Here is a 45,892-nt window from a genome sequence, read left to right on the forward strand (position 1 = left end):
CGCGGAGCGCCCCGGCCCGAGGACGGCGACAGCCGAATCCGACGGACGGCAGTCCGTCCGACAGCCGTCGAAGCGCCGATGACCCGGGTCGGCGGAGATTTTATCACCAAAGACACCTGTCTTCGATAGAATGAGTACGGTCGAGTCATCGCGGGATGGGGTGTGGGTCCGGAAGGCGTTCGACGCCGACCGGTTTTCGTCGCCAGTCGTCGTCTTCCGCGTCGAGTCGCTCCGCAACGACCCCGTTACGGTCACCGTGAGCGAGCCGATTCCGTCCGCCGTCCCGACGGACGCGGTCAAGTTTCACCCGGAGTTCGAACCGGAGAACTGGCGGGCGACGGGGGACCGGACGGTCGAGTACGAGCGACACCTCGACGCCGGCGAGAAAGTCACGACGCTGTACGCGGCGACCGTCGACCCGGAGACGGCCCGACGCGTGCTCATGGACCCCCCGACGATCGCCGCGGTGACGCCCGACGCGGCGACGACGCAGGGCGGAGGGATGGCGGCCGACCGGACCGAGGACACACAGCGGGACCGTGGCCAGGCGGCCGCGGAAGCGAACGCCGACGACGTATCAACCGGCGCGACCGGACGCCGCGACGGCTCGCCACACGAGGAGCCGGCCCGCGACGAGTCACCCCGGGGTGGGACTCGCCGTGACGAAACGCCGCGGAACGATTCCGCCGCGGACCGCCGCGGTGGGGCAGACGAGAGCCGACAACGAAGCCAGCGGGAGCAGAACCGCAACGAGACGGGGCGGCGCGGGCGCGGCGGCGGGGGCGCTGACGCCGACGGCGGCCGCCGCGGCCACGGAACCGACCGCCGACGCGAGTCCGGCACGGCAGGGACGACGCGCCGGGCTGACCGGGAGGCAGCCCGCAGACGGACCGCTTCGGGGGGGTGGGCGACCCGGTACGGGTTGCCGCAGTCGCTCCCGCTCGCCGGAGTCGTGGCCGGTGCGGCGGCGTTCCTGCTTGGCTTCCTCGGGACGTACCTGCTCTCGGGCGACGCGCTCGACGGGGCGATGTCGTCGAGCGACCTTCTGTTCGTGCAGAACCCGTCAGCGTCAGGCGGGATCGATCCGGAGTATCTCACGGAACTGGGCATCGAATCGCCCGGAACGGCCCAGCTCGTCGCGTGGCTCTACCACGACCTCCACGCGATCAGCCTCGGCGGGACCTTCTCCGTCGAGGGGGGCGGTCAGTCCGTCTCCTACGACGTGGCCATGGAGTACGCCCCGGAAACGTTCATGTTCATCGTGCCGCCGCTTGCGGTGGCCGTCGGCGGCTTCCTCGCGGCCCGGTATCTCGGCTACCGGGTCGAGAAGCGCGCGACGAAAGCGGGGCTAAGCGTCGCGCTCGGCTACGCGGGGCTGGCCGCGGCGAGCGCGGTCGTGCTGGCGTGGGAGTCGTCGGCCACCGTCCAGTCGGGTGGGCAGGCGGCCACCTACGCCGTCCAGTTCGGACCCGACCCCGTCTCGACGGTGCTGGTCGCCGGCCTGCTCTACCCGGCGCTGTTCGGGTCGGCCGGCGGGTACGTCGCCGCGCGGACGGCCTAGGCGAGCGCGTCGAGCAGCGAGCATTTCCGGCAGCGGTCCCGCGTCGTCGTCGCGCCGCACTCCTCGCATTCCTTGGTTTCGCGCTCGCCGCTGTCGCCGTACCGCTCGGCGGCCATCGCGGCGAGCTCCTCGTACCCGGCCATGATCGAGTGGCGCGCGCCGGGGTGGTTCTCCTCCAGTCCGAGCAGCAGGTCGCCGATCTCGCCGCGGTACGCCTCGCTGGCGTGGGGACACTCCGTGATGTGGGCGGGCAGGTCGGCGAGGTGAGCGTACAGCGCTACCTCCTTCTCGGGCACGTCCCGGAGGGGCTTGGCCCGCGGGACGAAGTCGTCCCCCTCGGTGCGGGCGTCCGGACCGTCGCCGAAGGGGCCGAGGCTGGCGTCGTAGTGTTTGGCCATCTGGGCCACGTCGCCCTCGAAAAAGTTCATCAGCGCGGTCTGGGCCTCGTCGTCCAAGTTGTGGCCGGTCAGGAGCTTGTCCGCGCCGAACTCCTCGGCGTACCGCGAGAGCAGGTCGCGGCGGAACACGCCGCAGTAGGCGCAGGCGGCCATGTTCTCGGGGTCGTCCTCGACCACGTCGTCCATCCGGACGCCGAACTCCTCGGCGTAGGACACTATCTCGTGACGGAGGTCGAGATCCGCGGCCAGTTCCTCGCAGGCGGCGACGCTCTCGTCGCGATACCCCTCGATCCCCTCGTGGATCGTCAGCGCGATCATCTCGATCCGGGGGTCCTCGGCGAACGTCTCGTCGAGGATGTGCGTGAGGACGACGCTGTCCTTCCCGCCGGAGAGGCCGATCACCCACGTCTCGGGGTCGTCGGGCGTCGCCGACCGCGGCAGGAGGTTGTCGTCGCGGATCCGGCTCCGGACGCGGCGCTCGACGGTCTCGGCGAAGTGGGCGTCACAGAGGTGCGACCCGGAGTAGGCCGCGTGCATCACCGCCTCGCGGTCGCACTTGTCGCAGTCCATTGGCGGTCCCTTACCGAGCGCCGCTCAATACGGTTTCGTCTCGGGCGGCCGCGCGAGCGTCGGACGAACGCAGGCGGCGCGTTCGTCGGTCGGGGCTACCCCTCCCGAACGGCCGCCGCGCCGTCCGCCAGCGCCGCGAGCAGCGTCGGGAGGTGGCGGTCCCGCGACGACGAGGAGAACAGCTCGTGGCCGCCGTCGTAGAGGACGACCCGGTCGGCCGGCACGCGTTCGCCGATTGCGCGGGTGCTGACGACCGAGTCCCGGAGGCTACAGAACACGACGGCGTCGTCGTCTATCGGCGGCAGGTTCCGCTGCGCGTCGAGACACTCCCGGATCCACGTCGGCGCGGCGGCGTCCGCGCCCGTCTCCAGCTGGCGGTCGGTCGCCAGCTCGCCGAGGGCCTCCCGGTCGGCGGTCCCCGCCGGAAGCAGTTCGGCGCTCACCGGGAGCTTCGCGAGCAGGTCGTACAGCGGCTCCTCGGGGCCCTCGGGGAACCCCCAGAACGGGCTGAGGTAGACGCGCCGCGTCGCGCCGTCCAGATACGCGCCGATCAGCCCGCCCGTGCTGTGGGTGAGCAGCCGGTAGCCGTCCAGCTCCCGGACGAACTCCGCGACGGGTTCGACGTACTCGCTCCGGAAGTCCGTGATCGTCGTCGGGATGCGGAACGCGTGGACCAGATAGCCGGCGTCGACGAGTTCGTCGACCAGCCAGCGGACGTTCTCGTGGAACAGCTTGTTCCCCCAGCCGAGGACGAACACCAGGTCCTCGCCGTCCTCGCCGAACGTGCGTCGCTCCATGGCGAACTGTTCCACGGTAACTTACAAAAGCAGTCTGGTGGGTGCCGCCGGCCGGTCCCTCCCCCGTACCGCGCGCCGCCGGCCCGTCGCGGCACGAAGGCGTTTTGCGCGTCGGGCGGCTATGCGCCGACAATGACCCTGGACCGCGACGACGCGCTCGACCGCGTCGAGGCGATCGTCGACGCCGTCGAAACCGAACCGATGCCCGTCCCCGTCCGCGAGGTGTGGGTGTACGGCGACGCCGCCCTCGGCCTGGACCCCGTCGAACGGCTGGACGTGTACCTCACCAAGGACCTGCTCATGGACGGCGACGCCGACCGCGAGGCCGACTTCGTCGACTCCCACGGGATCCAGGGGGTCGGAAAGTCCGTCCGCGCCGAGTGGGCCGACGAGCACCCCGACCTGCTGCGCGCGAACCCGAACGGCCACGCCGCGCCGGAGAAGTGCCTCGCCGCCCACCTCGTCAACGACGACGAGCCGATCCACCTAGAGGTGTGCAACGCCAGCTTCGATGACAACGTCACCCAGCGCCTGCGGGGCGCGGTCGACCGCGGCGCGTACGAGGAGATACTCGACCCCCGCGGCGCGTGCCTGTGGGTCGACGGCACCAGAAGCGAGGACGCCTTCGAGAAGCTGCGGGCGAGCGAACTCCCCTTCCCGACGCTGTCCGAGTCGCTGGAGATGCTGGGGCTAGACCCCGACGAGGCTGAAACTGCCGCGGGCGAGATCCACGCCTGGCGCGAGCAGCAGGACGGCGCGACGGTGCGGGGCGACGTGGTGTAGGAACGCCGGCCGCGCTGCCCGTCAGATCACGCGACCGTACACGTCCTCGTACCGCTCGGCGACGTTGCCGACCTCGAACTGCTCGCTTTTCGCGGCGGCGTTCGCCCCGAGCCGGTCGCGCAGGTCGGCGTCGCGGAGCCGGTCCAGCGGCTCGGCGAAGTCCCGCTCGGCCTTGAGGCAGTGGGTGTCCTCCTCCAGCCACTCGAACGTGGGAATGTCCCGGACGACGGGCGGCTTGCCGCAGGCCATCGCCTCCAGCAGCGCCATCCCCTCGTTCTCGTTTTTCGTCGGGAAGAAGAAGGCGTCGCCCGCGGCGAACGCGCCGCGGATGTCCTCGACGTAGCCCGTGAACGTGCAGTTTTCGGGAGCGTTCTCGACGGTCTTCGTCGTCGTCCGGCTCCGGAGCAGGCGGTCGACGGCACCGCCGCCAGTCGGGTCGAGGTAGCCGAACCAGACGAACTCCACGTCCGGCATCTCGCGGGCCGTTTCGACGAACGCCGACAGGCCCTTGCGCTCGATGACGTGGCCGACCATGAACGCGACGAGGCCGTCGAGGTCGTAGCGGTCGCGGTACTCCGCGCGCAGGGACTCGAACCCGGTCAGCCGGTCCGGGTCGAACCCGTTGCTGACGACGACCGTCGGCACGTCGACGTACCCCTCGATCACCTCGCGGTTGTGCTCGGAGGGACAGACCAGCAGGTCCGCGAGCGAGTAGGCGTACTCCAGATACGGCCGGAGCGGCCTGGCCAGCGCGTTCGAGAACGCGAAGCTCTCCTCGAAATCCTCGGCGGTCTGGTGGGCGTGGACGACGACCGGGAGGTCGCGCTGCCGGGCCTTCCGCGCGTAGTACACCGACTTGGGCCCCATGTTGTTGAGGTGGAGCACGTCGGCCGTGAGATCCGGCTCCGTCGTGTAGTCGATGCCGAGCCGCTCTAAGATCTGGCGCTGCTGGCGCACCGACTGGGCGTGACCGCCAGTGATCTGCTCCTCCCACTCGAAGTAGTGGCTGACGCGCATCCCTTATCCAGTCGTCCGACGCCGGGGGTTCAACGCTTCCGGTTCGGAGCGCACTCCCCGGCGGCCAACGGTCCGGCCGGCTCACACCTCGCCGACCGTGACGAAGAAGGGAACGACCTCCCGGCGGCGGTAGTCGCCCGCCCGCATCTGCTCGACCACGTCCCGGCCCATCGCGCGCCACTCGCTCCGGAGCGCGTCGAACGCCTCCGGCGAGAGGTCGCCGTCGAGCATCGTCGCGCGGTCGTCGGCAAGCCCCGCGCCGCTTGCCTTGCGCTTGGCGTCGGCCAGCGCCGGCTCGGAGTACGGCGGCGCGACGGTCCGCTCGTGGTCGTACCGGCGCGTCTCGACGCCGTCAAGCCCCGCCTCGTCGAACGCCTCCCGGGTGCCCGCGCCGCCCAGTGACACGTCCGTCGGTACGCCGTCGAGGTAGGCGTCGCGGGCACGTCCCTCCAGCCTGCTTTCCGCGTCGACCGTCGATTCGACGCTGACCGCGCCGTTGTCCGGTTCGACGGCGGCGACGCGGTTCCGCGAGACGCGCGCGAACTCGCGGACCGCCGCCGACGGGTCGGGCAGGTTGATCAAAAGCGCCTGACAGGTCACGAGGTCAAAGGCATCGTCGGGGAAAGGTAGCCGCGTCGCGTCGCCCGCGACGACGGGGACGTGTTCGCCGGCGACCGCGAGCAGGTCCGGGTCGGCGTCGACGCCGACGACCTCGCCGGGGCACTCGTCGGCGAGGACGCGGGTGAGTTCGCCGGTGCCACACCCCACGTCGAGGACGCGGTCGGCGTCGGACAGGGCAAGCGGCGCCAGCGCCTCGCGGGAGTCGGCCCACATCCCGCGGCGGGTGTGTTCGAGGTACTCGGCGTCGAACTGTCGCACAGGCGGAATCGTGTCCGGGCGAGTAAAAACGAACTGGCTCGCGGCCGGCGCGACGCACCGTTCGGTCCGCGGCCCGGTTTGCGTGCCCCGAGCGGCGTCAGTCCTCGCGCAGTTCGCGGACGCGGTCGACGTTCCAGGCGAAGCCCTTGCCGTCCTCGTTGGGCGTCTCAAGCACGAGCGGCACGTCCGCGAGGTCTGGGTGGTTGATGAACGCGCGCATTCCCTCCTCGCCGATCAGGCCCTCGCCGATGTGGGCGTGTTCGTCCTTGTTCGTGCCGCACTCGTGTTTCGAGTCGTTGAGGTGGACGCAGTCCAGATGCTCCAGCCCGACGACATCGTCGAACTCCGCGACCGTCTCCTCGACGCCCTCGGCCGTCGAGAGGTCGTAGCCCGCCGCGAACATGTGGGCGGTGTCGAGACAGACGTCCAGGTCCTGCTCGGAACGGTCGAGCACGTCAGCGAGGTGCTCGAAGTCGCCGCCGAGTTTCGTCCCGCTGCCGGCGTCGCTCTCGACCAGCACGGTGACGCCGTCGGGGATATCGAGTTCGTCGAGCGCGCTCGCGGCGTTGTCGAGGCCGCCGTCGACGCCCGCGCCGGTGTGGGCACCGAGGTGGACGTTGACGTACTCGATGCCGAGTTTGTCAGCCGCGTCGACTTCCTTCTGCATCGAGTCGATGGACTTCTCGCGGAGGTCGTCCTTGGGCGTACAGAGGTTGACGAGGTACGAGGAGTGGATCACCCACGGGCCGTCGAGCTGTTCGGCCGTCCCGGTCCGGAACGTTTCGGCCTCGTCGTCGCCGATGTTCGGGTCCTGCCACACCTGGGGGGAGTGGGTGAATATCTGTCCGCAGTTCCCGCCGACGTCGCGCTGTCGCTCGACGGCGTTGTCGACGCCGCCGGCGATGGATACGTGTGCTCCGACTCGCATGTGTACGCGAAGCGACCGGACCGGCAAAGGTACTTCGTTCCGCCCGGGCCGGTGGAGGGAACGATACATATAGCCTCGGCGTCAATTCTCGTGCATGACCGACCACGTGGGACTCGCACTCGGGGACCGCGTGCCGGATGTCTCCGCCCCACTGGTGTTCCCGGGCGGCCGGCAAGAGGAGGTATCGCTCTCCGACCTCCTCGACGAGAAGCCGGTGTTGCTCTGCTTCTACACCAACGACTTCACCCCGGACTGTGTCGACCAGTGGTGTTCGTTCCGCGACTACGAGTGGTTCGAGGCGGACGACGCCGTACAGGTCGTCGGCGTGAGCAAGTCCCGTCCGTTCACCCACCGGAAGTTCATCGACTACCTCGACCTGTCGTTCCCGCTGTACGCCGACACCGACCTGTCCATGGCGTCGGCGTTCGACGTGGACTACCGCGTGTTCAAGGTCGCGCCCCGGTCCCGCCGCTCCTGTTTCCTGATCGACTCCGATGGGGTAGTGCGGTATCGCTGGATCAGTGAACACCCGCTCGACCCGACTCGCGACACGCCGTCGGTCGACGAGATACGGCGTGCCATCGTCGAGGAACTCGACGTTGGCGAACCCGACCCGCCGAGCCCCTAGGTCGGGTCCTCGCGGTGCCGGTTCCAGGACTCGCTCCCGTACTTCCGGTCGGCCCGAAGCCGCGCGTCGTCCAGTTCCTGGTCGCTCCAGCCCCCCTCGCGTGCGTCGGCCCACTCCGCCAGACACTGTTCCAGCGTCTCGACGGCTTCCGCCCGCGTCGCGTCGACGTGGTCCGTGATGCTCGTCACCCGGCCGGTGAACTCCTCGGGGGTCGCGTCCGGGTTCGAGAAGACGCCGAGGTGGCGGGTGGTGTCGAGGTCGAAGCGCAGCGAGCCGTGCTGGATCACCGCGTCCTTCCGCCGGTACTGGGCGTTCCCGCTGATCTTCCGCCCGCCACAGAGCAGGTCGTGTGCCGGGTGGATCGCCCGGAGGTAGCAGGCCGGCTCGTGGATCGCCGGCAGGTCGTCCGCGGCGAACTCGGCGTACACGCCCAGCCGCCGGAACGCCTCGACCACGGGCGTACAGAGCAGGTCGTAACACTCCATCAGGTCCCCCGGAAGCTCGTCGGCGGGCGCGACGATGGAGTAGGAGATGTCCGCGACCGTGTCGTGGTAGATGCCGCCCCCGCCGGTCTGCCGGCGGACCACGTCCACGCCCGTCCGGTCGCAGTACGCCCAGTCGACGCTGTCGGGGTCCTGCCGGTAGCCCAGCGAGAGACAGCTCGGCTCCCACTGGTACACCCTGACCGTCCGCGGGCCGCCGGTCGAGACGGTTTCGGCGGCCACCTCGTCCAGCGCCATGTTCATCGCGCCCGTGCGGGGCTCCTCGCGGACGAGCCGCCAGTCCCTGTCCGCGACCGAAGAACGGAGTCCGGAGTCGGTGCTCATGGCCTTCGCTACGGCGGGTCGGGGCAAATGCGTTGTGTAGCGTCTCTACCCGCGCGACCGGGATTTGATATAGCGGTAACTACTTTACAAGTTGCGAGCACGCCGACGCACGGGGCTTAAACCCGCCCGTCCGCAACGACGTCCCATGGTGCAGAACGTCGCCGCGATGCTCCCCGACCTCGAACCCGAGGATTTCCACCTGCTCTCGGGCGTCGAACAGGGGATGCGGTTCTCGGAGTGGGTACGGCGCGAGAAGTTGCCGGAGTTCTCGCGGTTGACACAGGAGGACGTGGACTACCGGCTCGACCGGTGTCTCGACCGCGACCTGATAGAGCGCAAGACGATCCAGTACGAGGGGTACCGGCTGAAGTTCGAGGGGTACGACGCGCTGGCACTGCATACGTTCGTCGAGCGCGACTCGATCTCGGGGTTCGGTTCCTCGCTCGGCGTCGGGAAGGAAAGCGACGTGTACGAGGTGCAGTCGTTCGAACCGATGGCCCTGAAGTATCACCGCGAGGGGTTTACGAACTTCCGCGAGGTGATGAAAGAGCGGGATTACACGTCGGACCGGGAACACGTCTCTTGGCTGTACACCGCGCGCAAGGCGGCCGAACGCGAGTACGAGGCCCTGGAGGCGGTGTATCCGGACGTAGCCGTCCCCCGGCCCGTCGACCAGAACCGTCACGCCATCGTGATGGAGAAGATAGACGGCGTCGAACTATCCCGGACCCGACTCGAAGACGAGCAGGTCGTCCCGGTGCTCGCGCTGATCCTCGACGAACTGGCCGAGGCGTACGAGCAGGGGCGAGTCCACGCGGACATGAGCGAGTACAACGTCTTCGTCAACGAGTCGGGGATCACGATCTTCGACTGGCCCCAGTCGGTGCCGACCGACCACGAGAACGCCGACGAGTTCCTCGAACGCGACGTCGAGAACGTGGTCGGCTACTTCCGGCGGAAGTACCCCCAGCTCGTCCCCGACGACGTGGACGTTCCGGGGCTTGCGGCCGCCGTCGCCACTGACGACCGGGACCGACGGCGGTCGTTGCTCGGCCTGTAAACCGCTTTTCGATATACAAAATCCTGCTCGGCCTGTCGAACGCGAGATGCCGACGCTGCGTGCTTACAGGCTCGAACAGACCTGCTCGCCGCTGACGACTTCGGGAATCACGACTTCGTCCGCGCCCGCGCGGCGGGCGAGCGCCTCGTCGCGCTGGTCGCCGGCGCGGACAACGAGCGTCACGGTCGGGGCGAGCTGGCTCGCCGCGATGGAGATCTGGATGTTCGCGTTCGAGTCGTCGATCGCGCCGACGACGGTGTCGGCCCGCTTGACGCCCGCGTCGACGAGCGTCTCCTCGCGCCTCGCGTCGCCGTTGACCGCGAGCACCCCGTCCTCGATCGCGCGCCGGTACTGTTCGTCCTGCTGTTCGACGACGACCACGTCGCGGTCCGACTCGCTGAGCCGTGACGCGACGGTGCTCCCGAACGTGCCGTAGCCACAGATCACCACGTGGTCGTCGAGCGCCTCGATCTTGCCTTCGAGTTGCATGTCTCTGAGTTCCTCCTGTATCCGCCCGCCGAACGCCGCCGAAAGCAGTGTCTCGCCGATCCACAGGCCGGCGACGACCAGCCCGGAGATCACGACGATCGCGTACGCCTTGACCAGGGTCGCCGGCCCGTCGTGCGTCCGGAAGTGAAGTTCGATGCTCGTCGGGTCGAGCAGCCAGAACAGCGCGTCGACGACGCCGATGCCCTCGACGGTGCTGAACCCCGCGACTCCCGCCACGACGACGGTCGCGAACGCGACCACCGGCCGGAGCATCCGCCGGAGCAGCGACCGCTGTGCGAACGCCCCGAGGAGACTACCGGATCCGTTCATCTACCTCCCGATCCCCCACCGTCCGCCGACCCCCGTGGACGAACTGCCGTACTTGGAATAATCGTTTGGGTACTTATTCATCTATTCTACGTCTGATCGATCAGAGTATTCCGGTAAAAATCTAATTGATATGCATTTTAGTGCTGAATTGTATATGATAATGAGGTTTGTCCCGGCGAGCGGTCCGTCCGAACACGTGCGGCACCGGACTAACTGTCCAGTGGGTCGTACGCTCACCCGGCGGGACAGCCGTCCGGCCGCAGATCTCGCCAGGGGCACTGGTCGCGGCCCGGCCCGTCCCGCACGCCGATCTCCGACCGACCCCGGAGACACCCATTCTCAGATCTCTGGAATCCGGGTCGCCCTCTTTTACCGGGAGTTCTCACGTTCAGGTGTAATCATGACGGACATCGGTGCCCCTGGAGACGGTATGTCACGACGAGCGTTCCTCGCAGCGACGGGCGCGACCGGCGTCGGCGCGGTTGCCGGCTGTACGGCCCCGGCCAGCAACCCACAGGCGACGGGGACGACGACGGCCGCCGCTGCGGCGCAGGATCTGCCGACCACCTCGCCGCCGGAAGTCGTCAACGTCGACGAGCAGGGCAATCAGCTCACCCTTTCGTCGACCCCCGCGGTCCATCAGGCGCACCCCGGCGAGACGATGGGCGGCCCGGTCGAACTGCCGCAGGTGTGGGCCTGGCAGGCCGACGACCGCGACCCCAGCGTTCCCGGGCCGATCATCCGGACGACGGAGGGCGAGGACATGGAGGTGACGCTCGACAACACGGACGGCCGCCGTCCCCACACGGTCCACTTCCACGGCGTGCGCAAGACCTGGGAGAACGACGGCGTCGCGACGACGACCGGTATCACGGTCCCGCCGGGCGAGAAACACACCTACGAGATCCCCGCCAACGTCCCGGGCACGCACCTCTATCACTGCCACTACCAGACCCACCGGCACATCGACATGGGGATGTACGGCATCTTCCGGGTCGACCCCGAAGGGTACGAGCCGGCCGACCGGGAGTACTTCCTGACGGTCAAGGACTGGGACTCCCGGCTCAACCGGAAGTTCGCCGGCGAGGACGTGCAGTACAGCCCCCGGAACCGGAACCCCGACGTGTTCACGGTCAACGGGAAGGTCGCGCCGCGGACGCTCCACCCCGAGGACGGGTCGCCGCTCATCGTCTCGGAGGGCGACACCGTCCGGGTTCACATCGCCAACAGCGGCTACATGTCCCACCCGATCCACATCCACAACCACCGCTACCGGCGCGTGGCGAAGGACGGCGGGCAGATCCCGGAGGCCGCACAGCACCAGATGGACGTCACGAACATCGCGCCCGCGGAGCGACACACCATCGAGTTCGAGGCCGACGCCGACCCCGGGATCTACCTGCTCCACTGTCACAAGGTGAGCCACGCGATGAACGGCGACGTGTACCCCGGCGGGATGGTCGGCGGCGTCGTCTACGAATCCGCGATGGACTCCGACATCTTCGCCGACCTGATGGAGTACGCGGGCTACGAGGGCTGATAGTGTTTGCTCTCGCCAATTACCGGTGGTCGACGATAACGGTGTGGTCGACCACCGGTGAACAGTGAGAGCAAACACTATGAGGCGGTTCGGTTTCGCCCCGGTTCCGGTTCGCGGACGGACAGGTACGATCGTCGGGAGTAGACGCCTTTTGCGCTCGGTCCCGTAGCCGTGCGTATGGGACGCACCGTCAAGCTGAACGAGACCGACGCCCTGCTGGACGAACAGGAGTTCCCCCTCTCCCGCGCTGCGGCGGTCGAGGCGTACGACGACGTGACGCTCAGCCTCGCCGACGGCGAGGAGAACATGGGCGAGGTACTCGCCGACTCGAACGCCGACCGGTTCGACAGCCCGGACGAACTGGAGAGCGAACTGATGAGTCTCCTCCCACGGCACGCCGTCGGCGAGCCGTATCAGTCGGAGGGCGAAGGGTAGCGCGCTGCGACGGTCGGCCGCGCCGCACTACCGGCCGTCGACTCGCTCCAGGAACTCCCGGACCGTCTCGGCGACGCGTTCCGGTGCGCTCGCCGGGGCGTTGTGCCCCAGCCCGTCGAACTCGACCAGTCGACCGTCCGGGACCGCATCGCGGACCGCGCGGACGCTGTCCCGGAGGTGGGCCGGTCCCTCGCTCCCGGTCAGCAGCAGCGCCGGCGCGTCGACCTCCAGTGTCTCCGGCAGGCGGTACGCCTCGATGACCCGGTTCATCCGGAGCGTCGTCTCGACGAAGTCGGCGTACCCGGGCCAGGCCGGCCACTCGTCGAGCCAGCGTTCGAAGGCCTCGTCCCCGATGTCGCCGCCGTGCAGGACTTCGCGCAGGTGGAGCCGCATCGCGCCGCGACGGTCGCCGTCGTCGAGCCGTTCCTCCATCCGGGCGACGAGGTCGGCCTCGTCGCGGTAGTCGCCGACGAGCACTGCAGGTTCGTAGGCCACTACGGCTTCGACCGGCGCGACCCGCGCGGTCTCGATCGCCCGAAGCCCGCCGAAGGAGTGCCCGAACAGGACCGGGTCGCCGTCGACCGCGTCGACGACGGCGCGGGTGTCCGCGACCGCGAGATCGAGGCTGTACGCGTCGCCGTCGCCGCTGTCCCCGCGCCCGCGCCGGTCGGGCACGACGACGGTGTGGTCGTCCTCGAAGTGGGGGACGACCGGGTCCCAGTAGCGTCGGGTGCCGCCCCCGTGGAGTAGCAGGAGCGGCGGCCCCTCGCCGTGTGTCTCGTACGCGATTCGCGTGCCGTCCGCGGAACTGACTGTCTGCATCGGACCGATAGATTGGGGGTCGACGGGAGTGGGCGTGTCTCTCAGTCGTGCGGCAGTTTATAACCCCTGCGCTACTCACCCGTCCGAGAGGTCGGGCGCGGCGACCGTCGACTCGACGAGGCGGCTCTGAGCGCGCCGGAGCCGCTCGGAGCACGACGACGCCGTGATCCCGAGTTTGGCGGCCACCTCGTCCAGCGACGCGGCTCGCGGCACCTCGAAGTACCCCATCCGGTGGGCGGTCCGGAGCGCCGCGCGCTGCGGGGCGGTGAGGCCGTCGCCCGGGTCCCCGTCGCTCGCGGGGGTGAGCCGACGGAGGTCGAACTCGGCGTTGCGCTCCCAGAACGCCCGGAACCCGTCGACCGTCTCCCGGTCGGCGAACCAGCCGGCCTGGATCCACCCCGTCGGCGTGACCCGGATGCGCTCGATGCTCGCGTCCGTCTCCGCGAGCGCCTGAAGTTCAGCCACGTCGTCGACGTGGTCGCCGAGCCGCGTCTCCATGCTGACGGCCGGGTCGACCCAGTACCGGCTCGTTCCGTCGCCGCGCTCGACCGGGTCGTACGACGCCACGAACGGCGTCGACTCGAAGGCCCGCTCGACCGCGTCCGTCGGCCCCTCGACCACGCTCACGACGAAGGCCGTGTACCACTCCTCGCTCGGGTGGAGCTCGACCGAAAGCGTCGCTTCCGGGACCGCGGCGGCGACCTCGACGAACGGCAGCGCCTCACAGACGATCTCGTACTCCGCGACCAGACCCATACCGGCGGAACGTTCCCGGTCGATACTGTGCGTTCCGGTGTCCCTCGACGTCGAGAGCGGCGAACCGTGGGGTTGCCCTCGTGGTCGGCGACGCGGCCGCGACTCACTGCCGGAAATCCCACGGGTCGTCGTCCTCGTGGCGGCCGACGCCGTCGTACGCCGCCGTGACCCGGTCGACCGTCCCCGGGCGCGCCGGACGAGCGCGCGGGGCGTCGTCGACGACGCCGCCGGACCGGATCCCGGGAACGACCGACTGGAGCGCCCGGACGAACGTCACCGCGGGCGACCGGGCGAGTGTGGGTGTCCCCGGCACGTCCGCGAGCCGGCTGTCGACCGCGCCGGTCGGACGGTACGAGCGGGAGAGCCGGCCGTCGCCGTCGGCGTCGACTCCCGACACGCCCGCCCAGTAGTTTCCGCGCCAGACGTGCTGGACGTTGAACTCGACGACCTGAACCGGACGCCCGTTGGCGACCACGTCGTTCCCGGTTACGCGGTTGGTTGGCAGGAACGACATCGCCCGGAACCCGCGGCGGTTGTACGCCAGCACGTTGCGCTCGTATCTGGAGAACGTCCCACGAACGCCGATCCCGTTGCGGTTGTGGAGGACCACGTTGTCGGCGACGTAGTTGGCCTGTCCCGCGACGAGGGCACCGTTCCGGTTGTTGTGCAACCGGTTCCCCGCGACGACCGCCCCGTACGACCGGTGCTCGACGTAGACGGCGTTCCAGGTGTCCTCGATCGCCGAGTCCACCACGGTCGTCCGGATGCCGTAGAAGTCGAACACGCCGACCATCATCCCCTCCATCCGAACGTCCGAGACCACCACGCCGTCGGACTCGTGGGCGTAGACGCCGACCTTCCCGCCGTAGAACGACGAGTCCCGGACGACGGCTCGCCCGCCGAGCGCGACCACGCCGATGAACCCGTCCTCCCACCGTTTCGTCCCGTACAGCGTGAGGTTCGACACGGTGACGTTCGGGCTGTTCCGTGCGATGACGCCGTTCGACGTGGTGTTGATACGGACCCGCGAGACGAGCGACCGATCCGCGGTGTCGAACACGACGGCGGCGTCGCCGTAGCCGTGGACCTTCCAGATGTCGTAGTTCCACGCGTCCTCGGCGACGGGCACGTCGACGGGCCGGTCCGCCCCGCTCCGGTTCCCGCCGACGCCGGTGATCGAGAGGTCGACGACGGCGGTTCGGTTGGCCCCGACCGTGATCACGCTGCCGTTTCCGTTACCGACGACGTGAGTCTCGTTCTGTCCCGCCCCGCGGATCGTGAGCGGCTTGTCGACCCGGAGGTCGTCGACACGATGAGTGCCGGCCGGCACGCGGACCGTTGTGTTCGGCGGGGCCTGCTCGACGGCGTCGGCGAGCGTCGGCGCGTCGCGGCCGACGACAGTGGAGACCGGTCGGTCGCGCAGCGCCGTCGCGCGCTCGGCGGTCGCGTTCGCGCGGGCCAGCCGCCGGTCGACGGTGGCTTGCCACTCACTGGACGAGCGGTCGAGGCGGCCGACAGGAGCCGCCCGCGCGCCCGCCCACTCCCGCACCTCGCCGCCGTATCGATCGGCGAACGCGGCGGCGTCGCGCCGCTCGGAGAACGGGACGATCGCCGCGTCGCGGGTCGGTATCGTCGCGTCGCTGTCGACGACGAAGTACGCCTCACGGGCCGGGACCCATTTCGTCGGTGCCGACTCCGGGGCGCGGAGGTGGCCCTCGTCGGTCAGCGACAGGTCGATCCCCGAGAAGTCCGAGACGTACACCCGCATCGGGGAGCCGAAGGCGTCCCCGCTTTCGGTCCGGAGGCTCGCGACGAGCGATGTGACTCCCCGGTAGCCGACGACGTAGCGGTACTGCGAGTAGTACACCTCGGCTTTCGGGACCACGAGCGGGGAGCTGTCGGCCTCGCGGGCCACCTGATCCGGCAGCCCCGTCTGCTGGGTCCGCTCGAACGGCACCGCCGCGGTCCCGGTTTCGGGCGTGATCCAGAACGGCGCTGCGGCCAGGACGACGAGCAGGGCGAACGCGACGGCGAGGTGTCGCGAGCGCATCAGTTGGACGTACGGACCGACGAAGTAAATCTACACCGCCGGGGGCTCTCGCACGGCAGCAGGCTTAGGCCGCCGGCCCGTGAAGGGTACGCCGAATGACTGGACCGAACCGCGAACCCGCATCGGCGGGCGGGCAGCTCCTCACGGCCGACGGCGTGAGCCTCGCCTACGGCGAGGTGTCGGTACTCGACGACGTGTCCGTCCGGCTCGACCGGGGGACGGTGACGGCGGTCGTCGGGCCGAACGGGTCCGGGAAGACGACGCTCGCCGAGGTCGTCGCCGGCCTGCGCCGCCCCGACGCGGGCGACGTGTCGCTCGACGCGACGGGAGAGCGACCGGTGGGCTTCCTGCCGCAGGCCCCCCGATTCAGGCCGGCGTTCACCGTCGCCGAGACGCTCCGGTTCTACGCCGACCTCCTGTCGGCGTCGGTTGACGTGGCGGCGGCGATGGAACGGGTCGGTCTCGCCGACGCCGCCGACCGGCGAGTCGACGCGCTCTCCGGCGGGATGCGGCGGCTGCTCGGGGTCGCGACGAGCTTCCTCGGCGACCCGGCGCTGGTCGTCCTCGACGAACCGACCAGCGGACTCGACCCCCGGATGACGAGGCACGTCTTCGAGGCCGCCGCGACGCGTTCGGACGCCGGGACCGCCGTCCTTCTGACGACCCACGACATGGCCGCCGCCGCGGACGCCGACGAGGTGCTCGTTCTCCACCGGGGGGAGATCGCCGCCCGCGGTTCGCCGGCCGACCTCCGCGAACGGACGGGCACCGACTCGCTGTCGGCGGCGTTCTTCGAGGTGGTCGGCACGACCCCGACGGTGCAGACGGGGGTGGCCTGATAGTGGCCGACGGCGGGAACGACCTGACGGCGGCCGACCGGTTCACCACGGTGTTCGAGCGCGAGCTCGTGACCCTCCGCCGCAGTCGGACCGTGTGGCTGCTCGGCGGCAGCTTCCTCGCGGCCGTCGTCGGTATCGGCCTCGCGAGCGGTGCGAACGGATACGTGCCGCTCGTGCTGACGCTCATGACGCCCGTCGAACTCCTGGTGCCGGTGGTTTCGGCGGCGGCCGGCTACCGCGCGGTGCTGGCGGACCGGGTCCGCGGCGAGACGAGCGTCCTCAGGACGTACCCGGTCGGCTCCGGCACGTACGTTGCCGGCGTCTACTGCGGCAGGCTGGTGTGGGTCCTGGGGGTCGTCGTCGCCTCGCTGTTGGCGGCCGGGGCGACGGTGTCGGTCGCCGACCCGCCTGCGGACGTGCTTGCACAGTACAGCGGGCTCGACTCACCGGTGTACTACCTCCGGTTCGTCGTCCTGACGGCGGTGTTTGCTGCCGTCGTGCTCGCGCTGGTCGTCCTCCTCTCGTCGCTCGTCCGGACTGACCGACGGGGCGTCGTCGCTGCGCTAACGTTCGTCGTCGTGCTGTCGTTCGGGGCGGACCTGCTGGTCCTGTTCGGCGTGGCCGGCGGCGTCGTCGGCGGGAACGCTCTGCCCTGGTACCTCGCGATGACCCCTGCGAGTGCGTACCGCGGGCTGGTGACGGCGTACGTCGTCGCGCCGGTCGCCGAGACGGCCGTTCGGCCCGCTGCGCCGGTCGCAAGCGCCGTGGGTCTCGGGGTCTGGTTCGTCCTTTCGCTGCTTGCAGCCGGGGTCGTCGTCTGGGACGCGTCGCCGTACGGCCGAGTCGAGTGATACCGTGGGACACTGGCTCCCGGCCGTCTCCTCCGGGGCCAACAGTTCAAAAACGGGCGGCGGTAGCGTTCCGCTGTGCCGACTCAGTCGTCGCTCTCGGCGAACACGCGGTCGGAGATGGGGGTGCGCTGCTCGTCCTCGTCGGTGACCGGCGTGCGCTGGTGGCGCAGCTTCGCCGCCACGTCGTAGCCGAAGATGGCGGTACCGAGGATGATCAGCGTGTCCCCGGGCATCCGCGCCCAGAACAGCAACTGGATGAGCGACCCCTCGTAGAACGCCAGGCTCCGTGCGGCGTCGTAGTTGCCGGCGAAGGCGGCCTCCAGCTGGAGGAAGCCCACGGGGAGCAGGGAGATCAGGACCATCAGCGCGAGGCCGACGTTCCAGGTCCAGAACGCCCACCAGAGCCGGCGGCTGCTCCAGGCCTCGCTCCGGGTGGTGATCCGGAGCAGGTACGTCGACATCCCGATGGCGAGGAAGCCGAAGGCCCCGAACATCGCGGCGTGGGCGTGGGCGACGGTGAGGTAGGTGCCGTGCTCGTAGTAGTTGATGATCGGGAGGTTGATGAAAAACCCGAGCACGCCGGCGCCGACGAAGTTCCACAGGCCGCTGGCGACGATGAAGGCGAAGGGGAGCGTGTAGGGGAACGACTCGCCCGCGCCCCGCATCGCGCGGTACTCGCCGAGCGCCTCGTAGAGGATGAACACGAGCGGGATCAGCTCCAGCGTCGAGAAGACGCTCCCGAGGGGCAGCCACACGTCTGGCTGGCCGATCCACCAGTAGTGGTGGGAGACGCCGATGACGCCGCTGCCCATCACCAGCAGCGCCTCGAACGCGACGGCCTTCTCGGCGGAGGACTTCTTCAACAGGTTCATCGACACCAGCGTCAGGCCGACGATGGCGACGATGAAGAACTCGAAGGCCCCCTCGACCCACATGTGGACGACCCACCAGCGCCAGAACTCCGTGACGACGATGTTCGTCTCCGGGGTGTACAGCGTGCCCGCGACGAACAGCAGGGCGATGGAGCCGCCTGCGTAGAGGATCATGTGCGCCAGCCCGTACCGCGGCTCGCGGTCGAGCAGCGGCTTGAACCCGCGGGCGACCAGCGCCGCCCAGCCGAGGAAGCCGGCGAGCAGGCCGAACTGCCAGAGCCGGCCGACCTCCAGGTACTCCAGCCCCTCGTTGCCGATGATCCACCAGAGCTCGCCGTCGATGTAGCCGTTCGCGCCGAGCCAGATGCCCGACAGCCCGCCGACGACGACCACGACCAGCGCGACGAGCAGGCCCTTCACGTACGTGGCCTGGTTCCTGGGTTCGTACCCGGTCAGCAGCGCGGGGAGGAACAGGCCCGCCCCGAGCCACAGCGTGGCGATCCAGAGGATCCCCAGGTCGATGTGCCACGTCTTCGCCATGGCGAAGGGGAGCAGGGAGAGGAAGTCGATCCCCAGCGCCTCCCCGATGCCGAAGAACGCGTCGCGCTCGATGTAGTAGTGGGCCAGCAGCCCCCCGAGCAGCACCTGTGCGAGGAACAGGCCCGCGGCGACGAGGACGAACTTCGAGGCGGCTATCTGGCTGGGGAACACGTCCACGTCGTCTGGCTGTGGCACCTCGATCCCCTCCGTGTCGGGTTCGGGCAGGTCGACCGAGCGGTAGAGCCAGACGCCGATCCCCGCGCCCGCGACCAGCAGGACGACGGAGATGACGCTCCAGGTCATCGTGCCCGCGGTCGGCTCGTTGCCGGCGGCCGGCTGGTACGGCCACTCGTTCGTGTAGGTGTGGTCGCTCCCGGGCCGGTCGGTGTGAGCGATCCACGCCGTCCACAGCGCGAAGTCGGCGAACTGCCGGGCCTCCTCCTCGGACTGGATCATGCCCTCGGGGACGCCGCGCTCGGCGCTCCCCTCGTGATAGCGCTCGATGTACGTCTCGCGCACCTGCTCGTGGGCGTACGTCTCGGCGGCGGTGTACTCCCGCTCGGAGCCGTCGCCGTCAAGGTCCTGCTCGACGCGTTCGTCGATCGCGGCCTGCTGCTCGGCCGAGAGGTTCCCGTACGCCGCGTCGTGGCGCTCCCGGGCGTAGTAGTCCCGCATGTGCTGGACTTTCAGGTCCAGCGTGTCGGCGGTGTAGTCCACGCCGTAGTACGCGCCGTTGCCGAGGATCGACCCGTGGTTCATCAGGCCGTACTGCTGGAACGCCTTCTTGCCCTCGCGAACGCTCTCGTCGGTGACGACCGTCTCCCCGCTCTCGCTCTCGATGGTGTCGGGGATCGGCGGGGCCGCCTGGTATGAGAGCCACGCGCCGGCCCCCATGACGACCAGATTCGCCACGAAGACGACGACGAGTATCTTCGCGATGGTCTGTCGCTGTACCTTCATACAGGCGGTGGTTTGTCGCTTCCGCCCTTGTAGCACCCGTGGCTTCCCACCGGCTGGCAACCCACACGAACGTGTTCGGGATCAGCGGTCGGGCAGTTCCTGATGGGCGGCGTGTTCGGCGTACTCCTCGACGGTCGGCTGCCCCCGGAACCTGACGACGCCGGACCGCGGGTCGAAGTCGGCGACGTTCTCGGCGTCCAGCCGCGGGAGATGCGAGTGGTAGAGGTCCGCCCTGACCGACTCCAGTTGCGCCTCGGTCGGGTCCCCGTTTTCCTCCCAGGCGGCGACCTGTTCGGCGAGGGCACCGTACTCGATCGTCTCGGTCTCGGTATCGAGGAGGCAGTAGATGGCGTACCGACGACGGCGGTTCGACAGGAGTGAGAAGACGGTGTCGAGGGTGAGCGCCGCTCCGCCGTCACACACGATATCGTCGGCAGGGTCTTCGGCGTGGTCGTCGCTCATCTCGGGGCGGCAACGGCTACACCGCCCGGGACAAAGAACGATGAGCCTAGACAGCTAGACCGAACGGGGTCGTCCACCCTGTTCCCGCGGCCACGGCGGGGTGGTTCGGCCGTCGAATTTATGCCCGACTACGGTCCAGTACGGGTAATGACCGAGGCCGATGCCGAACTGTCGTCCGAGTGGCAGCCGAGTGAACGGGTCGTCGAGTCGGTCGCCCGAACCGAGGGGGTCGACCCGGTCGACCTCCAGCCACCGCTGAACGACGTCGTCGACCTTGACGCGCTGGACGCGCTGTTCGCCCCGGTCGGGGGCGTCCCGCGGACGGACGGCCGGGTCGAGTTCCGGTACGACGATTACCTCGTCGCGGTCGATGCGGACGGGACCGTCGCGGTCGAACCGGTCGACGCCACGTCCGCCGAGTCCTGACCCCGGCGGTCGCGCGACTGCCCGGAGCGACTGGCGTCGCCGCCCGTTTCGAAGGTCTTAAACTCCGAAGCCGAGTACGTCCGACAACTCGCTGGACGACGGGCACCAGCGGGCACCCGTGTACTCGGGACGGAATGTGGCCGGTTCGACCGGCTGAACCACAAGCGCCCGTGGTGATAACCATGGCACGAAGCTTCTACTCACACATCAAGGAAGCGTGGAAGGACCCGGACGACGGCGACCTCGCCGAACTCCAGTGGCAGCGAAAGCAGGACTGGCGCGACCAGGGCGCCATCGAGCGCATCGAGCGCCCGACCCGCCTCGACAAGGCCCGCGAACTGGGCTACAAGGCGAAGCAGGGCGTCGTCGTCGCCCGCGTGAGCGTCCGCAAAGGCTCGGCCCGCAAGGAGCGGTTCCGCGCCGGCCGCCGGACCAAGCGCCAGGGTGTCAACGCGATCACCCGCCGCAAGAACCTCCAGCGGATCGCCGAGGAGCGCTCCTCCCGGAAGTTCCGCAACCTGCGCGTCCTCAACTCCTACTGGGTCGGCGAGGACGGCAGCCAGAAGTGGTTCGAGGTAATCCTGCTGGACCCCGAACACCCCGCGATCGAGAACGACGACGACCTCAACTGGATCTGCGACGACGCCCACAAGAACCGCGCGTTCCGCGGGCTGACCAGCGCCGGCACGAAGAACCGCGGGCTCTCCGAGAAGGGCAAGGGCACCGAGCACACCCGCCCGAGCAACTCCTCGGACCAGGGTCGCGGAAAGTAACGCGGTCGCGGACACCTGCGCGGACCAACTACTACGTTTTTCGCCCCCGTAGCTTCGGGTATGCCCACGATCAAATACCAGGGTGAGGTAGTCGAGTGCGAGGCCGGGGCGAACCTCCGAGCGGCGCTGCGCGACGCCGGCCTGTCGCCGCACAACGGCGCGTCGAGCTACCTGAACTGTGGCGGCCACGCGACCTGCGGGACCTGTGCCGTCGCCGTCGAGGGGGAGGTGAGCGACCCGACCGACGCCGAGCAGCGCCGGCTGTCGTTCCCGCCACACGACCCCGACGCGGGGCTCCGACTGGCGTGTCAGACCACGGTCGAGGGCGACGTGACCGTCCGAAAGGGGGACGGGTTCTGGGGGCAGCGTCAGTAGTCCATCGCCCGTTCGATCCCCGCGCGGATCCGCTCGGGGTCGGGCATGTACGCCTCCTCGCGGGCGTACAGCGGGAACGGCACGTCGTACCCCGTCACGCGCTCGACGGGGGCCTCCAGATACATGAGCGCCTCGTCGTTGATCCGGGCGGTGATCTCGGCGGCCATCCCCGCCGTCTTCGGGGCCTCGTGGACGACGACGCAGCGCCCCGTCTTCCGCACCGAGTCGAGGATCGCGTCGGTGTCCAGCGGTACGATCGTCCGGGGGTCGATCAGTTCGACGTCGGCGTCGACGCCGTCGGCCGCGCGCTGGGCTTCCCGGCGCATCGCGCCCCACGCGACGACCGTCACGTCGTCCCCGGTTTCGACCACGTTCGCCTCGCCCAGCGGAACGACGTGTTCGCCCTCGGGCACCTCGCCGCGGACCGCGCGGTAGAGCCGGGTGGGTTCGAGGAAGACGACGGGGTCGGGGTCCCGGATCGACGCGGTCAGCAGGCCCTTCGCGTCGGCCGGTGTCGACGGGTACGCGACCTTCAGGCCCGGCGTGTGCGCGTAGCCCGCCTCGAAGCTCTCGGAGTGGTGTTCGAGCGCCCGGATGCCGCCGCCGGCGGGCGCGCGGATCGTCATCGGACAGTTGAGCGTCCCGCGCGACCGACTCCGCAGGCGCGAGACGTGTTGCTGGATCTGGTGGAACGCCTGGTGGGCGAACCCCGAGAACTGGATCTCGGGCACCGGCGTCAGCCCGTGGGCGGCGAGGCCGACGCCCGTGCCGACGATCGCCGCCTCCGCAACCGGGGTGTCGTATATCCGGTTCGGGAACTCGTCGATCAGGCCCTCCGTCGCCCGGAACACGCCGCCGTTCCTGCCCACGTCCTGCCCGTAGACGATCACGTCGTCGTCGCGCGCCAGCTCCGCGCGGAGCGTTCCCCGCACCGCCTCGACGATGTTTCGCTGGTCACTCATGGCGCTCGAACGCCTCCCGCTGGTCGGCGAGCCACGGCGACAGTTCGGCGAAGGCGTGGTCGAACATCTCGGCCGGATCGACGTCGCGCTCGCCCTCGCGGGCGCGCTCGATGGCCGCCTCTAGCTCCTCCTCCACGTCGTCCTCTATCTCCGCCACCGCGTCGTCGTCGAGCACTCCCTCCTCGCGGAGGTAGTCCTCGTAGCGGTCGATCGGGTCGCGCTTCGCCCACTCGGCCTCCTCCTCGGGCGTCCGGTACACCGAGGGGTCGTCGGCGGTGGTGTGCATCGACCGGCGGTAGGTGAGCGCCTCGACGACGACCGGTTCGCCCTGCCGGGCCTGCTCCAGGGCCTCCGAGACGACTTTGTACGTGCCGAGCACGTCGTTGCCGTCGACCTGCACGCCGTCGATGCCGGCCGCGACCGCCTTCTGTGCGATCGTCTCCGCCCGCGTCTGGCGCTCGCGCGGGACGGAGATGGCGTACCGGTTGTTCTGACAGAGGAACACGGTGTGGGCGTCGAACACGCCGGCCACGTTGAACGCCTCGTAGGCGTCGCCCTCGCTCGACGCGCCGTCGCCGAAGAAGACGAGCGAGGCGTCGTCGTCGCCGGTGATCGCCTGTCCCCAGCCCAGTCCCGCACCGTGGAGCGTCTGACTGCCGACCGCGATGGAGGGCGGCATCGTGTGCTCGCCCTCCGGCACCGCCGCGCCCTCCTCCATCCCCATCGCGTACCACAGCAGGAGGTGGGGGTCGACGCCGCGCGTCAGGTAGGCGGCCGACTCGCGGAACGAGGGGACCATCCAGTCGCCCTCGGACAGCGCCGCCGCGCTGGCGACCTGAACGGCCTCCTGACCGATAGCGGGCGCGATAGTCCCTATCTCGCCGCGGCGCTGGAGCGCGACGGCGCGCTCGTCGAACCGCCGGGCGCGGCGCATGTTTCGGTACAGGTCGCGCAACTCCGCCGTCGACAGGTCCGGCAGCAGGTCGGGGTCCGCGTTCCCCGCCTCGTCGAGGGCCTGCACGTGGTCGATCGTGAACTCCGCCGCCCGCTCTCGGGGCATGTTCTGACCCACAACGGAGAGCGACTTATGCGCCGGCCGGGGCTCCCGGGACCACGCTTATGTGACCTGTCCCCGTTACCGGCCGTATGGACGGCGCTGATAGGTTCTTCCTCGTGATGCTGCTCCTGATCTTCGCGCTTATCGCCCTCGGTCTCGGTCTGGCGCTTTTCGGGACCTGACCCCCGCGGCAGTCCGTCCGAAACCGCCCGCCGCGGGGACAGGTCCCGACAGTGTTTAATAGGGCGCTTTCGTACCCGTAGCTGTAATGTCGGAAGTCTGCTCGACGTGCGGGCTGCCTGAGGAACTCTGCGTCTGCGAGGACGTGGCCAAAGAGTCCCAGCAGATCTCCATCCGCATTGACGAGCGAAGATACGGTAAGGAGGTAACGATCATCGAAGGGTTCGACCCCAAGGACGTGGATCTGGACAGCCTCTCCTCGGACCTCAAATCGAAGTTCGCCTGCGGCGGCACGGTCGAGGACGGCCAGATCGAACTCCAGGGCAACCACTCCGGTCGCGTCGAGGACTTCCTCCGCGACCGCGGCTTCAACGTCGCCTGATCACCTCCCCGGCAGCCCGCCCGCGCACCAGCCGGGCCGATTAGAACGGCGCGTCGGGCGTCCCGTCCGTATTCTCCCGGTCGAGTTCCCCCTCCCAGGCCTCCAGACCGCCGGCCATGCTGTAGACGGCGGCGCCGACGGCCTCGTGTGACGCGACGAGCCGTGCGGCCCTGACGCTTGATTTCCCGTGCGGACAGACCGTCACCACGTGGTCCGCGTCCGCGAGGTCCGGGGCGGCCTCGGCCAGTTTCGGAAACGGCACGTTCCGGCTCCCCGGGACGTGCCCCCGACGGAACGCGGTCGGGGACCGGATGTCGACGACTTCGACCGTCTCGTCCCCGTCGCGCAACTCCTGCACCCGTTCGGGCGGTATCTCGGCGTCCATGCCCGCCAGTCCGCGAGCGCGCCGAAAAAGGCCACCGCTCCGCCGGGCGAAAGTTCCTTGTGAACATGGGGCATAGATTCGGCCATGCGCCTGCACGAGGTCATCTCCGGCGCTGCACGCATGAGCGACCGACCCGCCGACGAGGGCGACCGGGACGACGCCGACGAGACGCGGGTCGGACCGCCGATACGCTGGCACCGCTAGAGGTAGCCGTCCTCCTTCGCCAGCAGGATCCCCTCGACCGTCGCGTCGTTGGTCGGGGGGGTCCGCGCCGCCGTCAACGCCTCGTCGACGGAGAGCCGCCGGACGGAGAGGAACTCGTTGTCGTCCAGGTCCGCCCCCACCTCGGTCAGTCCCTCGGCCACGACGATGCCGCGCTCGTGGCGCATGAGGCCCGTCGCAACGTCGTACCGCTGGAGCAGGGTCGTCTCGTCGGGTGCGTAGCCGGTCTCCTCCTGCAGTTCCCGGGCGGCGGCGCTCTCGTAGCTCTCCCCGCCCTCCCGCGGGACCACGCCCTCGCCGTGGGCGTCGCCGTCGGTGTGGTCCTCGACGATCCCGGCGGGGAGTTCCAGCTGCGTCTCGCGGACGGTCGGGCGGTACTGCTCGACGAACACCACGTCGCCGTCGGCCACCGCGACGACGACCACCGCCGGCGGGAGTTCGGCCCAGTAGTAGCGCTTCCGGCTGCCGTCGGGCTGCTCGACGAGGTCGTAGCCGCCCTGATACCACGGCGTGTCGTACTCCGTCTCCGACTCGATGACCGGCCAGTCGTGGTCGTCCATGGTCGCGTCGTCGTGCCGATCGGAAAAAGCCGTTCCGCTACACGAGGTCGTCGTACAGCCGTCCGAACGCCTGCCGGCGGAGCGTCGCCACGGCGGCGTCCTCCTCGTCCTGGAACGTCGCGGCGACCGCAGTGTCGCCGAACGCGTGCCAGACGACGTTGTCGACGTTGTCGCTGCCGGTTTCGACGACCTCACCGTCGAACTCCTCGGCCCACGCCTCGAACTCCTCGCGCGTGCCAACGTGAACCTCCAGCAGCGAGGCGAACAGCGCGTCCCGTGCGGTCAGCACCACGTCGCCGGTCACCCGCTCGTCGTACTCCTCGCGGTCGAACGCCATGGCCTTCGCCGTCTCGCGGACGACGGTCTGTGCCGCCGGCCCCACGCTGTCGGCGATGTCGGTGACCTCGTCTTCGCTCTCCGGCGAGAGAAACCCGGTCGTTTGCATGCCCCCCACTCGCCGGAGGAGGTAGTTACTCCTTTCCGTCCGCGCCTGCCCCGCCGTCGTCCGCGCGGTCGCCCTCGCCGGCCGCCTCGCTGTCGTCGTCGGCCTCCTGTTCGCCGTCGTCGTGCATCCGTTCGGTCATCGCCCGGGCCTCGGCCAGAATGTCGCTCGCCTCGCCGGAGAGGTCGCCTCGCCCGGCAGCCCCGCGGCCGGCGGCGCCGCGTCCGCCGACCTGTCGCTCCAGTTCGTCCTCGAAACTGCCGTGGCCGTGGTCGTGGGTGCCGCTCTCCTCGAACACCTCGTGGTACTCGGTCTCCTCGGCGAACTCGACGACGCGCTCGCCGAGCGTCTCCGGGTCGTCGCCGTCCCAGCCGGGCGCGTGGTCGTCGAGCCACGCCTCGTGGTCGTCGCGGCCGAGCATCGCGGTGAAGGCGAGGTGGTTCGCGAGGTGCTCGGCGTCCGCCTGGGGGGTCTCGCAGACCGGACACGCGTATCCCATACCGGGGGGAGCGCCTCCAGATGCAAAACGCTTCATACGGATCGCCGGGTCAACCCCGCAGGTGACGGGACCGGCGTGTCGACGGGTGTAGAACCAACAGATAGCGTCCGCTCGGCGCGGAACTATCAGAAAATCGAAGTTGTTGTCTGCCGCTATGAGCGACAGGTGTGTTCCGGTGTTACTGTCGGACGACGTTCGATGCGCGAGGCCCCTTGGGGGAGGACTCGATGTCGAACTCGACCTCGGTCCCTTCCGTGAGGTCCTCGCCGCCGACGTCCTCCATGTGGAAGAACACGTCTTCGTCGTCGTCGAGGTCGCCGTCGTCAGTCGAGATGAAACCGTAGCCGCCTGTGTCGTTGAAGAAATCAACCTTACCGTTTGCCATTACGACCAGACGGAGGGTCGTGTGGGGGATAACCCTTCCGAGAGTCGCGGTACCACGGCCCCTCGTGGTAGATCCGCCACGGCCATCGCTCCACCCGTTTCCGACCGCTCCGTCGGTTACGTCGGCGCGAGGTGCCTGTAGCCACCGACGAAAACACTCGTGACCAGACGGCCACCCCTGGTGACCACGAACGGTTTCGAGACGTTGACTCCCCCGAACGCGGGAACGTGGCGACATCGATCCCTGTCAGGACGTCGCCGTTCCGGCCTCGCCCGCCCCCGGGAGAACGATCGTGATCGTGTTGCCCGACCCGCTGCAGTCGAACTCGACGGTCCCGTTCGAGAGGTCGACGATCCAGTACACGAGCCACAGGCCGAGTCCGCTGCTGTGGTAGATGTCGTCCATCTCGTGGTCGCCGGTCAGCACGAGGTACTCGTACTCCGGAAGCGGCGGGCAGTCGTCGTGGACCGACACCGCGACCTGCCCGTCTCGGCGCTCCCCGGTGACTCGAACCCTCGGGCGGTCGCTGTCGCTGTGTTTCACCGCGTTCTCGACCAGTTCCGACAGCGCGGTCTCCACGTCCGGGATGGCACAGGCCGAAAGCGCGTCGGGCACCGCTGCCCGGCAGTCGGCGTCCGGGAACCGGCTCCGGGCTTCCTCGACCACGCGGTCGGCGACGAAGGGGAGGTCGATGACCTCCTTCCCGGCGGGTGCCGTCAACAGGTCGATCGTCTCGCGCTGTTTCTCGGCCTTGCGGAGGAGGTCCTCGCCGACTCCCCGGATCACGTCCGTCCGCTCCTCGACCGATCCGTCCGGACCCTCGGCGATCAGTTCGGCCTGGCCGAGCACCGTGTTCAGGTCGTTGCGGAGGTTGTGTCGCAGGACGTTGTCGAGTACCGATAGCTGTCGCTCGCGGCGGCGGCGGTCGGTGATGTCGCGGCTGAACCCGACGATCCGGACCACCTCGCCGTCCTCGACGATCGGTTTGCCCTGGACCCAGACCCACCGGGTGAAGTTCTGCTCGGGGTTGACGCGGTACTCGATGTCGACCGGCTCACCGGCCGACAGTCGCGCCATCGCGTCCCGCACCATCGAGCGGTCGTCGGGGTGGGTGCAGTCGAGGAAGCTCCCCGGGTCCGCCTCTACCGCTTCGACGGACTGGCCGTACACCGCCTCGTACGCCGAGTTGAGGAACAGCAGTTCGTCCCAGTCGGCGCTGAACGTCCAGAGCACGTCGGCGGTCTTCGCGGCGATCTCCCGGAGGCGGTCCTCGGTCTCGTCGCGCTCCCGCTCGGCTTCGACCCGGTCGGACACGTCCCGCGAACTGATCACGTACCCGCCGACGTTCGGGTCGGTGGAGTTCGAGAACCGGCTCTCCAGATGCACCCACGACCCGTCGCTCGCCCGGTGGCGGTACTCGACGGACGCCTCGACGAACTCGTCGGTCGATATCGTCCGCTCGAACGCCGCCCGGACGCGCTCGCGGTCGTCGGGGTGGATGTAGTCGAACGCGTTCTCGCCGACGAGTTCCTCGGGGTCGAACCCGACCGTCCACTCCGCCGCGCGGTTCAAGTACGTGAACGTCCCGTCGGCGTCGACTACGGCGATCTTGTCCTGTGCGTAGTCGAGCAGCGCGTTCGTCTCCCCCGGTCCCACCATCGTATCAACTAACGTATTCGTCGGGAGGGCAAAAGGTTGCTGGTGGTCGCGGTAGCACGGATCGCGGCCTAGCGAAGCTCACGCACCAGTATTAGGGCATCCTCACCGTTGTCGTAGTACCGCGGTACCCGCCGAAGCGGCTGGAAGCCGAACTTCTCGTACAGCGACCGCGCCGCCTCGTTGCTCTCCCTGACCTCCAGTTTCACCGTCGCGGCGTCGTGGGCTGACAGCGTGCCCAGCGCCGTTGCGAGCAGCGACTCGCCGACGCCGCCGCCGCGGCGCTCCGGGTGGACCGCCAGGTCCTTGACGTGGCCCAGGCCCTCGCCGTGGTTCGGCACGAGGTCCGCCACGACGAAGCCGACCACGTCCGCCGTGTCGAGCGTGTCGTCGGGTCGCTCTCCGCGTTCGATGGCGACGAGGAAGCCGGGCGCGTCGAGGTAGCGCTCGAACGCGTCGTACGGCCACGGCTGGGGGAACGACGCGTTCTCGATCCGCTTGACGGCGAGCAGGTCCGCGCGCTCGGCGTCCCTGATGTCGACGTTCCCGCGTGTCTCCGGTGCGGTCGTCACGTGCGGCGCTACGGGGTCACCCGTAATCAGTTGCGTGGCCACAGCCGACCGGACCGGCTGGAGCCGAACACCCGCGGCTCTCCGGGTGAAGACGAAAAAAAAACCGCAGACCGCTAGATTCGCCGCCGATCAGTCGTCAGCGTGTCCTGCTGCGACTGCGGTCTCGGGATAAACCCTCGACCGATCAGTCGTCAGCATCATCCTGCCGCGACTGCAGCAGCGAGACAGGACTCGCTACCGATCAGTCGTCAGCAGGAGCCGCACCGCTACCGCCTTCCGCCTGCTCCTTCGTCCAGGCGAGCTTGCCGCCGGCCGAGAGGATGCGGCGCTCGCGCTCGGAGGCGTCGAGGTGGGCGGTCGCCTCCCAGTCGTCGTTGATGCGGACGGTGAACTCCTCCTGCCCGCTCTCGACGGCCTCGCGGACGTCGTCGACGATCTCGATCTCGTCGCCCTGCTCGATCTGCTCGTAGACGTTCTCGTCGATGGTGAGCGGGATCAGGCCGAAGTTGAACAGGTTCGCCTTGTGGATGCGGGCGAAGCTCTGGGCCAGCACGCCCTCCACGCCGAGATACATCGGACAGAGCGCCGCGTGCTCGCGCGAGGAGCCCTGGCCGTAGTTCTCGCCGGCGACGAGGAAGCCGCCGTCGGCCTCCAGCGCGCGGTCGGCGAAGGAGTCGTCGACGCGGCTGAGGGTGTACTCCGACAGCTTCGGCACGTTCGAGCGGAACTTGAGGATGTCCGACGTGGCCGGGATGATGTGGTCCGTCGTGATGTTGTCCTGCATCTTCAGCAGGGCCTCACCCGAAAGCTCCGAGCTGAGCGGGTCCTTCAGCGGCACGTCGCCGATGTTCGGGCCCTTGATGAGTTCGTCGTCGATGGCCTCGTCGGGGCTGATGAGGTCGGCGTCGCTCCGGCCGTACTTGTCGCCCATCTCGAAGCCGGGGTCCTCGAGGTCGCCGAGTTCGTCGGCCAGGTCGCGCGGGTCGACGATCTCGCCTTTGATCGCCGCGGCGGTGGCGACCTCCGGCGAGCAGAGGAACACGGAGTCGTCCTCGATGCCCGAGCGGCCCTCGAAGTTGCGGTTGAACGTCCGCAGCGAGACGGAGTCGCTGGCGGGGACGTGGCCGATGCCGATACAGGCACCGCAGGTCGCCTCGGAGAAGTTGACGCCGGCGGCCATCATCTCGGCCGTCCAGCCCTCGCGGGCGAGCATCTCGGAGGCCTGCTTGCTGCCGGGCGCGACGATCATCTCGGTGTGCTTGGCGACCTCGCGGCCCTCCAGCATCTTCGCCGAGGGGAGGATGTCCTCGTACGCGCCGTTGGTACAGGAGCCGATGATGACCTGCTCGACCTCCTCGCCCGCGACTTCGCTGACCGGGACGACGTTGTCCGGCATCGAGGGCTTGGCGATGAGCGGTTCGAGGTCCGAGAGGTCGACGACGATCTCGTCGGCGTACTCGGCGTCCTCGTCCGGGCCGATCTCGACGTACTCGTCGCCGCGGCCGAGCGTCTCGAGGAACTCCTCGGTCTTCTCGTCGGTCGGGAAGATCGAGGTGGTCGCGCCGAGTTCGGTCCCCATGTTAGTGATCGTGGTGCGTTCGGGGACGGTGAGCGTCTCGACGCCGGGGCCGGTGTACTCCAGCACCTTGCCGACGCCGCCTTTCACGGAGAGGCGACGCAGCAGCTCGAGGATCACGTCCTTCGCGGTCGCCCACTCGGGCAGCTCGCCCTCGAGGCGGACGTTGACGACCTCGGGCATGTCGATGTAGTACGGCGCGCCGCCCATGGCGACGGCCACGTCGATCCCGCCGCTCCCGATGGCGAGCTCGCCGAGGCCGCCGGGCGTCGGCGTGTGGGAGTCGCTGCCGAGCATCGTCTTGCCGGGCGCGGCGAAGTTCTCCTTGTGGACCTGGTGGCAGATGCCGTTGCCGGGTCGGGAGAAGTGCGCGCCGTAGGTGCCCGCAGCCGAGCGGAGGAAGCGGTGGTCGTCCGTGTTCTTGAAGTCGAACTGGTAGGTCTGGTGGTCGCAGTACTGTGCGGCGATCTCGGTCTGGACCTCGTCCAGCCCCATCGCCTCGAACTGCAGCCACACCATCGTCCCCGTCGTGTCCTGGGTGAGGACCTGGTCGATCTCGATGCCGATCTCCTCGCCGGGCGTCAGCTCGCCCTCGACGAGGTGGTCATCGAGAATTTTCTCTGTAAGGGTTTGTCCCATAGCGACCGTATGTCGTCCGTCCACGGATATAAATCCCGCGAGTTTCCATTGTATTCATCCGTGTACTTTCCGGTCCGCGGTGGCAATTTTCGCGCTATCTCCGCAGAATATCTTTCGTATGATCAATTAACGCCCGCCGAAAAGCAGAGGATTTAGTATCCGCCCACCGCGTACCGGTCCTATGTTCCGCTCCGGAGCCTTCGTCGCCGACCACATCGAGCCGACCGACGACGAGCAGGTCCAGCCGAACGGGGTCGACCTGACGGTGGATGCCGTCTTCGAGCAGGTCGAACCGGGTCGGATCGGCCGCGACGGGAAGCGCGTCGGCGAGCGTGAGACGGTCGACGTCGAGGACGGCGCGTTTCACCTGCCGCCCGGCGGCTACGTCCTCCGGTACGGCGAGACGGTTCACATCCCCGACGGTCACGTCGGCTTCATCTACCCGCGGTCCTCGCTCATGCGGAACTCCTGCATGCTGAACACGGCCGTCTGGGACGCCGGCTACGAGGGTCGGGGTGAGGGCCTGCTTCAGGTCCACCACGCGATCGAGATCGAGCGCGACGCCCGGATCGCCCAGATCGTCCTCGCCGAGGCGAACCACGAGGACACGTACGACGGGTCGTATCAGGGCGAGAACCGCTGACCCGGTCGCGGACCCTCGATAGGCCGTCCGTCTCCAGCGATCAACGACAATTATGTATTTCTGACAAACTATCGGCGGGAGCTGATCAGGTCGTAGTACCCGTGTTTTCGGGCCAAACGACGATCGAACTGTATGGGAACGAACCGAAAGGGCTACAAGTCGGACTGCCAGTTCGCCGACCGATGGTGCCGCCGCTACTCTCGGGGTGGATCGTTCCGATCGCCGCCGTGATCGCCACGTCGATCACGGTGTACAAGTTCTGGATCCAGCAGCCGTCGCTGATCGTCGACGCCGAGGTGTCCGACGTCGTCCGGACCGGCGACGGCGCGAGCCTGGACCTCCGGCTGTTCGTCGCCAACGTCGGCCGGGACTTCGCGGAGGACGGGTACGTCGCGTTCGCCCCGGAGGGCTGGTCGCTCGACGCCGTGCCGGTGGACGGCCAGCTATCGCTGACGGCGTTCGAGGGCGGGGACGGCGACACGGGCCAGCGGAAGACGTTCCTCGACGACATCGTGTATCAGGGCACCGGGTTCGAGCTGTGCGAGGGACGAGCGACCGTCCCCGGGAACGGGCGGTACCGGCTCGTCTACACGACCGCCTGTCAGTCCCAGCGCCCGAAAACGGACCACATCGACCTGGTCGTCGACGGCGACGAGGCGACGGTCGAGTCGGGCTGATAGCCCCCGGGCCGTCGCCGACCCGTGACGCGGCCTGAAGCTACCGAGACGCGTCAGCCCGGCTGTTGGGTCTCGCCGGTCCGTTCCTCCCGCGCGATCTTCCGCCCCGCAACCCACGTAACGAGCGTGAGCAGGAGGGCGTGCCAGAGGATCAGCCCGAGCATCAGCGTCGTGAACAGCGGGTCCCAGCCCCACGGGGACACGACGATGAAGAGGACGAAAAAGAACGCCAGGATCCCGAGCGGGATGATGTTCACCGTCAGATCCAGCAGCGTCTCGCGGTCGATGTAGCGCTCGGCCATGTCCGAACCGACGCCAGCGACGGAAAAAGGCGTATTCCGCGGTTGGTTGCCCGGTAGTTGCGAGTCGGCGGCCGGCGTGTCGCTCTTGGTGCTGTGGGCCCCAGCGGTAGCCATGGGCGAGCACCGCGGCCCGGTCCGACGCGTCGTCGAGCGGCTGCAGCCCCCGCCGCGGATCGTCGACTGGTCGCTGTTCGTGCTGGTCGGGTTCGAGGTGGCCTCCGGGCTCGTCTCCTTCACCCTCGGGACGCCGGACTGGTGGCCCGTGTTCTGGGCCCACCGGATCGCCGGGCTGACGCTGATCCCGGTGCTCGGGTTCAAGCTCGCGCGCGTCCGGCACCGGCTGACCGACATCGGCCAGTGGCGGCCGTCGACCGCGCTGTCGGTCCTGACGCTCCTGGCCGCCGCCGGCGCGCTCGCCACTGGCATCGCGTGGGTGCTCGGCGTCGACGTTCGGCTCGCGTACTGGACGCTGCTGTCGGTTCACGTCGGCTTCGGACTCGCCCTGGTGCCGCTGCTCCTGTTCCACGTCGCCAGCCGGTTCCGGCCCCCGCGACGGGCCGACTTCGAGGGACGGCGCACCGCGCTCCAGTACTCGGCCCTGCTCGTGGGCGGCGCGGTCGTCTACCGCGGGCAGGAGCTCCTGAACCGAGCGGTCGGCACCGCGGGGGCTGACCGGCGTTTCACCGGCTCCCAGCCCCGGGAGGGCGACGGCAACGCCGCGTTCCCCGTCACCTCGTGGGTCGCCGACGACCCCGACCCCGTCGACCGCGACGGCTGGTCGCTGACCGTGGACGGCGCGGCGGCGGAGCCGGTCGACCTCGCATACGCCGACCTCGACCCCACCGCCGAACGCGAGGCGCTGCTGGACTGCACGAGCGGCTGGTACACCGTGCAGCGCTGGCAGGGGGTCCGAGTCGGCGACCTGCTCGACGCCGTCGACCCGGACGGGGACGCGCGCTACGTCCGGTTCACGTCGGTCACGGGGTACCGCTGGAGCCTCCCGATCGACGAGGCACGCGACGCCCTGCTCGCGACCCGCGTCGGCGGCGAACCGCTGGCCCACGGTCACGGCGCGCCGCTCCGACTCGTCGCCCCCGGCCGCCGCGGCTTCCAGTGGGTGAAGTGGGTCGAGCGTGTGGAAATTCGGCGGCAGGGCGACCCGGCACAGTGGCTCGTGACGCTAATCAGCGGGTTCGACTGAGCGCCCCCGGACTTATCCAGTTCCTCGTCGTCGACCGAACGTGACTGACAGCCCTCGAACGAACGCACTTCGGCAGTCCCTCGACGCGGACGAGGTCGCGCTGGGCGTCCTCGACGACACGTACAGCCCGAAACTCGTCGAACTGTACGGCGAACTCGGCCTCGATTTCGTCTGGATCGACCTGGAACACGCCGGGCCGAGCCCCTGGGACGGCGACCAGCTGGAGGACCTGCTCCGGGCCGCCGACGTGGGTGGGACCGAACTGCTCGTCCGGCTCCCCGAACCGAACCCCGCGCTGGTCCGGAAGGCGCTCGACGCCGGCGTTCGGACCCTGTTCGTCTCGCGGGTCGAGACGGCCGACGAGGTCCGTCGCGCCGTTCGGGCGGCCCGGTTCGAGTACGACGGCGGCCCCGGGGAGCGGGGCTTCGCCAACCCCCGAGCGAGCCGGTGGGGGACGGCGGAGGAGTACGCCGCGACGGAGGACGAGGAGGTCGTCGTGGGGGCGACGATCGAGAACCCGACGGCCGTCGAGAACCTAGAGGAGATCCTCGCCGTCCCCGACCTGGGCTTTGTCTTCGCCGGCCCGCTCGACCTGGCCGTGTCGCTCGGCCACCCCGGCGAACCGACGCACTCGGCGGTTGAGGAGGCGGTCGAGGCGATCCGGGAATCCGCCGCCGACGCGGACGTTCCGCTCGGCGGACTCGGGTACGGCATGGACGACGCGAACGAGAAGGCCGCGAACGGGTATCAGCTCCTCAACCTCGGCAGCACGACCGCGGCGTTGCAGGGGGCGGTGTCGTCTTGGTTCGAGGCGTACGAGGGCTAAGCGGGGCGGCGAGTCACTTCCCTGTCGGCACGTCATCAACGAGTTCCTCGACCACGGCCGCGAAGTCGGCGGCGAATGCCTCCACCTCGTCCCAGTCGGTGTACTCGTAGTCCCGCGAGGTGTCCGTGTCGCCCGTCGCGCGCTTTGCGATCCGCTGCATCACCAGTCGCATGAGGAAGCCGTACTCGGTGTAGCGGAGCGCGCCGCCGAACACGCCGACCCGGTCCGGATGCCAGTCTGCGGCCGCGAGGAAGTCCGTGACGTTCTGCGCCGCGATGGCCTGCCGCTCCGGATCGTCGACGGCCGCCGAGAGGCTGACCTGAAAGAACGCCGTCGGCCGTGCGCGGAGCGCCTCGCGGTTGGCGGCGACGAACTCGCGGACTGCCGGCTGATGTGTCCCACCGTGTACCGACGCGCCAACGAGCACCGCGTCGAACGCGTCGACATCGCGGCCGCCGGGCCACTCCGTCGCGTCGACGGTCTCGGCGTCGTGGCCGCGGTCGGCGAGCACGGTCGCGATCCGGTCCGCGACCGTCGCGGTCTGTCCCTCCCCCGTTCCGTACAGCACGAGGATCGAAGCCATCCCTCGGGATACGACGGCCGGACGGAAATGCCCCGCCGTGTCCGTCGTCGTGAGAAATCACATCCCATACTAATTTGTGGCCCTCGGCGCTACGCCCGGGTGATGAACTCTCTGGAGATCGCCGCACGGGTGTTCGCAGGACTGTTCCTCATCCTGATCAACGCCTACTTCGTCGCCATCGAGTTCGCCCTGACACGGGCCCGACAGTACCCGGAGTCGGAGTTCGACACGCCGGGCCTCAGGCGGGCCTGGGAGATGACGAACGACCTCGAGATGTATCTGACGACCTGTCAGATCTGGATCTCGGGGACGAGCATCGCGCTGGGGATCGTCGCCGAGCCGGGGCTTGCGGCCCTCTTCGAGCCGCTGTTCGAGAACACGGTGCTCGCGTCGGTCGGGGCCGGCTCGATCCTCGGCTTCTTCCTCATCAACATGGTCCATCTGACACACGGCGAGCAGACGCCGACGTACCTCGGCGTCGAGCGCTCGAAGCAGGTCTGTCGGTACGGCGCGCGCCCGCTGTACTACTTCGCGCTGGTGATCTCCCCGCTGATCCGCTTCGGCGACTGGGTGGCGAAGGGGACGCTCAAGCTGTTCGGCGTCGAGATGACCGGCGCGTGGCGCGAAACCGAGGAGGACGTGATCGAGTCGCGGGCCGACCTCCGGAACCGGCTGGGCTCCGTGCTGGAGGAGGGCGACCTCACCGACGAGCGTCGCGAGGAGGTGATGAACGCGCTCCACGTCGGCGAGCAGTCGGTCCGTGAGGTGATGGTCCCGCCGGAGGAGATCATCGCACTGTCGACCGAGGACGAGTTCGCGGAGAACGCACGCCGGATGGAGGAGAGCCCGCAGACGCGCTACCCGCTCGTCGGCTCGGACCTGACCGACTTCCGCGGGATCGTCTACTTCCCGGTGTTCGCCAAGCACCGGACCGAACTGGCAGACGGCGAGGTGGACCTCGCCGAACTCGCCGCGCCGCCGATGACGCTCTCCCCGGACGTGGATGTCAGCGACGCGATCGACCAGTTCCAGGCCGAGGGGCAGGAGCTGGCGCTCGTCATGGAGGGCGGCGAGGTCGTCGGACTCGTCACCATCACCGACCTGCTGGAGGCGATCATGGGCGACATCGAGGACCCACTGGACTAGCTGCGACTGTCGGCCACACCGGGAGTGTGCGCTCCGCGGCTCCCCGGTCGGCTCCGTCTTTTTTGCCGCTGGCGACACGACTAGCGGGTATGTACGACGACGTTCTCGTGGCGACCGACGGGAGCGACGCGAGCACCGCTGCAGTGGACCACGGCGTCGGGATCGCGGACTCACACGGTGCAACCGTCCACTTCCTCCACGTCGTCGACGTGGGGACGGAGATGTCGGCGTCCGGACTGGGGACGATCGCACCCGACCTCACGGAGTCGCTCGAACAGGCCGCCGAGGACGCGCTCGACGCCGCCACCTCGCGAGCCGAGGCGGCGGGCGTCACCCACGAGCGCGTCGTCGTCGAGGGCGTGCCCCACGAGGCGATCGCCGAGTACAGTGCCGACAACGACATCGACGTCGTCGTCATGGGCGCGAGCGGTCGCTCCGGGATCGAGGACTACCTCCTCGGGAGCACGACGGACCGTGTCGTTCGCTCGGTCGACACGTCGGTGCTCGTCGCGCGTCCCTGAACCGCACAGGGGCGGCCAGTAAAATTCTACGGGAGAATCCCGAAATATACCTGATTGGAGTATCGCCCCGAGAGCGCTCGAAACGGCCGTTCAATCGCTCCTTGTGGATCGGATAGCGGCAACTTCGACTTAGATTGAAAATAAATCATTGGTTAGTTATAAGTACATCCGATGTCTCTGGAAAGCTGACACCGACCAGCACAGAACGGCGACGGCGCGGGGCTGGCTTGATCGCTCCCTCGCGCGTCAGTCATCTAATAGGGTGACTAACACTTAGTCGTTCTGTCTCGGCGGTGCGATACACTCAAACCATGAACATCAAGACATTATTCAACAAAGACGACGAACGCGCGGTTTCGCCGGTTATCGGCGTGATCCTGATGGTCGCTATCACGGTGATTCTGGCAGCCGTCATCGGTGCATTCGTGCTGGACCTCGGGCAGGGACAGCAGGGGAATGTTAATGCTGCTGTGAGCAACGACGGCGGTACCGTCACCCTTACCGACAAGGGGAATGCAGATGGCGTCAAGTTTGTCGGCCCCAGTGGCACTGTCGGCTCCCCGGCTACTCTTACTACCGTCGGTGACAGCTACGATCTTAGTAGTGCATCTGGTGTAAGTGAAGGTGACAGTGTGGAGGTTGTTGCTTACCAGGGTAGTGCAAGCAGCCCCGATAATGAAAACGTCATCCAAACTGTGGAGGCCTAACGATGGAAATTCAATTCAATAAGAACGATCGTGCGGTTTCGCCAGTTATTGGTGTTATCCTCATGGTTGCCATAACAGTAATTTTGGCAGCCGTGATTGGTGCATTCGTACTGGACCTTGGACAGGGCCAACAGGGTAACGTCAATGCAGCAGTCTCCTACGATAATTCAACCGGACAAGTTACCCTGACTGACATGGGTAACGCTGATGGAGTGAAATTTGAGGGTGGAGGCGGCAGTACCACGCTGACCTCGGTTGGTCAATCCACTACGATCAGTGGTGAGGGAGCTGTGCAGGTAGTTGCTTATCAGGGTTCTGCTACCGACCCGGATAATTCAAACGTAATACAAACTCTACAGACTGGTAATTAAACCTTCTTAGGTTAATATAAGTATCAATTACATTCTTTTGAACATCGACTCTATCCACGTTAGCGCACGTAGTTGTGTCTCATAATAAATATTATTTTATATATTATTAAATATATGGGTATATAATAACACTAACCTGCTACATGGTTCAGTTGTGACAGCAGCAGTTTATCCAGATCCATATCTTGGCAATTTACAACTACTATGGCACCAGATCAAACCTGACATCAACATACTTATTCGCCGTTCATCGATACACCAATTCACATGGTCGAGACCCGGGTCATGTCGCTACTCGTTATGGGGGCGATCATTACCACTACTCTCGCATCCGGTCCGGTCGTCCCGCTCGATTTCACGACCTACGACCATCCCTGTCAGGATGGGGTTTTTTCCAGTAACGGGAGCGCGACGATCGAGTCGCCGTCTCTCCCTAACTCGGGATCGCTCTCCAGGTCTGAATTCGGTGCTGACGTGTATCGTTTGACCGTCCCGGACGCGGAGGTGACAGCGATGGATGTTCGGGGCTGTTCAAGAGTCACATACGAGATTAGCATCGACGTCCTCAACGTGAGTTCGTATGCCGTCACAACTATCCACGACGGCTCTCCTGATACTATCCCCATTTCGTTGCCACAAACGTCGTTTAGCCCGGACCGTATAGCGGACGACAGCTACGACGCCGAACTCCGACTGGTGTACCACGGCGAGGAGAACGGTACGACCGTCGAACGAACGATAACCAGTCGTAACATCACTGTGAAGGTCTCGGAATGACCCGCGTCTCGCGGTACCGGAACCGTCTAGACAATGGCTGGGACCAAGTGGTCGCCACAGTCCGCCCATACGGCCGCCGCGTGTTCCGGGACTACCGGGGCCTGTTCGTGTTCCTGCTCACCTGTACCGCGGCGATGCTGCTCTGGCGGACCACGTTCTCGATCAACGACAACCTGACCGTGGCCAACGGGCTGGTGGCGCTTAGTGACGGCCGCCTCCACGTCGTCAAGGCGACGTACGGCAACACCCTCGTCACTCCCGGAATGGCCGAACTCGACGGCCGTGCGTATCCACGAAACTTCGCGCACATCGTCGTCGCACTCCCGGTCCTCTGGGCGTTCGACCTCGTCGCCGCCGTTGCCGACGTTCGTATCGCTCTCGCCGCGCTGTGGTCCCTTTCGCTGTTCGCCACCGTCAGCGTCGGCGGACGGCTGGTCGGCCGCCACCGGACGGTCCACCTGCTCGGCGGTGCGCTCGCGCTCGCCACGTTCGCCGCCAGCGTGGCGACTGCGACGCCGTTCCCGTACGAGCACCTCGCCTACCCCGCGCTGCAGTTCGCGACGGTTCTCGCTGCGGCAGCGTGTGCGCTCGTCGTCTACCGGCTCCTCGCTCATGCCCACTCGACGGACATTGGACTCGCGGCCGGCGTCGCCGCCGGCGTCGCCTCGCCGGCGCTGCTCTGGGCGACGATTCCGAAACGGCACGTGCTCACGGCACTGTTCGCGCTCCTGACGCTCTACTGCCTCTACTGGAGTCGTACGGCCGACAATGACTCGACGTATCGCCGGTATAGAGCAGTCGCCTACGTACCGGTGGGACTGACTGCTTGGCTGAACGCGTCGGAAGGGCTGGTGCTATTTGTCGCGCTCGTCGTCGCCGACTTCGTTACTGCTCGGGACAACAGTATCCGAACGGTTGCGATCGTCAGTGTGGGGTTTCTCCTCTCGCTGATCCCGTTTCTGCTGACGAACTACCTCCTCTCGGGGGATCCGTTTGCCCCACCGCGAATGCTGGACCGATACGGTGGTGAAGCGGTCGGAGGAACCGTGACCGAAGAGATTCCGGGCGCATCGGAGGGGAGTGGCGACACTGGTTCTCAATCCGGGGACGGCCTTCTCGACGGTATTCGGACTGGCGTCTTGTCTCCGGTATTCAGCATACTCGACAGAGCGATGCTCTTTGTGACATTTCTCGAATACGGCGTGACTGCTTCGATTCAGGAACCACAGCGATTGTATCACACTTTCGTACGAAGTGGATACTTCGATTTCTCGTCGCGCGGTGCGACCGGGCTCGCGATCAACGTCGCGTTTCTGGAGGCGCTTCCGATCGCAGGTGCGCTGGTCGCTGCACCATTCGTCGTCGGTCGGTCGCTCTATCGTCGACTATCGGCGAGTGTCCCGCTGGAGTTTCGGTCTCGACCGACCGCTACTGCCGACATCTTCGCCGTGGTGTACGTGATTCTGATCATGCTGCTCTACATTCATAGACTCCCACTCTACTCCATGCTGACCGTCCGGTTCATATACCCGCTGTTCCCACTTGCGGTCTACGGCGTCGCACGCCTGCCCGCTGTCCGGACGACGGTGGCCGAGTGGGGAACGTGGCTCAGCTTAACCTACGCCGGGAGCGTCTTCATCGGTGGACAGTTGGCCGTACTCGGGGTCGCGCTGGCGAACTACACCGCCGACGAGGCGATACAGGGACTCGCACTGCTGGGGCTTGTCGTCGCGTCGGGGATCGCCGTCTGGAGCCTTTTAGGGGCCTTCGACCGCGTGGACGGTCGGGCCGGGGCCGTACTGCTCGGTGTCGGAAGCGGGTTAGCGACCGTTCTGATGATCACCTTTGCGGTTTCGTTTTTCGGTCCGACCGCCGATTTCGCCCTTCCGATCGTGCCCTGATACGTCCCCTGTTCTCCGGGTGCCAGGCAAGACTGGACTATCGGGGACTGAGCCAGTCGGTCTGAGTGGTTGTCTCTCAATGGAACCGGGACTCGACGATCTGTGGCCACAGCACTCCGGTCCGTACCCGCGTGCGCTACTCCCGCAGATACCACGGAACCGTCCTCCCCACGTGACTGCGATGTAATGCTTCCCCCTTCGCTCGGCGCCGCGTCTCGTTCAAATCCCGCGGCCGTTGCTATTCGTGCTCACTTCGTTCACACAGAATAGCGGGCGCGACGGGACTTGACCATCGCGCTTGCTTCTACTTTTCTGGGTTCGTGATTCATGATTTTATCTCTGAATCTCACTCCATCGCCGATCTGCCTTCTCGCGCTTCGAAGCGCGGTCGTAGTGCTTATCGAGGATCTGCGTGGACGCGTCGAGGCGGTCCGACACGATCCCGCGGGCGATCCCGTCGTTGCGGTACTTCGTCACCCGTGCCTTTCGCAGGTCATGCGGGGACCGCGTCGACGGGCACTTGCACGCCGTGTTGTAGCTCGTCCACTCGCAGGTGTCCGGGTCCTTGTCGTGGGGGCACTCGTCACCGATCTGGCACGGCTTCGTCCACCGATACACGATATTCCGCATCGTCGACGGATTGACCCGCCCCTGCTTCGTCGTCACCAGCGGGTGCCGCCCCTCGTCGTCGGTCTGCCGCTCGCGGGGACCGTCGATGTAGTCCTGAAGCGTCTGCGCCACACGGTCGCTCACCCGGTTTACGCGCTCGCCGCCACCGTCGTTCTTCAGCGGCGTTCCCGACTCCGGGCGGTGAACGAACTCGACCGTCGGCTTCCGGCCGTCGAGGTCGAGATCCCGCAAGTCGAGCGCCCGGACGCCGCCGAGTCGCGCGCCCGTGTGCCACAGCAGCAGGAAAACGACGTGGTCCCGGCTCGCGTACTCGTACCGGTCCAGGTATTCGAGGATCGGCGGGATCCGCTCGGGGACCATCTGACTGTCGCTCACTTCGTCGCCCGGCGACAGACTCGGCAGCGGGACCTTCAGGTACAGGTCCTCGTGGACCGCCTCGATCTCCCCGCAGAACCGCAGGAACGACCGGACAGTGGTCAGCACCGAATGCAGCGTCTTCGGGGCAATATCTTCGTCCTGCCCCTCGGAGTAACCCCCCTCACGCCGCCACACCCGGAAGTGGTACAGGTCGCGGCCGGTCAGCTCGTTCATGTTGTCGATCCCGCCCTCCTCGCGGCACCACTCGACGAACGCCCGGAGGTGACTCCGGTGCGACTTCCGGGTCCACTCCGCTGAGTCGTCGCGCATCGAATCGAGGTGGATCTCGACCGCCTGCTCGGGCGTGATCGGCTCCAGGTCGTCACTCACGGCGACCACCCAGCACGTCGATCGCTTCCTGAAGCGTTTCCTCGTCAGCGCCGTTTGCCAGGTGTAGAACCTCGCGGACCAACCGATCGCGCTTACTCTCGTGGTCCGGCCACGGCCACGGCGTCCCGCGGACCTCCATCCACAGGCGGTACATCGCGTGTTCGCCGAAACCGATGTCGACGCGCTCGCCGTCGGCCGTCGAGACCGCCAAGGTGAACTCGCCCGGTCGGTTCTTTCCTGCCGGACCGTAGCTCACGCACGGGTCCGTATCGCGGGCCTCCAACTCTCGGGTCACGCTGATCCCTCCTCGCCGAGCGTCGCCTGATCGTCGTCGATCCCGCGGCGCTGGGTCGGCTGGATCTCCCGCAGGTCGTCGGCCCATCGCTCCAGGCGTTCCTGTACCTGCTGCATCTTTGCGTCGAGTTCGTCGACGGTGGCCGCCGACACACTCGCCTTGATCTTGTCGCGGTCGTCCGTCGACGTGCCGCGGGTCATCTGCACCGTGATCTCGATCCCGTCGTCTTCGTCGCTCATGCCGTCACCTCCGGATCAGTCACGTACTTGAACCCGCGACTCGGCGGGTCATCGGGCAGCTCCTCGTCGGTCTCCTCCAGTGGGGTGAACACGATCCGGCCCTCCTCGACGGTGCCGATGACGCCGCGGGCGATCACGCGCTCGCCGTCACTGAAAAGGACGGTCCGGCCCGGCTCCGTCCGCCGGGGCGTGCCGCTGACACGCCAGTACGGCGCGTGGCCGACCACGACTTCGCCCTTCATCTTGTGCGCGAGCGTGTCGCGGTCGGCCTGAATCAGCACGTCGTAGGTGTCGCCGGTCATGCTGACCTCCCTTCGTACGGCCCGTACGGCGTCTCCAGTTCCACCTCGTCGCGCTCCCGGAGGTTCCCGGTCGCCCGGTTCCGGAGCTTGTGAAACACGCCGTCGGACCCATCCCTACGAGCGCACTTCTGACACCAGAAGTGGTGATTCGTCGGCTCCCACGACCGATGACCGCGGGGACACACCCATTTCCACCGATCCGACTTATCGTCCAACGCGATGGTCGCTCGACCAGTCATCACCGGCGACTGACGAACGGCATGGCAAAAGGCCGAAGCCTTACGGGGGTAGTGAAAGTGAAACTGAACGTGTTGCGGCCCAAAGCCCACAGATTCGACAGGTCGGTGTGCCGTACCTGTCGAACCGCGGTTTAGTAGGCGGGTGAAAGTGCTATGCTGTCGTGCCGGGGATTTTTCCCGGCGCGGACTGCTTGCTTGCATGGGTTTCTCGGAAACCCGCTCGGGCCGGTGCCCCAAACACCGGTCCGACTTTCCTTCGGAACCAACTGGCCCGAGCAGCGTCTCCGTCACCCGACAGTATCACCCTGGGGTAATAAAATTTGATACTGTATGGTATTACAAACGGCCCAAATAGTATTACCTATCGGGATGTCACCCGGAGTTATGGCTGTTGAATGTGACTCTCGGGCGAATGCGCCCGCTGGTGTCGTGGATGACTAAGTCCGATCCCGCGCTCCTCGAATTCTTCGAGGAGGTCGGTATTGCGATGCCGCCAGCGGTGGTTTCGTACAATATTGATGGGGTGTCTCACCCGACCGTGAAACGGCGGCTTCCGCTTCTGGAAGAAAACGGGCTGCTGGAAAAGGTTGACTCGGACCGGGGATACTACCGCATCACGGACCGCGGCCGGGCGTACCTCGCCGGCGACCTCGACGCCGACGATCTCGAAACGTAGTCGGATGAACGACCGAACCACGCCGACTGAAAGCGCCGCTGCTCGCTCACTCGTCGAGCGCCGGAACGTCGATCTCCTGTTTCGCCGTACTCCACTTCCCCCAGTAGTTGATGTAGGTCTGGTGTGAGAACCGGCCGTGTTCGTCCATCTCGGAAATTGTCGGTAGCTTGCCGAGTTCACGGACAACCCTGCGGAACTCCTCCCGAAGTTCGTCTTTCGTCACGCTGTCCTGTTGCCGGGGTTCGATCCCGGCAGCGCGTAGCATCCTGTTGTAGTTGCCAAACACGTTCATGACCGGTGTTTCGGAAAACTCGGCTTCGGCGAGAAACTGCTCCTTCGTCGGGGTTTCGTCGAACCGTGGGACGATGTCGTGACACGCCTCGGCCATCTCGGAGGGATGCCACTCGAAGGAGCGCCGAAGCGTGTGGACAACGCCGCGCGTCACCAGGATCCCATCGTCGGTCAACTCGACGGGATCGGTCGCCACGTTGTCGACCAGCTCGGCGACCGCCTCCCGGAGCAACTCGGAGAGGGACTCGCCCATCACAGCCCACCAGTCCGCGTCGTCATCGAGTTGCCGGTGATCGAGATCGTAGACTCGGCGCGCAAACTCCTTCCGGGCGAACCGGGGCGCATCGTCGAGGAAGTCGGGGAGTGACGCGTCACCTTCTGCTCCGTGTGGAACGCCGAGGACATGTAGCACGCGACCGAGCACCGAACCGTCTTCGGCCGGCTCTATCTCCGTCGCCCGCTTCGCGTCGTTGACGTGGACAGTTCTGGCGTCGACCCCGAGCGCCTGAAGATCCGACCGGATCAGTCTCCCCTCCTCCAGCGTCGGCATAGTCCACCGCGGGATCCAATTTTGATTCAGCGACCCCGCGGCGATCAGTGCGGCAGTAAGGAGAATCAATGGAATGACCGGCTCGTCTGCGTAGTTGAGTCCAATCCATCCGCGTTCTCGCGCACGGTCGACCCCGCGTTTGGCGTCGGGGACGCTATCGCCGTCGACCCACTCCCGGAGCCGGTTCCGCGGCAAGTTGAGTTCCGAGGCGACGGCCTGCGATCCGGCGGGTTTGTTGTCTGTCTGGCGTCGGTTCGACGTTTCTATGGCTAACTCGTACTGGGACACCAGCTCGTCTGGCCCGACATCGGTTGGCGGCGAATATGTCTCAACGAATTCTTGGGGGTCAACGAGCGTCCGCATCACTGAGATAGTTGCCAGAGTGTGATAAATCGCTATTGATTGATTCGTGCCGGAGAACGCCTAAGTGGCCACTTCAATCGGCCCTTGAGAGATAGATATCGCTTCTTGTATCCCTTTGACCCGACTAATCAGTAGACAAGTATAAATGGATCCGATGTATCGGTGGGACTGAGCATCGGCGTTCGCAGAACGGCGACGGCGCGGGGATGGCTTGATCGCTCCCTCGCGCGTCATGGTATCAATTGGGATACCTACACTTAGTCGTTCTGTCTCGGCGGTGCGATACAATCAAACGGCTCTGGTGAATCGCCATACTGTGCTTGATTTCACGATTTCACTGCTCGCTTGATGTTGTAAACAACACATTTCAAGACAAGTTCACGAAATTCTCGGTACCACGTTCGCGCACGCACGGCGACG

53 protein-coding genes and 1 pseudogene are annotated in these 45,892 nt (G+C 67.4%); 23 read left to right on the forward strand and 31 right to left on the reverse strand.

Features of this window, described 5'->3' with window-relative positions:
- The first annotated feature begins 130 nt into the window (after window positions 1–130).
- Complete coding sequence (locus D8896_RS10245; protein WP_121821995.1) at window positions 131–1,561, forward strand: hypothetical protein; 1,431 nt, start codon at window positions 131–133, stop codon at window positions 1,559–1,561.
- On the opposite strand, the gene ncsA is transcribed toward D8896_RS10245, so the two are convergent.
- On the reverse strand, window positions 1,558–2,529 hold the full coding sequence (gene ncsA / locus D8896_RS10250) for a tRNA 2-thiolation protein NcsA (protein ID WP_121821996.1): 972 nt from the start codon (window positions 2,527–2,529) through the stop codon (window positions 1,558–1,560). The genes D8896_RS10245 and ncsA overlap by 4 nt on opposite strands.
- 95 nt (window positions 2,530–2,624) lie before the next feature.
- A complete protein-coding gene (locus D8896_RS10255; RefSeq protein WP_121821997.1) occupies window positions 2,625–3,326 on the reverse strand; it encodes an alpha/beta fold hydrolase in 702 nt (233 codons plus the stop codon).
- Window positions 3,327–3,458: 132 nt separating this feature from the next.
- Here D8896_RS10255 and D8896_RS10260 point away from each other — a divergent pair, with 132 nt between their 5' ends.
- Window positions 3,459–4,109 carry a DUF7095 family protein gene (locus D8896_RS10260; RefSeq protein ID WP_121821998.1) on the forward strand — a complete coding sequence of 217 codons (651 nt, stop codon included), beginning with the start codon at window positions 3,459–3,461 and terminating at the stop codon, window positions 4,107–4,109.
- Between the two features lie 21 nt (window positions 4,110–4,130).
- On the opposite strand, the gene D8896_RS10265 is transcribed toward D8896_RS10260, so the two are convergent.
- The 3 genes from D8896_RS10265 to D8896_RS10275 all read right to left on the reverse strand — a co-directional run bounded on the left by D8896_RS10265 (window position 4,131) and on the right by D8896_RS10275 (window position 6,933).
- Window positions 4,131–5,126 (reverse strand): glycosyltransferase family 4 protein, encoded by a 996-nt coding sequence (locus D8896_RS10265; protein WP_121821999.1) that lies wholly within the window; start codon window positions 5,124–5,126, stop codon window positions 4,131–4,133.
- Window positions 5,127–5,207: 81 nt separating this feature from the next.
- Entirely contained in the window at window positions 5,208–5,960 is a 753-nt protein-coding gene (locus D8896_RS10270) for a class I SAM-dependent methyltransferase (protein WP_375137060.1), read from the reverse strand.
- Between the two features lie 142 nt (window positions 5,961–6,102).
- Window positions 6,103–6,933, reverse strand: coding sequence for a deoxyribonuclease IV (locus D8896_RS10275; RefSeq protein WP_121822001.1), 831 nt, complete (start codon window positions 6,931–6,933; stop codon window positions 6,103–6,105).
- 94 nt (window positions 6,934–7,027) lie between these two features.
- Between D8896_RS10275 and D8896_RS10280 the strand changes: the two genes are divergently transcribed.
- Window positions 7,028–7,561, forward strand: coding sequence for a redoxin domain-containing protein (locus tag D8896_RS10280; protein ID WP_121822002.1), 534 nt, complete (start codon window positions 7,028–7,030; stop codon window positions 7,559–7,561).
- Here D8896_RS10280 and D8896_RS10285 read toward each other — a convergent pair.
- Complete coding sequence (locus D8896_RS10285; protein ID WP_121822003.1) at window positions 7,558–8,388, reverse strand: lipoate--protein ligase family protein; 831 nt, start codon at window positions 8,386–8,388, stop codon at window positions 7,558–7,560. The two genes, D8896_RS10280 and D8896_RS10285, sit on opposite strands and share 4 nt — an antisense overlap.
- A 145-nt stretch (window positions 8,389–8,533) precedes the next feature.
- On the opposite strand from D8896_RS10285, the gene D8896_RS10290 reads away from it, so the two are divergent.
- Window positions 8,534–9,448 carry a serine/threonine-protein kinase RIO2 gene (locus D8896_RS10290; RefSeq protein WP_121822004.1) on the forward strand — a complete coding sequence of 305 codons (915 nt, stop codon included), beginning with the start codon at window positions 8,534–8,536 and terminating at the stop codon, window positions 9,446–9,448.
- Window positions 9,449–9,511: 63 nt separating this feature from the next.
- Here the strand turns inward: D8896_RS10290 and D8896_RS10295 are convergent, their stop codons facing one another.
- The gene (locus tag D8896_RS10295; RefSeq protein ID WP_121822005.1) at window positions 9,512–10,267 is read right to left on the reverse strand and encodes a potassium channel family protein; all 756 of its coding nucleotides are present in this window, start codon (window positions 10,265–10,267) and stop codon (window positions 9,512–9,514) included.
- 400 nt (window positions 10,268–10,667) lie between these two features.
- Here D8896_RS10295 and D8896_RS10300 point away from each other — a divergent pair, with 400 nt between their 5' ends.
- Both D8896_RS10300 and D8896_RS10305 read left to right on the forward strand, forming a co-directional pair.
- Window positions 10,668–11,807 (forward strand): multicopper oxidase domain-containing protein, encoded by a 1,140-nt coding sequence (locus D8896_RS10300; RefSeq protein WP_121822006.1) that lies wholly within the window; start codon window positions 10,668–10,670, stop codon window positions 11,805–11,807.
- Window positions 11,808–11,984: 177 nt separating this feature from the next.
- Entirely contained in the window at window positions 11,985–12,242 is a 258-nt protein-coding gene (locus D8896_RS10305) for a DUF5789 family protein (RefSeq protein WP_121822007.1), read from the forward strand.
- A 27-nt stretch (window positions 12,243–12,269) separates the two neighbouring features.
- Here D8896_RS10305 and D8896_RS10310 read toward each other — a convergent pair whose 3' ends face one another.
- The 3 genes from D8896_RS10310 to D8896_RS10320 form a co-directional block, all read right to left on the reverse strand.
- Complete coding sequence (locus tag D8896_RS10310) at window positions 12,270–13,064, reverse strand: alpha/beta fold hydrolase (RefSeq protein ID WP_121822008.1); 795 nt, start codon at window positions 13,062–13,064, stop codon at window positions 12,270–12,272.
- Window positions 13,065–13,139: 75 nt separating this feature from the next.
- Window positions 13,140–13,820, reverse strand: coding sequence for a helix-turn-helix domain-containing protein (locus D8896_RS10315; RefSeq protein ID WP_121822009.1), 681 nt, complete (start codon window positions 13,818–13,820; stop codon window positions 13,140–13,142).
- Window positions 13,821–13,923: 103 nt separating this feature from the next.
- Window positions 13,924–15,870, reverse strand: coding sequence for a NosD domain-containing protein (locus tag D8896_RS10320; protein WP_121822010.1), 1,947 nt, complete (start codon window positions 15,868–15,870; stop codon window positions 13,924–13,926).
- Between the two features lie 95 nt (window positions 15,871–15,965).
- On the opposite strand from D8896_RS10320, the gene D8896_RS10325 reads away from it, so the two are divergent.
- Window positions 15,966–16,709 carry an ABC transporter ATP-binding protein gene (locus tag D8896_RS10325; RefSeq protein WP_121822011.1) on the forward strand — a complete coding sequence of 248 codons (744 nt, stop codon included), beginning with the start codon at window positions 15,966–15,968 and terminating at the stop codon, window positions 16,707–16,709.
- A gap of 2 nt (window positions 16,710–16,711) precedes the next feature.
- The gene (locus D8896_RS10330) at window positions 16,712–17,560 is read left to right on the forward strand and encodes an ABC transporter permease (RefSeq protein ID WP_121822012.1); all 849 of its coding nucleotides are present in this window, start codon (window positions 16,712–16,714) and stop codon (window positions 17,558–17,560) included.
- 83 nt (window positions 17,561–17,643) lie between these two features.
- Here the strand turns inward: D8896_RS10330 and D8896_RS10335 are convergent, their stop codons facing one another.
- The gene (locus D8896_RS10335) at window positions 17,644–19,932 is read right to left on the reverse strand and encodes a nitric-oxide reductase large subunit (RefSeq protein ID WP_121822013.1); all 2,289 of its coding nucleotides are present in this window, start codon (window positions 19,930–19,932) and stop codon (window positions 17,644–17,646) included.
- 81 nt (window positions 19,933–20,013) lie between these two features.
- Window positions 20,014–20,394: a DUF7344 domain-containing protein gene (locus D8896_RS10340; RefSeq protein WP_121822014.1), complete on the reverse strand. Its 381-nt coding sequence runs from the start codon at window positions 20,392–20,394 to the stop codon at window positions 20,014–20,016.
- 147 nt (window positions 20,395–20,541) lie between these two features.
- Here D8896_RS10340 and D8896_RS10345 point away from each other — a divergent pair, with 147 nt between their 5' ends.
- The 3 genes from D8896_RS10345 to D8896_RS10355 all read left to right on the forward strand — a co-directional run bounded on the left by D8896_RS10345 (window position 20,542) and on the right by D8896_RS10355 (window position 21,968).
- The gene (locus D8896_RS10345) at window positions 20,542–20,820 is read left to right on the forward strand and encodes a HalOD1 output domain-containing protein (RefSeq protein WP_121822015.1); all 279 of its coding nucleotides are present in this window, start codon (window positions 20,542–20,544) and stop codon (window positions 20,818–20,820) included.
- Window positions 20,821–21,002: 182 nt separating this feature from the next.
- Window positions 21,003–21,593 carry a 50S ribosomal protein L15e gene (locus tag D8896_RS10350; RefSeq protein ID WP_121822016.1) on the forward strand — a complete coding sequence of 197 codons (591 nt, stop codon included), beginning with the start codon at window positions 21,003–21,005 and terminating at the stop codon, window positions 21,591–21,593.
- A gap of 60 nt (window positions 21,594–21,653) precedes the next feature.
- Window positions 21,654–21,968 carry a 2Fe-2S iron-sulfur cluster-binding protein gene (locus D8896_RS10355; RefSeq protein ID WP_121822017.1) on the forward strand — a complete coding sequence of 105 codons (315 nt, stop codon included), beginning with the start codon at window positions 21,654–21,656 and terminating at the stop codon, window positions 21,966–21,968.
- Here D8896_RS10355 and D8896_RS10360 read toward each other — a convergent pair.
- A complete protein-coding gene (locus D8896_RS10360; protein ID WP_121822018.1) occupies window positions 21,962–22,930 on the reverse strand; it encodes an alpha-ketoacid dehydrogenase subunit beta in 969 nt (322 codons plus the stop codon). The genes D8896_RS10355 and D8896_RS10360 overlap by 7 nt on opposite strands.
- Complete coding sequence (gene pdhA, locus D8896_RS10365; RefSeq protein WP_121822019.1) at window positions 22,923–23,990, reverse strand: pyruvate dehydrogenase (acetyl-transferring) E1 component subunit alpha; 1,068 nt, start codon at window positions 23,988–23,990, stop codon at window positions 22,923–22,925. The genes D8896_RS10360 and pdhA overlap by 8 nt, the downstream gene beginning before the upstream one ends.
- 265 nt (window positions 23,991–24,255) lie before the next feature.
- On the opposite strand from pdhA, the gene yciH reads away from it, so the two are divergent.
- Complete coding sequence (yciH, locus tag D8896_RS10370; RefSeq protein WP_121818346.1) at window positions 24,256–24,549, forward strand: stress response translation initiation inhibitor YciH; 294 nt, start codon at window positions 24,256–24,258, stop codon at window positions 24,547–24,549.
- 40 nt (window positions 24,550–24,589) lie between these two features.
- Here yciH and D8896_RS10375 read toward each other — a convergent pair whose 3' ends face one another.
- The 8 genes from D8896_RS10375 to D8896_RS10410 form a co-directional block, all read right to left on the reverse strand.
- Window positions 24,590–24,934, reverse strand: coding sequence for a rhodanese-like domain-containing protein (locus tag D8896_RS10375; protein WP_121822020.1), 345 nt, complete (start codon window positions 24,932–24,934; stop codon window positions 24,590–24,592).
- 200 nt (window positions 24,935–25,134) lie between these two features.
- Complete coding sequence (locus D8896_RS10380) at window positions 25,135–25,716, reverse strand: NUDIX hydrolase (protein WP_121822021.1); 582 nt, start codon at window positions 25,714–25,716, stop codon at window positions 25,135–25,137.
- 37 nt (window positions 25,717–25,753) lie between these two features.
- Entirely contained in the window at window positions 25,754–26,161 is a 408-nt protein-coding gene (locus D8896_RS10385) for a DUF5809 family protein (protein WP_121822022.1), read from the reverse strand.
- A gap of 25 nt (window positions 26,162–26,186) precedes the next feature.
- Window positions 26,187–26,657, reverse strand: coding sequence for a DUF5810 domain-containing protein (locus D8896_RS19855; protein ID WP_240452012.1), 471 nt, complete (start codon window positions 26,655–26,657; stop codon window positions 26,187–26,189).
- Window positions 26,658–26,835: 178 nt separating this feature from the next.
- Window positions 26,836–27,042 carry a cold-shock protein gene (locus D8896_RS10395; RefSeq protein WP_121822023.1) on the reverse strand — a complete coding sequence of 69 codons (207 nt, stop codon included), beginning with the start codon at window positions 27,040–27,042 and terminating at the stop codon, window positions 26,836–26,838.
- Between the two features lie 246 nt (window positions 27,043–27,288).
- A complete protein-coding gene (locus D8896_RS10400; RefSeq protein WP_121822024.1) occupies window positions 27,289–28,701 on the reverse strand; it encodes a PAS domain-containing sensor histidine kinase in 1,413 nt (470 codons plus the stop codon).
- Between the two features lie 68 nt (window positions 28,702–28,769).
- A complete protein-coding gene (locus tag D8896_RS10405) occupies window positions 28,770–29,270 on the reverse strand; it encodes a GNAT family N-acetyltransferase (protein ID WP_121822025.1) in 501 nt (166 codons plus the stop codon).
- Between the two features lie 241 nt (window positions 29,271–29,511).
- Entirely contained in the window at window positions 29,512–31,485 is a 1,974-nt protein-coding gene (locus D8896_RS10410) for an aconitate hydratase (RefSeq protein ID WP_121822026.1), read from the reverse strand.
- Between the two features lie 181 nt (window positions 31,486–31,666).
- Between D8896_RS10410 and D8896_RS10415 the strand changes: the two genes are divergently transcribed.
- On the forward strand, window positions 31,667–32,128 hold the full coding sequence (locus tag D8896_RS10415) for a deoxyuridine 5'-triphosphate nucleotidohydrolase (RefSeq protein WP_121822027.1): 462 nt from the start codon (window positions 31,667–31,669) through the stop codon (window positions 32,126–32,128).
- A gap of 182 nt (window positions 32,129–32,310) precedes the next feature.
- A complete protein-coding gene (locus D8896_RS10420; protein ID WP_121822028.1) occupies window positions 32,311–32,805 on the forward strand; it encodes a hypothetical protein in 495 nt (164 codons plus the stop codon).
- 53 nt (window positions 32,806–32,858) lie between these two features.
- Here D8896_RS10420 and D8896_RS10425 read toward each other — a convergent pair whose 3' ends face one another.
- Window positions 32,859–33,107 (reverse strand): DUF6684 family protein, encoded by a 249-nt coding sequence (locus D8896_RS10425; RefSeq protein ID WP_121822029.1) that lies wholly within the window; start codon window positions 33,105–33,107, stop codon window positions 32,859–32,861.
- A gap of 112 nt (window positions 33,108–33,219) precedes the next feature.
- Here D8896_RS10425 and D8896_RS10430 point away from each other — a divergent pair, with 112 nt between their 5' ends.
- Complete coding sequence (locus D8896_RS10430; protein WP_121822030.1) at window positions 33,220–34,308, forward strand: molybdopterin-dependent oxidoreductase; 1,089 nt, start codon at window positions 33,220–33,222, stop codon at window positions 34,306–34,308.
- 40 nt (window positions 34,309–34,348) lie between these two features.
- Window positions 34,349–35,134 carry an HpcH/HpaI aldolase family protein gene (locus D8896_RS10435; protein WP_121822031.1) on the forward strand — a complete coding sequence of 262 codons (786 nt, stop codon included), beginning with the start codon at window positions 34,349–34,351 and terminating at the stop codon, window positions 35,132–35,134.
- A gap of 13 nt (window positions 35,135–35,147) precedes the next feature.
- Here the strand turns inward: D8896_RS10435 and D8896_RS10440 are convergent, their stop codons facing one another.
- Window positions 35,148–35,717 (reverse strand): flavodoxin domain-containing protein, encoded by a 570-nt coding sequence (locus tag D8896_RS10440; RefSeq protein WP_121822032.1) that lies wholly within the window; start codon window positions 35,715–35,717, stop codon window positions 35,148–35,150.
- Window positions 35,718–35,819: 102 nt separating this feature from the next.
- On the opposite strand from D8896_RS10440, the gene D8896_RS10445 reads away from it, so the two are divergent.
- The 6 genes from D8896_RS10445 (at window position 35,820) to D8896_RS10470 (ending at window position 41,140) form a co-directional block, all read left to right on the forward strand.
- Window positions 35,820–36,863 carry a CNNM domain-containing protein gene (locus D8896_RS10445; RefSeq protein WP_121822033.1) on the forward strand — a complete coding sequence of 348 codons (1,044 nt, stop codon included), beginning with the start codon at window positions 35,820–35,822 and terminating at the stop codon, window positions 36,861–36,863.
- Between the two features lie 89 nt (window positions 36,864–36,952).
- Complete coding sequence (locus tag D8896_RS10450; protein WP_121822034.1) at window positions 36,953–37,384, forward strand: universal stress protein; 432 nt, start codon at window positions 36,953–36,955, stop codon at window positions 37,382–37,384.
- Window positions 37,385–37,695: 311 nt separating this feature from the next.
- Window positions 37,696–38,091, forward strand: a complete 396-nt coding sequence (locus D8896_RS10455) for a type IV pilin (protein WP_121822035.1) — start codon at window positions 37,696–37,698, stop codon at window positions 38,089–38,091.
- Between the two features lie 2 nt (window positions 38,092–38,093).
- Entirely contained in the window at window positions 38,094–38,462 is a 369-nt protein-coding gene (locus D8896_RS10460) for a type IV pilin (RefSeq protein WP_121822036.1), read from the forward strand.
- Window positions 38,463–38,729: 267 nt separating this feature from the next.
- The gene (locus D8896_RS10465) at window positions 38,730–39,239 is read left to right on the forward strand and encodes a hypothetical protein (protein WP_121822037.1); all 510 of its coding nucleotides are present in this window, start codon (window positions 38,730–38,732) and stop codon (window positions 39,237–39,239) included.
- Window positions 39,236–41,140, forward strand: a complete 1,905-nt coding sequence (locus D8896_RS10470; RefSeq protein ID WP_121822038.1) for a hypothetical protein — start codon at window positions 39,236–39,238, stop codon at window positions 41,138–41,140. Before D8896_RS10465 ends, D8896_RS10470 begins: the two co-directional genes overlap by 4 nt.
- Before the next feature lie 333 nt (window positions 41,141–41,473).
- Here D8896_RS10470 and D8896_RS10475 read toward each other — a convergent pair whose 3' ends face one another.
- From D8896_RS10475 to D8896_RS10495, 5 genes are read right to left on the reverse strand one after another with little or no spacing between them, the layout of a single operon-like run.
- Window positions 41,474–42,517 (reverse strand): tyrosine-type recombinase/integrase, encoded by a 1,044-nt coding sequence (locus tag D8896_RS10475; RefSeq protein WP_240452013.1) that lies wholly within the window; start codon window positions 42,515–42,517, stop codon window positions 41,474–41,476.
- Complete coding sequence (locus D8896_RS10480; RefSeq protein ID WP_205596801.1) at window positions 42,510–42,812, reverse strand: hypothetical protein; 303 nt, start codon at window positions 42,810–42,812, stop codon at window positions 42,510–42,512. The genes D8896_RS10475 and D8896_RS10480 overlap by 8 nt, the downstream gene beginning before the upstream one ends.
- Window positions 42,809–43,051, reverse strand: coding sequence for a DUF7389 domain-containing protein (locus D8896_RS10485; protein WP_121822039.1), 243 nt, complete (start codon window positions 43,049–43,051; stop codon window positions 42,809–42,811). The genes D8896_RS10480 and D8896_RS10485 overlap by 4 nt, the downstream gene beginning before the upstream one ends.
- On the reverse strand, window positions 43,048–43,353 hold the full coding sequence (locus tag D8896_RS10490) for a hypothetical protein (protein WP_121822040.1): 306 nt from the start codon (window positions 43,351–43,353) through the stop codon (window positions 43,048–43,050). Before D8896_RS10490 ends, D8896_RS10485 begins: the two co-directional genes overlap by 4 nt.
- Window positions 43,350–43,592 carry a hypothetical protein gene (locus tag D8896_RS10495; protein ID WP_121822041.1) on the reverse strand — a complete coding sequence of 81 codons (243 nt, stop codon included), beginning with the start codon at window positions 43,590–43,592 and terminating at the stop codon, window positions 43,350–43,352. The genes D8896_RS10490 and D8896_RS10495 overlap by 4 nt, the downstream gene beginning before the upstream one ends.
- A 412-nt stretch (window positions 43,593–44,004) precedes the next feature.
- Here D8896_RS10495 and D8896_RS10500 point away from each other — a divergent pair, with 412 nt between their 5' ends.
- Window positions 44,005–44,268: a helix-turn-helix domain-containing protein gene (locus D8896_RS10500; protein ID WP_121822042.1), complete on the forward strand. Its 264-nt coding sequence runs from the start codon at window positions 44,005–44,007 to the stop codon at window positions 44,266–44,268.
- A 46-nt stretch (window positions 44,269–44,314) separates the two neighbouring features.
- On the opposite strand, the gene D8896_RS10505 is transcribed toward D8896_RS10500, so the two are convergent.
- Window positions 44,315–45,472: a homing endonuclease associated repeat-containing protein gene (locus tag D8896_RS10505; RefSeq protein WP_121822043.1), complete on the reverse strand. Its 1,158-nt coding sequence runs from the start codon at window positions 45,470–45,472 to the stop codon at window positions 44,315–44,317.
- 326 nt (window positions 45,473–45,798) lie between these two features.
- Window positions 45,799–45,892 (reverse strand): annotated as a pseudogene (locus D8896_RS10510) (IS5/IS1182 family transposase); the annotation flags it as partial.

Origin of the sequence: Halostella salina, from assembly GCF_003675855.1 — an archaeon.
In the GTDB taxonomy this organism is placed as follows: Archaea; Halobacteriota; Halobacteria; order Halobacteriales; family Natronoarchaeaceae; genus Halostella; species Halostella salina.

Coding starts and splice junctions, on each gene's coding strand:
- D8896_RS10425 (WP_121822029.1), bottom strand. CDS start 33,107: ATGGCCGAGCGCTACATCGACCGCGAGACGCTGCTGGATCTGACGGTG.
- D8896_RS10325 (WP_121822011.1), top strand. CDS start 15,966: ATGACTGGACCGAACCGCGAACCCGCATCGGCGGGCGGGCAGCTCCTC.
- D8896_RS10340 (WP_121822014.1), bottom strand. CDS start 20,394: ATGAGCGACGACCACGCCGAAGACCCTGCCGACGATATCGTGTGTGAC.
- D8896_RS10260 (WP_121821998.1), top strand. CDS start 3,459: ATGACCCTGGACCGCGACGACGCGCTCGACCGCGTCGAGGCGATCGTC.
- D8896_RS10440 (WP_121822032.1), bottom strand. CDS start 35,717: ATGGCTTCGATCCTCGTGCTGTACGGAACGGGGGAGGGACAGACCGCG.
- D8896_RS10345 (WP_121822015.1), top strand. CDS start 20,542: ATGACCGAGGCCGATGCCGAACTGTCGTCCGAGTGGCAGCCGAGTGAA.
- D8896_RS19855 (WP_240452012.1), bottom strand. CDS start 26,657: ATGGGATACGCGTGTCCGGTCTGCGAGACCCCCCAGGCGGACGCCGAG.
- ncsA (WP_121821996.1), bottom strand. CDS start 2,529: ATGGACTGCGACAAGTGCGACCGCGAGGCGGTGATGCACGCGGCCTAC.
- D8896_RS10460 (WP_121822036.1), top strand. CDS start 38,094: ATGGAAATTCAATTCAATAAGAACGATCGTGCGGTTTCGCCAGTTATT.
- D8896_RS10350 (WP_121822016.1), top strand. CDS start 21,003: ATGGCACGAAGCTTCTACTCACACATCAAGGAAGCGTGGAAGGACCCG.
- D8896_RS10360 (WP_121822018.1), bottom strand. CDS start 22,930: ATGAGTGACCAGCGAAACATCGTCGAGGCGGTGCGGGGAACGCTCCGC.
- D8896_RS10335 (WP_121822013.1), bottom strand. CDS start 19,932: ATGAAGGTACAGCGACAGACCATCGCGAAGATACTCGTCGTCGTCTTC.
- D8896_RS10470 (WP_121822038.1), top strand. CDS start 39,236: ATGACCCGCGTCTCGCGGTACCGGAACCGTCTAGACAATGGCTGGGAC.
- D8896_RS10245 (WP_121821995.1), top strand. CDS start 131: ATGAGTACGGTCGAGTCATCGCGGGATGGGGTGTGGGTCCGGAAGGCG.
- yciH (WP_121818346.1), top strand. CDS start 24,256: ATGTCGGAAGTCTGCTCGACGTGCGGGCTGCCTGAGGAACTCTGCGTC.
- D8896_RS10485 (WP_121822039.1), bottom strand. CDS start 43,051: ATGAGCGACGAAGACGACGGGATCGAGATCACGGTGCAGATGACCCGC.
- D8896_RS10490 (WP_121822040.1), bottom strand. CDS start 43,353: ATGACCGGCGACACCTACGACGTGCTGATTCAGGCCGACCGCGACACG.
- D8896_RS10495 (WP_121822041.1), bottom strand. CDS start 43,592: ATGACTGGTCGAGCGACCATCGCGTTGGACGATAAGTCGGATCGGTGG.
- D8896_RS10305 (WP_121822007.1), top strand. CDS start 11,985: ATGGGACGCACCGTCAAGCTGAACGAGACCGACGCCCTGCTGGACGAA.
- D8896_RS10270 (WP_375137060.1), bottom strand. CDS start 5,960: ATGTGGGCCGACTCCCGCGAGGCGCTGGCGCCGCTTGCCCTGTCCGAC.
- D8896_RS10395 (WP_121822023.1), bottom strand. CDS start 27,042: ATGGCAAACGGTAAGGTTGATTTCTTCAACGACACAGGCGGCTACGGT.
- D8896_RS10285 (WP_121822003.1), bottom strand. CDS start 8,388: ATGAGCACCGACTCCGGACTCCGTTCTTCGGTCGCGGACAGGGACTGG.
- D8896_RS10275 (WP_121822001.1), bottom strand. CDS start 6,933: ATGCGAGTCGGAGCACACGTATCCATCGCCGGCGGCGTCGACAACGCC.
- D8896_RS10455 (WP_121822035.1), top strand. CDS start 37,696: ATGAACATCAAGACATTATTCAACAAAGACGACGAACGCGCGGTTTCG.
- D8896_RS10290 (WP_121822004.1), top strand. CDS start 8,534: ATGGTGCAGAACGTCGCCGCGATGCTCCCCGACCTCGAACCCGAGGAT.
- D8896_RS10500 (WP_121822042.1), top strand. CDS start 44,005: ATGCGCCCGCTGGTGTCGTGGATGACTAAGTCCGATCCCGCGCTCCTC.
- D8896_RS10300 (WP_121822006.1), top strand. CDS start 10,668: ATGACGGACATCGGTGCCCCTGGAGACGGTATGTCACGACGAGCGTTC.
- D8896_RS10445 (WP_121822033.1), top strand. CDS start 35,820: ATGAACTCTCTGGAGATCGCCGCACGGGTGTTCGCAGGACTGTTCCTC.
- D8896_RS10255 (WP_121821997.1), bottom strand. CDS start 3,326: ATGGAGCGACGCACGTTCGGCGAGGACGGCGAGGACCTGGTGTTCGTC.
- D8896_RS10505 (WP_121822043.1), bottom strand. CDS start 45,472: ATGCGGACGCTCGTTGACCCCCAAGAATTCGTTGAGACATATTCGCCG.
- D8896_RS10385 (WP_121822022.1), bottom strand. CDS start 26,161: ATGCAAACGACCGGGTTTCTCTCGCCGGAGAGCGAAGACGAGGTCACC.
- D8896_RS10310 (WP_121822008.1), bottom strand. CDS start 13,064: ATGCAGACAGTCAGTTCCGCGGACGGCACGCGAATCGCGTACGAGACA.
- D8896_RS10410 (WP_121822026.1), bottom strand. CDS start 31,485: ATGGGACAAACCCTTACAGAGAAAATTCTCGATGACCACCTCGTCGAG.
- D8896_RS10265 (WP_121821999.1), bottom strand. CDS start 5,126: ATGCGCGTCAGCCACTACTTCGAGTGGGAGGAGCAGATCACTGGCGGT.
- D8896_RS10295 (WP_121822005.1), bottom strand. CDS start 10,267: ATGAACGGATCCGGTAGTCTCCTCGGGGCGTTCGCACAGCGGTCGCTG.
- D8896_RS10315 (WP_121822009.1), bottom strand. CDS start 13,820: ATGGGTCTGGTCGCGGAGTACGAGATCGTCTGTGAGGCGCTGCCGTTC.
- D8896_RS10380 (WP_121822021.1), bottom strand. CDS start 25,716: ATGGACGACCACGACTGGCCGGTCATCGAGTCGGAGACGGAGTACGAC.
- D8896_RS10420 (WP_121822028.1), top strand. CDS start 32,311: ATGGTGCCGCCGCTACTCTCGGGGTGGATCGTTCCGATCGCCGCCGTG.
- D8896_RS10375 (WP_121822020.1), bottom strand. CDS start 24,934: ATGGACGCCGAGATACCGCCCGAACGGGTGCAGGAGTTGCGCGACGGG.
- D8896_RS10400 (WP_121822024.1), bottom strand. CDS start 28,701: ATGGTGGGACCGGGGGAGACGAACGCGCTGCTCGACTACGCACAGGAC.
- D8896_RS10320 (WP_121822010.1), bottom strand. CDS start 15,870: ATGCGCTCGCGACACCTCGCCGTCGCGTTCGCCCTGCTCGTCGTCCTG.
- D8896_RS10415 (WP_121822027.1), top strand. CDS start 31,667: ATGTTCCGCTCCGGAGCCTTCGTCGCCGACCACATCGAGCCGACCGAC.
- D8896_RS10355 (WP_121822017.1), top strand. CDS start 21,654: ATGCCCACGATCAAATACCAGGGTGAGGTAGTCGAGTGCGAGGCCGGG.
- D8896_RS10450 (WP_121822034.1), top strand. CDS start 36,953: ATGTACGACGACGTTCTCGTGGCGACCGACGGGAGCGACGCGAGCACC.
- D8896_RS10280 (WP_121822002.1), top strand. CDS start 7,028: ATGACCGACCACGTGGGACTCGCACTCGGGGACCGCGTGCCGGATGTC.
- D8896_RS10430 (WP_121822030.1), top strand. CDS start 33,220: ATGGGCGAGCACCGCGGCCCGGTCCGACGCGTCGTCGAGCGGCTGCAG.
- pdhA (WP_121822019.1), bottom strand. CDS start 23,990: ATGCCCCGAGAGCGGGCGGCGGAGTTCACGATCGACCACGTGCAGGCC.
- D8896_RS10465 (WP_121822037.1), top strand. CDS start 38,730: ATGGTCGAGACCCGGGTCATGTCGCTACTCGTTATGGGGGCGATCATT.